Here is a 49,478-nt window from a genome sequence, read left to right as displayed (position 1 = left end):
GCAGTGCCGACCCGAACCTGCGGGAAGAACTGGCCGGGCTGAGCAATGCAGAACTTCTCCGTACCTGCGCACGGCTCGCCGAGAACAGCAAGAACGACGAGGACGGTGAGGAGGCGGTGCTGCAGGCCACCCGCATCACCCTGTGCCTGCCGGCCCAGCGAATCGGGCAGCTCACCGAGCAGATCCACGACCTGGAAGGCCGCCTGGCCCGGCTCGTGGAACGCCACGCGCCGCGGCTGCTCACCGTGGTGGGCATCGGTCCGGACACGGCCGTCACTTTGCTGATCACGATCGGGACAACCCGGAACGCCTGCGCGGTGAGGCGTCCTTCGCCGCGCTGTGCGGGGTCAGCCCCATCGAGCGTTCCTCGGGCAGCCGGCAGTACCGTCGCCTCAACCGTGACGGCGACCGGCAGGCCAACGCCGCCCTGCACCGCATCGTGTTCACCCGGCTGCGCTGCGACCCGCGCACCCAGGACTACTACGAACGCCGCAGCAAGGAGGGCAAGACCCGACGCGACATCGTCCGATGCCTCAAACGCTACGCTGCCCGGGAGGCCTTCCACCTGGTCAGGCCCACACAGCCATAACCCCCGTCAGAGGGGCAGTCGTGATACATGAGAGGGTCGGACGGGTGAGCGAGACACCAACGAACACCCTGCAATACCGCTTTGACGGGCCGGAAGAAGCCCCTGTCCTGATCCTGGCTCCCTCACTGGGTACGACCTGGCACATGTGGGACCGCCAGGTCCCCGAGCTGACGAAGCAGTGGCGTGTCTTCCGGTTCGACCTGCCCGGACACGGCGGCGCGCCCGCGCACCCCGCCGGTGCGGTCTCCGACCTGACCGACCGTCTGCTGGTCACCCTGGACGGACTCGGCGTGCAGCGCTTCGGCTACGCCGGCTGCGCACTCGGCGGCGCCATCGGCCTCGAACTGGCCCTGCGCAACCCCGAGCGCCTCGCCTCCCTCGCGCTGATCGCCGCCTCGCCCCGCTTCGGCACCTCCGACGAGTTCCGCCAGCGCGGGGTGGTCGTCCGTACCAACGGGCTCGACCCGATCGCCCGTACCTCCCCGGACCGCTGGTTCACCGGCGGTTACGCCGCCGCGCAGCCCGCGATCACCGAATGGGCCGTGCAGATGGTGCGCACCACCGACCCCGGCTGCTACATCGCCGCCTGCGAGGCCCTGGCCACCTTCGACGTCCGGTCCGAACTCGGCCGCGTCGGCGTGCCCACGCTGGTCCTGGTCGGCTCCGAGGACCAGGTCACCGGCCCCGCCGAGGCCCGCACCCTGGTCGCCGGCATCCGCGACGCCCGCCTGGCCGTCGTGCCCGGAGCCTCCCACCTGGTGCCGGTGGAGCAGCCCGCCGCCGTCACCGACCTGCTGGTCCGGCACTTCTCCACCGCCTGGCAGCTGCCCTTCGAGTCGACCACCGGCCGGCTGGCGGTCGTCCCGCCCCCGGCCAGGCCGGTCCTGGCCGCGCCCCCGCAGGCCGCGCCCATCGCCGAGATCGCCCCGGCGGCCGTACCGGACCGGCCCGCGGGCCGCCCGGACCCGTACGACATCGGTCTGAAGATCCGCCGCGAGGTGCTCGGCGACGCGCACGTCGACGGCGCGCTCGCCGAGGCCGACGACTTCTCCGGCGACTTCCAGGAGTTCCTGACCCGGTACGCCTGGGGCGAGATCTGGGACCGGCCCGGCCTGGACCGGCGCACCCGCAGCTGTGTCACCCTCACCGCCCTGGTCGCGGGCGGCCACCTGCAGCACCTCGCCGCCCACACCCGGGCCGCCCTGCGGGGCGGCCTCACCCCGGACGAGATCAAGGAGGTGCTGCTGCAGACGGCCGTCTACTGCGGAATCCCCGCGGCGGGCAACGCCTTCCGGATCGCCCAGCAGGTCATCCGCGAGGAGACGACCCCCGCCGAGTGACCGCCCGGCCGGGCATCGGGGCCACCACGCCGGACAGGGACAGCCCGCGTGCCCGGCGCGCGGCAGGGCGGGGCGCGTCAGGACGGGGCGTGGCAGGGTGGGGCGCGTCAGGACGGGGCGCGTCAGGACGGGACCTATCAGGATGGGACACATGAAGCTCACGAAGAAGTCGCACGCCTGCATCCGCCTGGAGAAGGACGGGCGGACGCTCGTCGTCGACCCCGGCGGGTTCAGCGAGGAGGACGCCGCGGTCGGCGCGGAGGCGATCCTGGTCACCCACGAGCACCCCGACCACTTCGACGAGGGACGCCTGCGCGCCGCCCTGGAGGCCGACCCGGACACCGAGATCTGGACGCTGCGGTCGGTCGCGGAGCAGATCGCCGCCGCCTTCCCGGGCCGTGTCCACACCGTCGGCCACGGCGACACCTTCACCGCCGCCGGGTTCGACGTCCAGGTCCACGGCGAGCTGCACGCGGTGATCCACCCGGACATCCCGCGCGTCACCAACGTCGGCTACCTCATCGACGGCGGCCGCGTCTTCCACCCCGGCGACGCGCTCACCGTGCCCGACCGCCCGGTGGAGACGCTGATGCTCCCGGTGATGGCGCCCTGGAACAAGATCTCCGAGGTGATCGACTACGTCCGCGAGGTCGGGCCGCAGCGCGCCTACGACATCCACGACGCGCTCCTCACCGACCTGGCCCGCCCGATCTACGACCGCCAGATCGGCGCCCTGGGCGGCACGGAACACCTGCGGCTGACACCGGGTGCGTCGGCGGAGGTCTGACCTTGACGTCGGACGTCGAGCCGAGCCCCCGCGGGCACGGGCCCCGGGCGGAAGACGTTGCCGCGGGCGGCGTTGTCAGTGACGCCGGGTAGGTTGTGAGGCATGCGCATCGCGACCTGGAACGTGAACTCGATCACTGCCCGCCTGCCGAGGCTGCTGGCCTGGCTGGAGAGCAGCGGCACGGACGTGCTGTGCCTGCAGGAGGCCAAGGTCGCCGAGGACAAGTTCCCGTTCGACCAGCTGCGCGACGCGGGCTACGAGGCGGCGGTCCACGCCACCGGGCGGTGGAACGGCGTGGCGGTGCTCTCCCGCGTGGGCATCGAGGACGTGGTCAAGGGCCTGCCCGGCGACCCCGGCTTCGAGGGCGTCGAGGAGCCCCGCGCCATCTCCGCGACCTGCGGCCCGGTCCGCGTCTGGTCGGTGTACGTACCCAACGGCCGCGAGGTGGACCACCCCCACTACGCCTACAAGCTCCAGTGGTTCGAGGCGCTCAAGGAGGCCGTCGCGGGCGACGCGGGCGGCAGCCGTCCCTTCGCCGTCCTCGGCGACTACAACGTGGCACCGACCGACGACGACGTCTACGACCGGGCGGCCTTCGAGGGCTCCACCCACGTCACCCCGGCCGAGCGGGCCGCCCTGACCGCCCTGCGCGAGGCCGGCCTCGCGGACGTGGTCCCGCGGCCCCTGAAGTACGACCACCCCTTCACCTACTGGGACTACCGCCAGCTCTGCTTCCCGAAGAACCGCGGTATGCGCATCGACCTGGTGTACGCCAACGAGCCGTTCGCGAAGGCGGTCACCGACGCCTACGTCGACCGCGAGGAGCGCAAGGGCAAGGGCGCCTCCGACCACGCGCCCGTGGTGGTCGACCTGGACGTGTAGGCGTGACACCCGCGTCCGCCCTGTGGCGCGCGCGGCGGTGCGGGTGCCACGCTGAAGCCATGAGCTTCTGGTCTGTGGGCAACTGGCGCAGGAAGAGCGCACCGGCCGTCGGCGTCGCGGTGGTCTCCGTGGACGGTACACCGGACCCCGGGGACCTCGCCGACCTGCTCTCCACCTGTGAGCTGCTGCGTGCGCAGGCGTCCGAGGCCGGCGTCCGGCTCGACGAGTCCGCGGCCTCGCTGGAGGCGCTCGACCAGATGCTGCCGCGCTGGCGCGACGACTCCGAGGAGATGTCGTGGCTGGGGAACGACGCGGGACTGTATCTGGGCACGGTCGTCGTGCGTACCGTTCCCGGTGCGGTCTGGGAGATCCGGTCCAGCGGGCAGCCCGTCGTACGGCTTGCGTCCGGGCGGGAGGTCGACGTCGTCGAGGCCGGCCACGCCTGGGCCGAAAGCGGCGTTCCCGGGCTCTCCCCGCTGTACGCGGAGGTCGCGGAGCGGTGAGCCCGGCGACTACGATGTGCCGCTCGCCCCTGTGGTGACGGCCATCCGGCCCACCGCCACCGGGACGGGGACGCTGTTGCCGGGTGGGGGCACCCCCCACGGCCCTTCGACCGCAGGGGGGCAGCAGTTCACGGGGCCATACCCGGCCGGCGGCAGCCGGAGATCACTGTTCGCGCAGCGGGACGGACACATGGGACGGATCGTCCGCCGGTGAGGAGAAGGTCAGCTGCGCGCCGGACGGGTTGTGCTCGATGTAGAGCGGGTCGACCGTGTCGACGACGAGGGCGAGCCGGTGCCCGGCCGGCACGTCGTAGGCGGTGGCGTACAGCGGCAGGTCCACGGTGAACGGCACGCCGGGGGTGCGGCCGTGCCAGGTGTACGGCGCATGGGTGACCAGCTTGCCGACACCGAGCGGGCCGACGTCGTAGATGTGGGCGACGAAGGTGCCGCTCTCCTTGGTCGGGGTGAGCGTCGTGTGCAACGTCGCGGTGCCGCGCACCTGCTGGGCGGTCGTGTGCCTGCCCGACTGCCACACCGCGGCCCAGCGCCGGGGGAGCAGCGGAACGTACGCCATCGGGGGGATCCGGGCCACCTGGTCGAGGACGCCGGTCAGGAAGAGGACCCCGCCGTTCGCGCCGGAGTCGACATTGGCGCGGATCGTGGCCGAGCCCGCGAGTTCGAACTTCCGCTGGTCCGCACCCACCGACTTCCAGTCCGGATAGCCCTCGTAGCCGCCCTTGGAGCGGGACCTGAGCTGGACCGGCTGCTCGCGGTCGATGCCGTTGTCCCGGCCCTGGAGGTAGCGGTCGAACCAGCGCCGGGTGTTGGTCCACACATCGTTGGGCAGCCCGAACAGGCCGGTCAGTTCCGGGGTGACGTGTTCCCCGGGGCGGAACTCCAGTCTCTTCGGGCCCGTCAGCCTCTCGTAGAAGTCGGCGCTCTGGTTGGGCGAGAAGATGGTGTCGCCCCAGCCGCCCGCGAGGAACACCGCCGTGCCGTTCCTGTTGAGTTCGTCGACGTAGGTCGTGGGTGAACGTTTCTTTCCCCAGTCGAGCAGCTCCTGCTCCCTGGCGAGGCGGGAGGCGAAGAAGTCGTCGAACACCTGCCGGGTCTCGGGACTCTCGCGTCCGGTGAGGGTCGCGGCGCCGTGGAGCAGGGCCCCCGCCTGGAGGTGCTGGGTGCGGCCGGAGTAGATCGAGCCGGTCAGGTCTCCCCAGCCGCTGAGCGCGGCCACCGCCTTGATCCGCTTGTCGTGCTCGGCGGCCAACAGGCTGATGCCCGCGCCGTAGGAGACGCCCGCCATGCCGATGCGGTCGGGGTCGGCCGGGGTGTGGGCGAGGGCCCAGTCGATCACCTTGGAGGCGTCCGCCCGGTCCCGCGGGCCGGCGACCTCTATCTGCCCGCCCGACTGCCAGAATCCCCGCACGTTGTAGCTGACCACCACATAGCCGGAGTCGGCGAGCGCGCGGGCCGGGACGAGGTACTCGATCTGGGGGAAGCCCCAGCTGGTGGGGAGCACGATGAGCGGATGGCTGCGCGAGCCGTCGGCGTTCGCCGGGGTGACGACGTTGGCCTTCAGGACGGTGCCGCCGTCGCCGGTGATGTCGACGAAGCGGACGACGTCAGGGGCCGCCTGCGCGGTGGGGGCGAGGCCGAGGGCGCTGCCGGCGATCACAGTGGCCGACACGGCACCCACGGCGGTCGTACGCAGGGCCTTGCGGTTGGGTCCCACAGGGTCTCCTCACGCATGTCAGTGAAAGTGACCCGACGGTAACCGCTGCCGCCCACCTGAAGTAACCCGTCGGTAAGTTACGTGCCAGTAAAGCTTGTTGAAGTGTTGATCTCGGACTCCGGCAGGGGCGCCTGGGCCGCGCGGGTCACGTCCGCGACGAGTTCGACCACATCCGGGCCGTACGCCTGGGAGTTGACCACCTTCAGCAGCAGGACGAAGGAACCGCCCCCGTACTTGCGGGCCAGCCGCTCGTGGTTGCGGGCGAGGTAGCGGGTCGCGGCCTGGTTGTCGATGGCGCGCTGCCCGCAGAACAGGAACACCGGCCGAGCCCTGGAGCGGCGCTCTCCGGCGGTGAGCCGGGCGAGCAGGACGTACTCGCTGCGGCCCGCCTCGAGCCGGTAGTGCTCGCCGCCGATCCGGAACGCCCCCCGGTCCGGGCCGGGTTCGGCGTCGATGTTCACCCGCACCCCGGGCAGCAGGGACGAAAGGTGCGCTGCCATACGTCGGTTGGAGGCCGGCCCGCCGACGCAGAACTCGGTGCGCTCGCCGAACCCCTGCTGGGCCGCGTCGTGCGCGACGACCTGGACGGCCGCGTTGCAGTCCTTGATGAGCGCGGACAGCTCCAGCAGGGCGAAGACGTCGTGGCGCGTCACCGTGAGGTCCGGGCCGCCCGCGTCACGGTTGACCACCAGCAGCGACTCGGAGTTGTCGGGCAGCCCGAAGAAGGCCTGCTTGCGGCGCAGCCTGCGCCGCCACAGATAGGTGCGGGCCAGCCACCCGAGCGCGGCGCTGACGGCCGCCGCCACCACTCCCAGGACGATGTTGCGCACGTCGTCGTTCATGGCCGGGCATGCTAGCGCCTTTGAACGCACCGGTGTTCGACACCCGATTGGCCCTGTCGTTCTGACGGGATCATGGCAACGACATTAAGCTGCGCGAACGGTCAGGCAGTCCGGGCACGACCAGCGTGGAGGTGCGGATGCGTCGCCCTGTCGCACGGAAACTGGCGGTCCTGGCGGTCTCGGCCGCCGTGGTGGTGGTGGGCGCGGCCGCCCCGCCCGCCGCACCGCCCCACGCCAAGCCGGGACCGGACCGGAAGACCCCCGTCGCCGTCGGCTACGGCGGCGCCGTGGCCAGCGTCGACGCGGACGCCACCGCCGCCGGCATCGAGGTGCTGAGGAACGGCGGCAACGCCGTCGACGCGGCCGTCGCCACCGCCGCCGCCCTCGGCGTCACCGAGCCCTACTCCGCCGGCATCGGCGGAGGCGGCTACTTCGTCCACTACGACGCCCGCACCCGCACCGTGCACACCATCGACGGCCGCGAGACCGCCCCGCTGACCGCCGACTCCGCACTCTTCCTGGAGAACGGCAAGCCGCTCCCCTTCGACGCCGCCGTCAGCAGCGGCCTGGGCGTCGGCACCCCCGGCACGCCCGCCACCTGGCAGACGGCCCTGGACCGGTGGGGCACCAGACGCCTCGCCACGGTCCTGGAGCCGGCCGAGCGCCTCGCCCGCGACGGCTTCACCGTCGACGACACCTTCCGCTCGCAGACCGCCGCCAACGAGACCCGCTTCCGCTCCTTCCCCGCCACCGCCGAGCTCTTCCTGCCGAACGGGCAACTCCCCGTCGTCGGCTCGACGTTCAAGAACCCCGACCTCGCCCGCACCTACCAGGAGCTGGCCCGCGAGGGCGTCGGCGCGCTCTACCACGGCGACCTCGGCAAGGACATCGTCAGGACGGTCAACCACCCGCCCGTCGACCCGGCTTCGGGCTGGAACGCCCGTCCGGGCAAGCTGTCCGCCAAGGACCTCGCCGCCTACCGCGCCAAACTCCAGGCGCCCACCAGGACCTCCTACCGCGGCCTGAATGTGTACTCCATCGCGCCCTCCTCCTCCGGTGGCACGACCGTCGGCGAAGCGCTCAACATCCTTGAGCGGACGGACCTTTCGAAGGCGAGCGAGGCGCAGTACCTGCACCACTTCATCGAGGCGAGCCGCATCGCCTTCGCCGACCGCGGGCGCTGGGTCGGCGACCCCGCCTTCGAGGACGTACCCACCAAGGAACTGCTGTCGCAGAAGTACGCCGACTCCCGGGCCTGCCTGATCAAGGACAACGCGGTCCTCACCAGCCCGCTCGCCCCCGGCGACCCCCGCCACCCCGCCGCCTGCGCCCGTGGCGGAACGGCGGCGCCGACGACGTACGAGGGCGAGAGCACCACACACCTGACGGTCGCCGACCGGTGGGGCAACGTCGTCGCCCACACCCTCACCATCGAGCAGACCGGCGGCAGCGGCATCACCGTCCCCGGCCGCGGCTTCCTGCTCAACAACGAGCTCACCGACTTCTCCTTCGCCCCGGCCGACCCGGCCGTGCACGACCCGAACCTGCCCGGCCCGGGCAAGCGGCCGCGCTCGTCGATCGCGCCGACGATCGTGCTCGACCGGCACAACCGGCCGGTGGTGGCGCTCGGTACGCCCGGTGGCGCGACCATCATCACCACCGTGCTGCAGACCCTGACCGGAGTCCTGGACCGGCACCTGCCGCTCGTCGACGCGATCGCCGCGCCCCGCGCCAGCCAGCGCGACACCGCCCGGACCGAACTCGAACCCGGCCTCTACGACAGCCAGGTGAGGAAGCGGCTGGAGGCGATCGGCCACTCCTTCAGGCTCAACCCCGAGATCGGCGCCGCCACCGCCGTGCAGCGCCTGCCGGACGGCAGGTGGCGGGCCGCCGCGGAGAAGGTCCGCCGGGGCGGGGGCTCGGCGATGGTGGTGCGCCCGGCGCCGTAGGACCGTAGGACCGTGGGACCGCAGGACCGCAGGACCGGGCAGACAGTGACACGGCCGGGCGGCCGGTGACACGGCGGGGCCCGTCTCCCGTCAGATGGAGGCGGGCCCCTGCTCCCTTCACTCGGTGGGCGCCGGCGAGGGTTCCCGGTTCTCGGTGCCGAACGTGAGCCGGCCGTCCGCCACCCCCACCGTGACCCGGCCGCCCTCGCGGACCCGGCCGTCCAGCAGCAGCCGGGACAGCTGGTTGTCGACCTCCCGCTGGATGATGCGGCGCAGCGGGCGGGCGCCGTACTCCGGCTGGTAGCCGCGCTGGGCGAGCCAGTCGACGGCCGCGCCGGTGAACTCGACGGCGACGCCCTGCGCGTGCAGCAGCCGGCGGGTCTTCTCCAGCAGCAGGTCGGTGATCTGCCGCAGCTGCTCGCCGGTGAGCTGGCGGAAGACGACGATCTCGTCGATCCGGTTGAGGAACTCCGGCCGGAAGTGCTCCCGCAGCGGACGCAGGATCTGCTCGCGCCGCGCCTCCTCGTCCGCCTCCGCGCCACCCGCGCCGAACCCGATCCCGGCACCGCGCCGGGTGATCGCCTCCGAACCGAGGTTGCTGGTCATCACGATGACCGTGTGGGTGAAGTCCACCGTGCGGCCCTGGGAGTCGGTGAGCCGCCCGTCGTCGAGCACCTGCAGCAGGATGTTGAAGACGTCCGGGTGCGCCTTCTCCACCTCGTCCAGCAGGAGCAGCGAGTACGGGTGCCGGCGCACCACCTCGGTGAGCTGCCCGGCCTCCTCGTGGCCGACGTACCCGGGCGGGGCGCCCACCAGCCGGCTGACGGTGTGCCGCTCCTGGTACTCGCTCATGTCCAGGCGGACCATCCGGTCCTCGCCGCCGAACAGGGCCTCGGCCAGCGCCCGGGCCAGCTCGGTCTTGCCGACGCCGGTCGGGCCGAGGAACAGGAAGCTGCCGATCGGCCGGTCCGGGCTCGCCAGCCCCGCGCGGGAGCGCAGCACCGCCTCGGAGACCACGCTCACGGCCTCGTCCTGGCCGATCACCCGCTGGTGCAGATGCTCCTCCAGGCCGAGCAGGCGCTCCTTCTCCTCCTGGGTGAGGCTGCTGACCGGGATGCCGGTCAGCCGGGACACCACCTCGGCGATGGCCTCCGCGGTGACCTTCAGGTGCTGCCCCTCGTCGGCCTCCTCGTCCCCGGTGGCCTGCGTGATCTTCTGCTTCAGCTCGGTGATCCGGTCGCGCAACCGGGTGGCCTGCTCGTACTGCTCGTCCGCGACCGCCTGGTCCTTGTCCAGGGTGAGCCGTTCGACCTCGCGCTCCATGGCCCGTACGTCGGTGCCCTTGGTCCGTGCCCGCAGCCGCACCCGGGCGCCGGCCTGGTCGATCAGGTCGATCGCCTTGTCCGGCAGCCGCCGGTCGGGCAGATACCGGTCGGACATCTCCACGGCGGCCACCAGCGCCTCGTCGGTGTAGCGGACCTGGTGGTGGGCCTCGTAGCGGTCGCGCAGCCCGCGCAGGATCTCCAGGGTGTCCGGGACGGACGGCTCGGGCACCAGGATCGGCTGGAACCGGCGGGCCAGCGCCGCGTCCTTCTCGATCCGCCGGTACTCCTCCAGCGTGGTCGCGCCGACGATGTGCAGCTCGCCGCGGGAGAGGGCGGGCTTGAGGATGTTGCCCGCGTCCATCGCGCCGCCCTCGCCGCCCGCTCCGGCGCCGACGACGGTGTGCAGCTCGTCGATGAAGACGATCAGCTGGTCGGAGTGGGTGCGGATCTCGGTGACGATGTTGTTCAGGCGCTCCTCGAAGTCGCCCCGGTAGCGGGTGCCCGCCACCACGCCCGTCAGGTCCAGGGCCACCACCCGGCGGCCGATCAGGATGTCGGGCACGTCCCCGTCGGCGATCCGCTGTGCGAGCCCTTCGACGACGGCCGTCTTGCCGACGCCCGCGTCGCCGATGAGCACCGGGTTGTTCTTGCCGCGCCGGGACAGCACCTCGACGGTCTGCTCGATCTCCTGCTCCCGCCCGATCACCGGGTCGATACGGCCCTGCCGGGCCAGGTCGGTCAGATCGCGCCCGTACTTGTCCAGGGTCGGCGTCCCGGTGGCCCGCTGCCGCTCCGCCCCCGGCGGCGCGGTGGCGTCCGGCGCCTCGGGCGGCAGACCGCGCGCCGCGTACCGGGCCGCGTTCAGGATGTGCCCGGCCGCGGAGTCGGGGTTCGCGGCGAGCGCGCTGAGCACGTGCTCCGGGCCGATGTACCCGGCGCCGCTGGCCCGCGCCATGTCGTGCGCGTCCAGCAGGGCGCGCTTGACGGCGGGGGTGAGCGACAGGGCGGTGGGGGGCGGCGTCTCCTCCGACGGGTGCTGCACGGGCCCGGACCGCTCGTCGATCTGCGACGCGATCGAGTCGGGGTCCGCGCCGGCCCGGCTGAGCAGACTGCGGGTGGGCTCGGCGGCGAGCGCGGCCCGCAGCAGGTGTTCGGTGTCCAGGTCCCGGCTGCCGTGCTCGGCGGCGTACTGCGCCGCACCCTTGACGAGCTCCCGGGCGGGCTGGCTCAGCAGCCGGCCGATGTCGATCTGACGGGGACCGGGGCGCGGTCCGCCGAAGAAGCGGGCGAAGAACTCACTGAAGGGGTCGCCTTCCGGGCCGAGGTAGCCGCTGGTCATCGTTTTCCGTTTCCGTTCCTCCGCTGACGAGTGGCTCCCGCCGGGTATCCGGTTGAGCTGCGCTCATTCAACGATGACACGTGCGGTTTGTTCGGGCATGTCGGGCGCCTGCGAGCTCGGGGTGTGATCTTGTTGCGCGGGTGCGGCGCCGTTGTGGTTGTTCGCGCCCACACGGCGGAGCCGCATATCGATGCAGCCCCGCGCCCCTGGGTTGGTTGTCCTGCCGTTGCGTGAGAATCCTCGGGCCTGATTCCGTGATCGCCACCGTGTGCTCCACGTGGGCCGCCCGGGAGCCGTCGTTGGTGCGGAGGGTCCAGCCGTCCGGGGCCGCGTGGTAGCCGTCCGTGCCGCCGGCGATCGGCATGGGCTCGATGGCGAGGACCATGCCGGGGCGCAGCGGAAGGTCACGGCCGGGGCGGCGCTCGTCCAGTGGGGTGTGAAACGTGATCGACTTCGCGGGTTGGCGGCGATGGTCTTGGCAAGGTGGTCCGAAAGGCTTACGTTCGTCCCTCTAGGCCTGTTCTACGGGCGTAGAGAATCTGCCTCTGACGTACACGTCGAAGGAGCAGCTCGTGGCCAACGTCGTCCGTGCGGCTCTGGTCCAGGCCACCTGGACCGGCGACACCGCGTCCATGATCGCCAAACATGAGGAACACGCCCGCGAGGCGGCCCGTCAGGGTGCCCGGGTCATCGGGTTCCAGGAAGTCTTCAACGCGCCGTACTTCTGCCAGGTGCAGGACGCGGAGCACTACCGCTGGGCCGAGCCCGTGCCGGACGGGCCCACGGTGCGCCGTATGCGGGAACTCGCCCGCGAGACCGGCATGGTGATCGTCGTCCCCGTCTTCGAGGTCGAGCAGTCGGGCTTCTACTACAACACCGCCGCCGTGATCGACGCCGACGGCACCTATCTCGGCAAGTACCGCAAACACCACATCCCGCAGGTCAAGGGCTTCTGGGAGAAGTTCTACTTCAAGCCCGGCAACCTCGGCTGGCCCGTCTTCGACACCGCCGTAGGCAAGGTCGGCGTCTACATCTGCTACGACCGCCACTTCCCGGAGGGCTGGCGCCAGCTCGGCCTGAACGGCGCCCAGATCGTCTACAACCCCTCCGCCACCCACCGCGGCCTGTCCGCCTACCTGTGGCAACTGGAACAGCCGGCCGCCGCCGTCGCCAACGAGTACTTCATCGCCGCGATCAACCGCGTCGGCCAGGAGGAGTACGGCGACAACGACTTCTACGGGACGAGCTACTTCGTCGACCCGCGCGGACAGTTCGTCGGGGACGTCGCCAGTGACTCCAAGGAGGAACTCCTCGTCCGCGACCTCGACTTCGACCTCATCGAAGAGGTGCGGCAGCAGTGGGCCTTCTACCGCGACCGCCGCCCCGACGCCTACGAAGGGCTGGTGCAGCCGTGAGCGACCTGTACGCCCGCCACCGGGCCGTCACCCCCGACTGGCTCGCGCTCTACTACGAGGACCCGATCGAGATCACCCACGGCGAGGGCCGCCACGTCTGGGACGCGAGCGGCAGGCGCTACCTCGACTTCTTCGGCGGGATCCTCACCACCATGACCGCCCACGCCCTGCCCGAGGTCACCAAGGCGGTGAGCGAGCAGGCCGGGCGGATCATCCACTCCTCCACGCTCTACCTCAATCGGCCGATGGTCGAACTCGCCGAGCGCATCGCCCAGTTGAGCGGCATCCCGAACGCCCGCGTCTTCTTCACCACCTCCGGCACCGAGGCCAACGACACCGCGCTGCTGCTCGCCACGGCCTACCGGCGCAGCAACACGATCCTGGCCATGCGCAACAGCTACCACGGCCGCTCCTTCAGCGCGGTCGGCATCACCGGCAACCGCGGCTGGTCCCCGACCTCCCTGTCCCCGCTGCAGACGCTCTACGTCCACGGCGGCGTACGCACCCGCGGCCCGTTCGCCCACCTGAGCGACGCGGAGTTCATCGCGGCCTGCGTGGAGGACCTGAAGGACCTCCTCGGGCACACCCGCCCGCCCGCCGCCCTGATCGCCGAACCCATCCAGGGCGTCGGCGGGTTCACCTCCCCGCCCGACGGCCTGTACGCCGCCTTCCGGGACGTACTGAGGGAACACGGCATCCTGTGGATCGCCGACGAGGTGCAGACCGGCTGGGGCCGCACCGGCGACCACTTCTGGGGCTGGCAGGCGCACGGGCGCAGCGGGCCGCCGGACATCGTCACCTTCGCCAAGGGCATCGGCAACGGCATGTCCGTCGGCGGGGTCGTCGCCCGCGCCGAGATCATGAACTGCCTGGACTCCAACAGCATCTCCACCTTCGGCGGCACCCAGGTCACCATGGCCGCCGGCCTCGCCAACCTCACCTACCTCCTCGAACACGACCTCCAGGGCAACGCCCGGCGCGTCGGCGGGCTGCTCATCGAGCGGCTGCGAGCCGTCACCGCCCAGCTGCCCGGCGTACGGGAGGTACGCGGACGGGGACTGATGATCGGCGTCGAACTGGCCAAACCCGGTACCGACGAGGCCGACCCGCGGGCAGCCGCCGCCGTCCTCGAGGCGGCCCGCGAGGGCGGCCTGCTCGTCGGCAAGGGCGGCGGCCACAACACCAGCGCCCTGCGCATCGCCCCACCGCTGTCCCTGACCGTCGCGGAGGCCGAGGAGGGCGCCGCGATCCTGGAGCACGCCCTGCACAACGCCTGCTGAGGAGCACCGCACCGGAACCCGAGCCGAGCAAGGGACCACGGCCATGACCATCGCCTCGGACAGCTCCCCGACCCTCTGGAATCCGCAGGAACCCGCCCTGTCGGTCCGCCAGGTCCTCACCCTGGAGCGGGTGCTCGCCGGGGAGCCCGAGGTGGTGGCCGGTGCCGGTCACCTCGACCGGCCCGTGCGCTGGGTGCATGTCGCCGAGGCCGCCGACGTCGGCGTGATGCTCAGCGGCGGCGAGATGGTCCTCACCACCGGCGTGCTGCTCGCCGACGACGAGGCGAAACAGGCCGAGTACATCCGCTCCCTGCACCGCGCGGAGGCCGCGGCCGTCGTCCTGGGCCTGGGCCGGGCGTTCCCGGTCCCACCGGACGTGATGCGCCGCGCCGCCGAGCGGTGCGGGCTGCCCCTGGTCGTCCTGCACCGCCCCTTCCCGTTCGCCGAGCTGACCGAGGAGGTCCAGTCCCGACTGGTGCGGCGTAAGTTCGCGTCCGTCAGCCTGTCGGAGGCCGTACGGACCGCGCTCACCGCGCTGATCACCGCGGGTGCCCCGCTGCAGGCGCTGCTCGACGAGATCGCCCAGCACAGCGCGTGCCCCGTCGTCGTCGCCAACCTCGCCCACCGCGTCCTGGCCACGGCGGGGGAGCGGCCCGCGGTGGACGACGTACTGCGCGACTGGGAGCGCATCGCCAGGCAGGCCGGCGCCGGCCGGAGCGACGGCTGGATCTGCGCCGAACTGGGCGGGCGCGGCGAGAGCTGGGGCCGGATCGTGCTGTGCGGCTACCGCGGCGACGCCGTCATCGGACGGCTGCTGGCCGACCGCGCCGCCGAAGCCCTCGTGCTGCACCGTATGCTCGGCGGCAACGCGGCACGCTCATGGGAGGAGCAGTCCGCGCAGAGCCTGCTGACCGACCTTGTCAGCGGCGTCGTACCGGCCCGGCAGCTGCTGCCCCGAGCGCGGGCCGCCGGACTCCCGGTCAACCGGCGCACCTTCGTACCGCTGGCCGTACCCGGCGCCCGGCCCTCCGAACTCGACCGGCTGCTCCGTCTGCTGGGCCTTCCCGGGCTCGTGGCCGAGCTCGCGGAGGGCGCCACCGCCGTCCTGCTCAGCCTCGCCCGCGACCAGGACGCCGACGCCCTCACCACACACTTCGCGGCCCGGCTGCGCGACGGGCCGGGCGCCGACCGCACGGTCGTCGCCGCCGCGGACGCCCGCCCCGTGTGGGACGAGGTGCCCGCCGGGCTGCGCGAGGCCCGGCACGTCGCCGACGCCGTGGCCGATTCCGCCGCCGCCCTCGACCTCCCGGCCGTCGTACGCCTGAAGGACGTGCACCTGCGCGGCCTGATCCGGCTGTTGCGCGACGACCCGCACGTGCAGTCCTTCGCCGAGCGGGAGCTGGACGGCCTGCTGTGCCGGTCCGGCGACGACCTGCTGTCCGTGCTGCGCACCTACCTCGCCACCGGCCGTAACAAGTCCCGCACGGCCCAGCTGCACCATGTCTCCCGGCCCGCGCTCTACCGCCGCCTGGAGGCCATACAGGCGCGCCTCGGGGTGGACCTCGACGACTTCGAACAGGCCGCCTCGGTGCACATCGCGCTCCTCGCGCACGACGCGCAACAGGAGTGACACACGGCAACGGTGGCAACGGCGGCAACAGCCGGAAAAGCGGTGGTGGACCATGGGGCAGAGCCGGGGTGACACGGTGGCACGCCGCACCCCCGCAGACGTGACACGGTGCACCTCGAAGCGGGCCCGCCGGCTTCCTACGCTCGCCGCACATCCAGCGAGTGGAGGTCCCGATGAGCAAGGTGATCCGTGCCGCCCTCTTCCAGACCGCGTGGACCGGCGACAAGGAATCCATGATCCAGGTCCACGAGCGGGCGGCCCGCGACGCGGCCGCGCAAGGCGCCCGGGTGCTCTGCTTCCAGGAGCTGTTCTACGGCCCGTACTTCTGCCAGGTGCAGGACCCCGCGTTCTACGAGTACGCCGAGCAGATCCCCGAGGGCCCGATCGTCCGGCGCTTCCAGGGGCTCGCCAAGGAACTGGGCATCGTCCTCGTGCTGCCGATGTACGAGGAGGAACAGCCCGGCGTCCTCTACAACACCGCCGCCGTGATCGACGCCGACGGCACCTACCTCGGCAAGTACCGCAAGACCCACATCCCGCAGGTCAAGGGCTTCTGGGAGAAGTTCTACTTCCGGCCCGGCAACAGCGGCTGGCCCGTCTTCGACACCAAGGCGGGGAAGATCGGCGTCTACATCTGCTACGACCGGCACTTCCCGGAGGGCTGGCGGGCCCTCGGACTCGCGGGCGCCGAGATCGTCTTCAACCCGTCGGCCACCTCGCGCGGCCTGTCCGGCTACCTGTGGCAGCTGGAGCAGCCGGCGGCGGCCGTCGCCAACGAGTACTTCGTCGGCGCGATCAACCGGGTGGGCGTCGAGGAACTGGGCGACAACGACTTCTACGGCACCTCCTACTTCGTGGACCCCGAGGGACAGTTCGCCGGCGAACCGGCGAGCGACAAGGAGACCGAACTCGTCGTGCGCGACCTGGACCTGGCCAAGCTGCGCGAGGTCCGCGACCGCTGGCAGTTCTACCGCGACCGCGCGCCGGGCACGTACACGCCGCTGACCGCGCCCTGACGAGGAGCCTGCCGACCGCCCCGACCCGCGATCCGCGCCCCACCGTGCACGCCCGACCGGAAGGAGAGGGAGCATGAGCCGCACCGTCATCCGCGGCGGCCTCGTCATCACCGCCGCCGACGAGATCCACGCCGACGTTCTGATCGAGGACGGCCGCATCGCCGCCCTCGCCGCCTCCGGCACCCCGGCCGCCGAGGCGTTCACCGCCGAGCGAAGCGAGCTGGGGGCAACCCCGCCCGGAGGGTGGGGGAGGACCATCGACGCCACCGGCAAGTACGTGATCCCAGGCGGGGTCGACGGCCACACGCACATGGAGATGCCCTTCGGCGGCACCTACGCCTCGGACACCTTCGAGACCGGCACCCGGGCCGCCGCCTGGGGCGGCACGACCACCATCGTGGACTTCGCCGTCCAGAGCGTCGGCTCCGCCCTGCGCGAGGGCCTGGACGCCTGGCACGCCAAGGCCGAGGGCAACTGCGCGATCGACTACGCCTTCCACATGATCGTCTCCGACGTGAACCAGGAGACGCTGAAGGAGATGGACCTGCTGGTGGAGGAGGGCGTGACCTCCTTCAAGCAGTTCATGGCGTATCCGGGAGTGTTCTACTCCGACGACGGGCAGATCCTGCGCGCCATGCAGCGCGCCGCCGAGAACGGCGGGCTGATCATGATGCACGCCGAGAACGGCATCGCGATCGACGTCCTGGTCGAGCAGGCGCTGGCCCGCGGCGAGACCGACCCGAGGTACCACGGCGAGGTCCGCAAGGCCCTGCTGGAGGCCGAGGCCACCCACCGCGCCATCCGGCTCGCCCAGGTCGCGGGCGCGCCCCTGTACGTCGTGCACGTCTCGGCCCGGGAGGCGGTCGCCGAACTGGCCCGGGCCCGCGACGAGGGACTGCCCGTCTTCGGCGAGACCTGCCCGCAGTACCTGTTCCTGTCCACCGACAACCTCGCCGAGCCCGGCTTCGAGGGCGCGAAGTACGTCTGCTCGACGCCCCTTCGCCCCAAGGAGCACCAGGCGGCCCTGTGGAAGGGGCTCAGGACGAACGACCTCCAGGTGGTCTCCACCGACCACTGCCCCTTCTGCTTCACCGGCCAGAAGGAGCTCGGCCGCGGCGACTTCTCCAAGATCCCGAACGGAATGCCGGGCGTGGAGAACCGTATGGACCTCCTCCATCAGGCGGTCGTCGACGGGCACATCTCGCGCCGCCGCTGGATCGAGATCGCCTGTGCCACCCCGGCCCGGATGTTCGGCCTGTACCCGAAGAAGGGCACCATCGCGCCGGGCGCCGACGCCGACGTCGTCATCTACGACCCGCACGCCGAACAGGTCATCTCCGCCGAGACCCACCACATGAACGTCGACTACTCGGCGTACGAGGGCAAGCGCGTCACCGGCCGCGTGGAGACCGTCCTCTCGCGCGGCGAACCCGTCATCACCGAGTGGGAGTACACCGGACGCTCCGGGCACGGCGTCTACACCCCGCGCTCCACCTGCCAGTACCTCGACTAGGAGTGCCGCCCATGGACTTCGGACTCGTCCTGCAGACCGATCCGCCGGCCTCGCGCGTCGTCAGCCTGATGAAGCGGGCCGAGCGCAACGGCTTCCGGTACGGCTGGACCTTCGACTCCGCCGTGCTCTGGCAGGAGCCGTTCGTGATCTACAGTCAGATCCTGTCGAACACAAGGAAGTTGACTGTCGGCACGATGGTCACCAACCCGGGCACCCGCACCTGGGAGGTCACCGCCTCCACCTTCGCCACCCTCAACGACATGTTCGGCAACCGCACCATCTGCGGCATCGGCCGCGGCGACTCCGCGATGCGCGTCGCCGGCCGCAAACCGAACACCCTCGCCCGGATCAGCGAGGCCATGAAGGTCATCCGTGCGCTGGGCAGGGGAGAGGAGGCAGACCTCGGCGGCGGTACGGTGGTGAGGTTCCCCTGGATCAAACCGGGCGCCCGACTCCCCGTCTGGATGGCCGCGTACGGCCCCAGGGCGCTGAGGATGACCGGCGAGGAGGCCGACGGTTTCATCCTCCAGCTCGCCGACCTCTACCTGACCGAGTACATGGTCAGGGCCGTCAAGGACGCGGCGGCGGCGGCCGGGCGCGACCCGTCCGAGGTGACGGTCTGCGTCGCCGCGCCCGCATACGTCACCGAGGACGACTCGCCCGAGGCGCTGGCCCACGCCCGCGAGCAGTGCCGGTGGTTCGGCGGCATGGTCGGCAACCACGTCGCCGACCTGGTCGCCCGCTACGGCGAGCACTCCGCCGCCGTCCCCGACGAACTCACCGACTACATCAAGGCCCGCCAGGGCTACGACTACTCCCACCACGGGCGCAGCGGCAACCCGGACACCCGGTTCGTGCCGGACGAGATCGTCGACCGGTTCTGCGTCGTCGGCCCGGTCGAGAAGCACATCGAGAAGCTGAACGCGCTGCGCGAGCTGGGCGTCGACCAGTTCGCCGTCTACGACATGCACGACGCGCAGGAAGCCGTGATCGACGCGTACGGGCAGAAGGTCATCCCGGCCGTCAACTCCTGATCCACCGAGCGCTGTTCTTCCCACCGATTGGGCCGCCCATGACCGACACCGCTCCTCCGGCCATACCACCGTCCGCACAGGTCACCCTCCCCGACGGGCGCGTGGAGATCGCCCCCGGCACCCCGCCGCCCACCGGCCGCTACGCCAACGCCGACCTGCTGCCCGTCCCGGTCGCCCGGCGCACCTGGACCACGTACAACTTCTCCGCGCTGTGGATCGGCATGGCCCACAACACGGCCTCCTGGACCCTGGCCTCCGGTCTGATCGCCGTCGGCATGGACTGGAAACAGGCGGTGTTCACCATCGCCCTGGCCAACGTGATCGTGCTCGCCCCGATGCTGCTCACCGGCCACGCGGGGCCCAAGTACGGCATTCCCTTCCCGGTCTTCGCCCGCGCCTCCTTCGGGCTGCGCGGCGCCAACCTGCCTGCTCTCGTACGGGCGTTGGTGGCGTGCGGCTGGTTCGGCATCCAGACCTGGATCGGCGGCGAGGCGATCTATTTCCTCGCCGGGAAGCTGATCGGGAGCGGCTGGACGGACACCGCCGAGGTGGGCGGCCACGCCTGGACGATGTGGCTGTCGTTCGCGATCTTCTGGGCGATCCAGGTCGCGATCATCTACCGGGGAATGGAGACCATCCGCCGCTTCGAGAACTGGGCGGCGCCGTTCGTGCTCGTCGGCGCCTTCGTGATGCTGTGGTGGATGAGCGGCAAGGCCGGCGGCCTCGGCCCGCTCTTCGACCAGCCGTCGAAACTGGGCTGGGGAGCGGACTTCTGGAAGCTGTTCGCGCCTGCCCTGATGGGCATGATCGGCTTCTGGTCGACCCTGTCCCTGAACATCCCGGACTTCACCCGCTACGGCAGGAGCCAGAAGGCGCAGACCCGGGGCCAGGCGCTCGGCCTGCCCACGACCATGACCCTGTTCGCGTTCCTGTCGGTGCTGGTCACCTCCGGCTCGCAGGCCGTGTACGGCGAACCGGTTTGGGACCCGGTGCAGTTGGCGGCGAAAACGGACAACGTGGTGGGCCTGCTGTTCGCGCTGGTGACCGTGCTGGTGGCGACCCTGTCGGTCAACATCGCGGCCAACATGGTCTCCCCGGCCTTCGACTTCTCCAACGTCGCGCCGCGCAAGGTCAGTTTCCGCACCGGCGCCCTCATCACCGCGGTGCTCGCCGTGATGATGTTCCCGTGGAAGCTGTACGCCGACCCGCAGGGCTACATCTTCACCTGGCTCGGTCTGGTCGGCGGGCTGCTCGGGACGGTCGCCGGCATCCTCATCGCCGACTACTGGATCCTCAGGCGCTCCCGGCTGGACCTGGTCGATCTGTACCGCACGGGCGGACGCTACTGGTACGCGGGTGGCTGGAACTGGCGGGCGGTCGTGGCCTTCGTGGTGGGCGGCGTGCTGGCCATCGGCGGCGCGGACTTCCATCCGCTGATCGACGGTCGCCCCATCCCGTCCCTGAGGTCCCTCGCCGACTACGGCTGGGCGGTGGGCCTGGGCACGTCGATGGTGCTGTACCTGCTGCTGATGGCGGCGCACGCGCGCCGACGGTCCACCGCCTGACGCGCCGTACGTCCCGTCGCCGGGGGGACGGTCAGCTCTTCCGGCCGTCCTCCAGGGCTGCCGCCGCCTCCTTGGCGGCCTTGATGGCGCCCTTGTTGATCTCGTCCGTACTGGGCGCCTTCTTCGTCTCGAAGTCGCTGCCGTTGTACGTGACGGCCACGATCGCGTTGGCGGCGCGGGCGATCACGGCACCCTCGCGGGTCTCCTGCTTGTTGTCGGTGGTGAGGTTCACCACGGAGTAGGCCTCGTCGCCGAGGCCGGGCACCGCGCCGCCGCCGCTCTTGTCGGAGGTCCGCTGCTGGTACGACTTCTGCGCGGCGTCGTCCGAGGCCATGATCTCGAAGGACACGTCCAGCCAGCGGTAGTCGTAGCCCTTGAGCGCGTTCCAGGAGCAGGTGCGGCGCAGGGTGGCGTCCGTCGAGGGGATCTCCTTGCCCGCCGTCTTGGCGCCCGGCACCAGGGAGGTGATCGTCTTCGCGGAGATGCTGGTGCACGGCACCGGCGCGGACGCGTACGTCTTCGAGGCCGCGGTCGAGGAAGGGGCGGACGGCTCGGGGGACGACTGGCCGTCGGTGTCACGGGTCTGCTGCTGGGCGGTCTTTTCGCCGTCGGCCGACGAGGCGGCGAACGGCCCGGACGTCAACGCCCAGCCCGCACAGGCGAGCACGACGACCGGACTCAGACGCGCGGTGAGCGCGAGGGGCAGAGGAAGTTCACGCACGGCGCACTTCTCGTGTGGGGACGGACGCGGTGCGGAACGAGTCCACATCGCGGACGGGCCCCCAGTGTCACACGACTGCGGGTGGGGCGGAAGCGATACTTCGCTCCGTGCCCACCCGGTCACGGCAACCCGCTTCTGACATGCCATTTGCCGTTTATGTCCTGGCGGAGCTGGGCGCCGACGCGGCCTGTTCCTAGTCCTTGAGGAAGGTGACGAAGGCGGTCCACGCCAGGGCCGGAACGGTGAGGACCGGACCGTGGGGGACCTTGGAGTCGCGGACGGGAACGACGCCGGGGTGCGCGTCGCAGACCTCGACGCAGTCGCCGCCGTCCCCGTTGCTGTACGTGCTCTTGCGCCACGCGGTCACGTCGGGGAAGGCTTCGGCGACCTCCACGCAGTTGCCGCCGTCGCCGTTGCTGTAGCTGCTCTTGCGCCAGACAGCGTTGTTCAAGTCAATCGCGTAGTTTGCCATTTCGGTATTCCTCAGCCGCTTCCTCGATCAGGGCGAGGGACGCCTCCGGTGGCAGTGCGGCGGCCCTGAGCCGATCGTATGCCTTGCGGTACTGCTTCACGAGGGCCGGATCGTCGATGGTGTCTCCGCTGTACTGTGCCTCCGTGTAGACCAGGGGCGGGGCGTCGGGGAAGGTCATGACCATGGCCGTACCCAGCATCAGGGGTGCGGGCCACAGTTCCACGGAAGGATCTGGGGAACGATCCGGCGGCGGTGCGCCAGGGCCGCGATGTGTTCAAGCTGGTCGGCCATCTGTCCCGGGGGAAGGACCGGCTGTCGCAGCAGTGACTCGGGCAGGATGGCCCAGTACTCCGGGGTCTTGTGGTCGTCCTCGAAGAGGCGGGCCCGTGCCAGCCGGGCGGTGACCTTCTCCTCCACCTCGTCGTCCGGGGCCAGCGGATGCGCCGCCCGCACCACGGCTCGCGCGTAGGCATTCGTCTGGAGCAGGCCCGGGATCAGAGTCGGACACCACTCCTCGATGGTCTCCGCGTGCTTCTCGGCCTCCAGTACGCGCTCGAAGTAGCTTGCGCATCCCCGTCGTTTCGCCCTCCGTACGTCCTCGCAGCGGCGCTTGAAGAAGCCGTCCGTGCCCAGCATCTTGTCCACGTGCGCGGCCAGCTCCGCCGGCATGCGGCGCGTGCCGCGTTCGATCTCGCTGAGGTGACTCGGTCCGTAGAAGCTGCCCTCGACCAGCTGCTGGAGGGTGAGCCCGGCCTCCTCCCGTTTCCACCGCAACTCGCTGCCGTAGAAGGTCGGGACGCCCGTCGAGCCGTCGATGTCCTTGCGTTGCCCCATCGTTCACCGTCCTCGGTGCCGTTACCGCCCGCTGCCCGGCATTTCCCGCGTCCGTACCAACTGCGCGGCACATACGTGCAGTTCAGAGCCGGGGTTCTGAACCTCTTCCACGCTAGGCAGCTCCGCGTCATTGTGTGAGCGATTCGTCACACAGAGCACTGGAAGGTGTGAACTCGCCCATGTACGACCCCTCCGAAGCCGACGCCTGCGTCGAGGAGCTGCGGGCCGCGCTCGCCGCGCACGGCATCACGCTCCCGTCCCTCGGCGTCGACCTGCCGACCTTCGCCGCCCGCTGCCCGACCCGGCTGCTGATCGCGCTCGGCAACTGCAACATGCTCACCGCCCAGGCCCTGACCGCCGCCCTGCGCAAGGGAGCCGAGTGATGCGACCGCCCTTGACACTGGAGTTGCTCGCCACCCGGGCCGCCGTGTCCGGTGTGCGCCGCGCGCTCCGTGACTACATGGGCGCCCCGTGCGCAGACCTGCAGCTCTGCGCGAGCGAACTCGTCACCAACGTGGTCCGCCACCTCGGCGAGGGCGTTCCCCTCACCGTCCGCGTCGTGTGCGACGGGGCTCGTACGCGGCTGGAGGTCACCGACCCCGACCCGCGTGCCCTGCCCGTCCTGTGCGAGGCGGTCACCGCCGACGCCGAGTCGGGCCGGGGGCTCGCGCTGCTCGACGCGCTGACCCTGCGGTGGGGCGTGACCCAGGGGTCCGGCAGCAAGACCGTGTGGTGCGATCTGAAGGCTGTCGCCGCTCAGCACGGGCAGCAGGAGCAGCAGCCGGGTCCATCCGTGAACGCGTCGCTGTGACCCGGAGGGCTCGCCGGTTCTCCGGCGACGTGTACGACCTCGGACTCCACGGGGTGTGATGCCCGAAGTGCCGCCGTCCGGCTTGTGGCGGGGCCGGCCGACCGGGGCTGGGCCGGCTCGGAACGCGACCTGCTCACCGGCGGGCAGGGCCCCTTCCCGGTCGCGGTCCTGCTGAGCGGTGGCAACCGCAACGACGGCATCCAGTTGCTGCCCTGCTCGACGCGGTTCCGCCGGTCCGCGGCCGGGTCGGACGGCTCCGCCGCAAGCCGGATTCGCTGTTCACCGACCGTGGCTGCGACCGCGACGTCCACCGCGACCAGGTACGCGATCCGATCAGCCGGTCGGATGGTCGGGCGGTCGGGCGGTCAGGTGGTCAGTGCCGAGAGTTCCGCGTTGGCGCGCTCGGTGACCAGGGCGAGGACGCGACCGGCGGCGGCCAGGTCCTCGGCGGGTATCCCGCCCCAGATGCGGGCGGTGATGGGGGCGGTCTCCGCGCCGACGGCGGCGACCAGCTCGCGCCCTGCGTCCGTGGGACGAAGGTGCGCGCCGTCCGCGACGAGCAATTGCTTGGCCAGCAGCTCGTCGAGAGTGGCGCGGATGTCGGCCGGATCGGCCTTGAGGGAGCCCCGGACCTGGGTGACGAGATCGTCCGGCGTCTGCGGGGCGCCGGCGGTGACGGCGGCGCGCAGGGCGATCTGCTGCTGGAACGTGGTGCCGTGCCGGGCCAGGACGTGCTCCAGGACGCCGCGGGCAGCGTAGTGGGCCAGGCCGAGGGCGCGGGCGTCGGCGACGGGTGCGGTGGTGGTGGATGCAGTGGTGGTCAAGGTGTCGTCCCCTGGGTGCTCTCGTCGTTCAGTACGGATGGAGCGAGAGGTGTGTCGAGCAGGGTCGTCAGCTCGTCGGTGAACGCGCGCGTCCGCGGGGCATCGAGGCCGCCGAGTGGCTCCAGCAACTGCTGAAGCAGTTCCTGGACCACCGCGATGGCCTGCCGCGTGACGGTCTGGCCCTGCTCGGTGAGGGCGAGCTGTACGGCGCGCGGGTCGCGGGGATCGCGGGTGCGCTCGACCAGGCCGGCCGACTCCAGCGCGCGCGCCAGCTTCGAGACGTACAGCGCCTCCAGGCCGGTGTGGTCGGCGAGTCGGCGCTGGCTGGGCCGTTCACCGGCGCGCTGCATGCCGTGCAGCGACGCGACCAGTGAGTACTGCGCGTGGGTGAGGCCCAGCGGAGCCACCGCGCGATCGACCGCGACGCGCCACTTGTTGGCGAGCCGCCATACCAGGAAGCCGGGAGCGGGGCCCAGTGAACTCTCGCTCATGCCGAATAAGGTACATGGCTACCATGTCCATGGATACTGTTTTCCGGTGGATGTGACGGCGCACCCGTGGACCACGTCCGGCCTGGTCCGAGGTCGTCCTCGGAGGAGGGAACGCGCAGTCGGGACATCACTTCGGCGAAGGCGGGAGCATCCCGGCCTCCAGTGTTCATATGCCGCTCATCTGAGCGCGTGAGTGGCATTCACCTGCCGGGTGCTCACGCTTTCAGCAGGATGGGTGTCGTGAGTCTCCCCGGGAGATCGCGCCCCGTCGGGTGGTGCGGCTAGTCAAGCGCTTGGTGGGGGGCATCGGCCGGTAGGGCGCTGGGGTGAGAGCACATCAGATCGGTAGCCTGCTGCCTGATCCAGGTCGAGCGAAGTCAAGCTGAAACTCCCCGGATTCTCCCCAGCGCAGGTGGGGAGGATCGGCGAGGCCGTCGGCACGCGCACATACCGAGGTGAGAGATGCGGTTCACCACGCGACCCACCCTCCAGGGCACCTTCGGCATGGTGTCCTCCACCCACTGGCTGGCCTCGCAGTCCGCGATGGCGGTGCTGGAGGACGGCGGCAACGCCTACGACGCGGCCGTGGCCGGGGCCTTCGTGCTGCACGTCGTGGAGCCGCACCTGAACGGGCCCGCCGGGGAGGTGCCGATCCTGGTCGCTCCCGCGGGCGGCGAGGTGCGGGTGCTGTGCGGGCAGGGCGTCGCACCGGCCGGGGCGACGGTCGCGCACTACCGGGCGCTCGGGCTGGAGCTGGTGCCCGGCACCGGACCGCTGGCCGCCGCGGTGCCGGGCGCGTTCGACGCGTGGATGGTCCTGCTGCGCGACCACGGCACGAAGTCCCTCGCCGACGTCCTGAAGTACGCCATCGGGTACGCCGAGCACGGGCACGCGCCCGTGGAACGCGTCGGCGAGACCGTCGAGACCGTGCGGAGGCTGTTCGAGACCGAGTGGCCCTCGTCCGCCGAGGTCTACCTGCCCGGCGGACACTCGCCCCGCCCCGGCGCGCTGCTGCGCAACCCCGCGCTCGCCGCCACCTGGAAGCGGCTGCTCGCCGAGACCGCGGGTACGGGGGACCGGGAGGCGCGGATCGAGGCCGCGCGGGAGGTGTGGAGTACCGGTTTCATCGCCGAGGCGCTGGTCCGGCAGGCCGGGCGGCCCACGCTGGACACCAGCGGCGAACGGCACACCGGCACCCTCATCGCCGCCGACCTCGCCGCCTGGTCCGCGACCTACGAGACCCCGGTGACGTACGACTGGGAGGGCTGGACCGTGTGCAAGGCCGGCCCCTGGAGCCAGGGACCGGTGCTGCTGCAGCAGCTCGCCCTGCTCCCGCCCGAGCTGCCCCCGTACGGCTCCGCCGACTATGTCCACCTGCTGATCGAGGGCTGCAAGCTCGCCATGGCCGACCGGGAGGCCTGGTACGGGGACGCCGCCGAGGTGCCGCTGGCCGAGCTGCTGTCGGCCGAGTACAACGCCGGGCGGCGCAAGCTGGTCGGGGAGGAGGCCTCGTACGAGCTGCGGCCCGGCAGCCCCGGCGGGCGCGTCCCCCGGCTGAGCACGCACGCGCACGCGATGGCCACCGACGAGGGGGAGTACGGGCTGCCGGGCATCGGCGAACCGACGGTCGCCAAGAGTCCTGCGTCCCCGGTGCCGGGCGAACCCGAGGTGGCCGCCGACGGCGGCACGCGCGGGGACACCTGCCACATCGACGTCGTCGACCGCTGGGGCAACATGGTCGCCGCCACCCCCAGCGGCGGCTGGCTGCAGTCCAACCCGGTCGTGCCCGAACTGGGCTTCCCGCTCGGTACCCGGCTGCAGATGACCTGGCTGGAGGAGGGCCTGCCCAACTCACTCACACCGGGCCGCCGCCCGCGCACCACCCTCACCCCCTCGATCGCGCTGCGCGACGGGGTGCCCGTCATGGCGTTCGGCACGCCCGGAGGGGACCAGCAGGACCAGTGGCAGCTGCACTTCTTCCTCGCGGTCGCCCTGCGCGCCGGCGTCCGCGGCGGCCTGGACCTCCAGGGCGCCATCGACGCTCCCAGCTGGCACAACGACAGCTTCCCCGGCTCCTTCTACCCGCGCGGGATGCGCCCGGGGAGCGTCACCGTGGAGTCCCGCATGGACGCGGAGGTCGTCCAGGAGCTGCGGCGCCGCGGCCACGCCGTGACCGTCGGCCACCCGTGGTCCGAGGGCCGCCTCTGTGCGGTCGCCCGGGACCCGCGGACGGGCATCCTGTCGGCGGCCGCGAACCCGCGGGGGATGCAGGGGTACGCGGTCGGCCGGTGACGTGCTCTGTGCCTTCCGCGTCTTCTGTGCCCTCTACGTCTTCTGCGCCTTCTGCGCCTGAGGTCTGTTCACGCCGATTCCACCCGGAGTGCACCGGCCCGGAGTGGAATGTCAGTGCGGCATGTTCTCATGGAGGCATGATCGAAGAGATGGACACCTGGGAGTCCCCCCTGAGCGAAGCACTTGTCGGAGAGTTTGTCGCACGTCACTCGGCCGACGTGGAGGAGGCGGTCCGCAAGGCGGCCGCGGCCGAGATCATGCCTCGTTTCCGCAGACTGGCGGAGCACGAGGTGGACCGGAAGTCCGGACCGCACGACCTGGTGACGGACGCCGACCGGCTGGCCGAGCTGTACCTCACGGACGCCCTCGGCGCCCTGCTGCCCGGCTCCGTCGTGGTCGGCGAGGAGGCGGTGCACGACAATCCGGTGGTCTACGAGGCGCTACGGGGCGACGCCCCCGTCTGGATCGTCGACCCCGTGGACGGCACACGGCAGTTCGTGCACGGCGATCCCGGCTTCTGCACCCTGGTCGCGCTCGCCCACCGGGGAGTCGTACTGGCCTCCTGGACGTACGCACCGGCACGCGACCAACTCGCCACGGCGGTACGAGGTCAGGGCGCCTTCCTCGACGGTGCGTCCCTGCGCTCCGGCGCTCCCGAGCCGGGCCGGCCCCTCGAAGTCGCCACGTCCCACCCGGACTACACGACCGACGAGCAGAAGCACGCCCTGCTCGGCCTCTGGACGGACGGCGTCGCACCGCGCGCCTGCGGCTCGGCGGGCCTCGAGTATCTCGCCGTCGCCCGCGGCCGGCTGGACGCCACGGCCTTCTCCTGGGAAGCGGCCTGGGACCATGCGGCGGGCCTGCTGCTGGTCGAGGAGGCCGGCGGCGCCCACCTGACCCTGGCCGGCGGCCCGTTCCGCATCACGGGCAACAACCCCCTGCCGTTCACGACGGCACGGGACGCGGCGACGGCACGGCGGGTGACCGGACTGCTGTCCGGCCCGGAGGACCGCGCCTCCCACCCTGGAGCGTGACATCCGGCCCCGGCACCCTGAGCCGGCCTTCCCGGCGACGCCCTCCGCCCCTGGCTCCGCGCCCCCGCAGCCACGCGGCATCGGCCGCCTGGCCCCGGCGCCAGGGGGCCGGTGCCAGGACGCCGACGCCCAGGACGCTGATACCTCCGGCCTGGCTCCCGCCCGGCGCTTCCGGCCCGGTCTCCTTCGCGCAGAATGCCTGATTCCTGGGTCGGCGTCCGCCCCCCTGAACCCCCCTTGGGCACCGGCCCCGCCCTCGGCGCCAGGCCCGCGGTCGTCCTGAGCCCCCTGGGCGCCGGCCCCCGCCCCTCGGCGCCAGGACCCCGGTCGCCCGCCCCGGCCGCCCTGAGCCCCGCCGCCCGGCCCCCGGTGTGTCGGTCCCCGGCATATCCTGACCCTGAGTGGCCATCGGCTGACGAGGGGGTCCGAAGGTGCCGTCGATGCTCGATGCGGTTGTGGTGGGTGCGGGGCCGAACGGACTGACGGCTGCCGTGGAGCTCGCCCGCCGCGGCTTCTCCGTGGCCGTGTTCGAGGCGCGCGACACCATCGGCGGCGGCGCCCGCACCGAGGAGCTCACCCTGCCCGGCTTCCGGCACGACCCGTGCTCCGCCGCGCACCCCCTCGGCATCAACTCGCCCGCGTTCCGCGCCCTGCCCCTGGAGCGCTACGGCCTTCAGTGGCTGCACGCCGAGCTGCCCATGGCCCACCCCTTCCCGGACGGCACCGCGGCCGTGCTGTCCCGGTCGGTCGCCGAGACGGCCGCCTCCTTCGGACCGCGCGACGCGGGGGCGTACCGCAGGCTGGTCGAGCCGTTCCTGCCCAGGTGGGACACCCTGGTCCGCGACTTCATGTCGCTGCCCTCGACCGCGCTCCCGCGCGACTCGGTCACCCTCGCCCGCTTCGGCCTGGTCGGCCTGCCCCCGTCCACCTGGCTGATGCGCCGCTTCCGCGACGAGCGCGCCAGGACCCTCTTCGCCGGCCTCGTCGCCCACGTCATGTCCCCCCTCGGCGGCTTCGCCACCGGCGCGATCGGCCTGGTCTTCGCGCTGGCCGCGCACGCCCGCGGCTGGCCGGTCGCCCGCGGCGGCTCCCAGACGATCTCCGACGCCCTCGCCGCGTACCTGAAGGACCTCGGCGGCGCCCTGCACACCGACTACGAGGTCAAGCGCCTGGACGACCTGCCGCCCGCGCGGGCATACGTCTTCGACACCTCGCCCACCGCCCTGGCCCGCATCGCCGGCCTCGGCCGGTACTACAAGGGCTACCGGTACGGTCCCGGCGTCTTCAAGCTCGACTACGCGCTGGACGGCCCGGTCCCGTGGACCGCGAAGGAACCCCGCGTCGCCGGCACCGTGCAGATCGGCGCGGACAGCGCCGAGATCGGCACCGCGCTGCGCGCCGCCTCCCGCGAGGGCCGCGCACCCGACCGGCCCTTCCTCATCACGGTCCAGCCCGGCGTCGCCGACCCCACCCGCGCCCCGGCCGGCAAGCAGGTCTTCTGGGTGTACGGCCACGTCCCCAACGGCTGGACCGGGGACCTCACCGACGCCGTGGAACGCCAGCTGGAACGCTTCGCCCCGGGCTTCCGCGACCGCGTCCTCGCCCGCGCCACCGCCGGCCCGCCCGAGATCGCCGCCGACAACGCCAACTACGTCGGCGGCGACATCGCCTCCGGCGCGACCTCCGGACTCCAGCTCCTGCTGCGCCCCAAACCGTCCCTCTTCCCGTACACCACCCCGCACCCGGCCGTCTTCATCTGCTCCTCGGCCACCCCGCCGGGCCCCGGAGTGCACGGCATGTCGGGGCACAACGCGGCGAAGGCCGTCTGGAGGAGGCTGCGGCGGACATGACCACCCTCATCACCCTCGTCCAGGGCGACATCACCCGGCAGCGCGCCGACGCGATCGTCAACGCCGCCAACTCCTCCCTCCTCGGCGGCGGAGGCGTCGACGGCGCCATCCACCGCCGCGGCGGCCCCGTGATCCTCGCGGAGTGCCGCGCCCTGCGCGCCTCCCTCCCCCAAGCTCTCAACTCCGTTCGAGTAGGGGGGACCCCCATCAGCAGCGGTCTGCCCACCGGCCAGGCGGTCGCCACGGCGGCCGGCGAGCTGGACGCCCTCTGGGTGATTCACACCGTCGGCCCCGTCCACAGCCGCACCGAGGACCGCTCACACCTGCTCGCCTCCTGCTACCGCGAGTCCCTCCGCGTCGCCGACGGGCTCGGAGCACGGACGGTCGCCTTCCCGGCGATCTCCACCGGCGTCTACCGCTGGCCGGTGACCGACGCGGCCCGCATCGCGGTGGAGACCGTCGGACGGACCGGAACCGACGTCGAGGAGGTCAGGTTCGTCCTCTTCGACGACCGGGCCTACGAGGCGTTCGCCGCGCGGGTCGGCTGACCCTCGGTACCGAATGTTGAAAAGACGAACGACAATGGTGAAATTCCGCGATCCCACTGTCCGGACCGCCGGATCGCCGGATCGTCCGGGAGTCGACTCCTGACTCCGGCGGATTTCCGTCGATGCGGGAGTGTTTCCGGGAACGGGCCACCGTCGGGTGAGTAGATGTCGAGAATCCGCCGGAAATCGACTTGTCGGGTTTATTCCGCGGATCATCCGGGATAAGATATCCAACTATGGCGAATGCTAGCCGAGGTAAAGTCGTTCCTGCCGGTGCCGGTCGTCATCGGGCAGTGACGTCGCCATGATCTGGGAAATACTGGTCCTGGGTTTTGTACTCAGTCTGGACAATTTCCGGGTGTCGATCGCGCTCGGCACCGTCCCATTCGGACTGAAGCGCGCGATGCAGGTCGCGCTGACTTTTGGGCTGTGGGACGCGGTGATGCCCCTGGTCGGGCTGCTGATCGGTCGCCGGATCGGGGAGGCCGTCGGGGGTATCGCCGATCTGGTGGGCGCGGCCGCGCTCGGCGCATACGGTCTCTACCTCGTCATCTCGGCCCTTCGGAATCCCGAGCCGGACGAGTTGGACCACCCGTGGGCGCTGTTCGGCATCCCGTTGACGCTGAGCCTGGACAACCTGGTCGCCGGGGCGAGCCTGGGGATGCTCGGGCTCTCGCCCTGGTTCTCGGCCGCCCTCTTCGGCGCCATGACGGCGGTGATGTCGCTGGTCGGGCTGCGGCTCGGGCGGGCCGCGGCGAGCCTCGTCCGGATCCGCGCGGACCTGCTGAGCGGGGTCAGCCTGATCATCGCCGCCGTGGCGCTGCCGCTGGTGTTCGGCGGCTAGGGCAGGGCCCCGGCCCGCTCACTCGCCCCCGGGAACGGACCGGCCCGCTCCACCCGGTCGGCGAACCCGGTGCGGGCGAACCTGGTGCGGGCGGGGGATCAGCGGAGGACCGCCGGCCCGCGAGTCGACGTTGGCGGCCTCGACCGCCCGGGCGACCAGATCGTGGTCGGGCGAGAGGTGGCAGACCGGGTCGGTGCGGGCGGCGTCGCCCGTGAGCAGGAACGCCTGGCAGCGGCACCCGCCGAAGTCCACCTCCCGCCGGGGGCAGCTCCGGCAGGGCTCCGGCATCCAGTCGGTCCCCCGGAACGCGGTCATCACCGGGGACTCGGCCCAGATCCGCTCCAGGGAGTCCTCCCGCACGCTGGCCCGCGGCAACGGCAGGGACTGGGCGGCCGGGCAGGGCAGGACGTCACCGTTCGGCGTCACGGTCAGCTGCCGGGAGGCCCAGCCGCCCATGCAGGGCTTCGGGTAGCGGCTGTAGTAGTCGGGGATGATGTAGATGACGTCCATGCGGTCCCGCAACCGCTCGCGGGCGGCCCGTACGACGGCCTCGGCCGCCTCGAGCTGGGCCCGGCTCGGCAGCAGCGCGTCGCGGTTTCGCCAGGCCCAGCCGTAGTACTGGGTGTTGGCCAGCTCCAGCCGGTCGGCGCCCACCTCCTCGGCCAGAGCGAGTACCTCGGCGACGCGGTCGATGTTGTACCGGTGCAGCACCACGTTCACGGTGAGCGGCCAGCCCAGCTCCTTGACCACACCCATCGCCTCGATCTTGCGTTCGAAGGACGGGGTTCCGGCGATCCGGTCGGACACGGTCCGCTCATCGGCCTGGATGCTGATCTGCACGTGGTCCAGGCCGGCGGCCCGCAGCTGCTCGGCCCTCGGACGCGAGAGCCCGAGGGCGCTGGTGATGAGGTTGGTGTAGAGGCCCAGGCCGTGGGCGTCCGCCACGATCTCCATCAGGTCGCGCCGCAGCAGCGGTTCCCCGCCGGACAGGTGGCACTGCAGAATCCCCAGGTCGCCGGCCTCGGCCAGAACCCGCCGCCACTCGCCGGTGGACAGCTCGTCCTGGTAGCCGGCCATGTTCAGCGGGTTGGAGCAGTACGGGCAGGCCAGCGGGCAGCGGTAGGTGAGCTCGGCGAGCAGTCCGAACGGGCTATCCATCGTCGAACTCCACCCAGCGCCGGGCGACGAGCCGGGTCAGGAACTGCCGCACCTCTTCGTCGGGGACGGTCTGGTAGCGCGCGCCCAGCTCGGACACGATCTCGGCCACGGTGTGCCGCCCGTCGCACAGCTGGAGGATGTCCGCGCCGCTGCCGTTCAGCACCACCACCGTCTCGGGGAGCTGCAGGACCTGACGCTGCCTGGTCCGGCAGAAGGTCAGCCGGACATGGCGCGCCAGCCGGGGCCGGTCCGAGGAGGACACCCCGACGCCGGGTCGGGTCCTGTTTCCGGTCCGGGACATTGCGGTCCGGGGCGTTCCGGTGTGGGTCGGGTCCATGGTGGTCACTCCGGATAGGCCTGGTCGATGGCGTCCATCAGACTCCACAGGACGTCGCACTTGAACGACAGTGCGTCTACGGCGCGCGCCTGGGACTCGGCGGAGAGGCAGTGCGCGGTGACCACCTCGAGGGCGTGCTCGCAGTCGCGGGGGGCCTGCTCCAGGCGGGCGCGGAAGTAGGCGAGGCCCTTGGGGTCGATCCACGGGTACCACCGCTCGAACGCGGCCAGCCGCGCCGCCATCAGGTCGGGCGCGAACAGCTCGGTGAGCGAGGACGCCACCGCCTCCACCCACGGGCGGGTCCGGGCGAAGTTCACGTAGGCGTCGACGGCGAACCGCACCCCGGGTACCAGATGCCGGTGGTCCCGGACCTCCTCGCGGGTCAGCCCGGTGGCCTCGCCGAGGCGCAGCCACGCCTCGACGCCGCCCTCGCCGGCGGCGGTGCCGTCGTGGTCGACGATCCGCCGGATCCAGCGGCGGCGGACCTCCAGGTCGGGGCAGTTGGAAAGGATCGCGGCGTCCTTGCGGGGGATGTTCTCCTGGTAGTAGAAGCGGTTGGCCACCCAGCCCCGGAGCTGCCGGCGGCTCAGCCGGCCGGCGTTCATCCGGACGTGGAACGGGTGCTGGTCGTGGTACCGCCGCGAGTGGGCCCGCAGCGCCTCGACGAAGCCGTCGGCTCCGGTTCCCGTGGTTGTCGTCGTCGTTGTCGTCACGGCTCTACACCTGGACCTCGAGGCCGTCCATGGCCACTTCCATGCCGCTCTCCTCCACGGTACGCCGCTCGGGTGTGTCCTCCAGGAGGACCGGGTTGGTGTTGTTCATGTGCACGAAGACCGTCCGCCCCATGCCCAGCGACGGGAGCTGCGCCAGGCTGCCGTCCGGGCCGCCGATGGGCAGGTGGCCCATCTCCCGGGACGTCCTGCCGGCCAGGCCGAGCCGTACGAGTTCGTCGTCGCGCCAGCAGGTCCCGTCGATCAGCAGGCATGCGCAGCCCTTGATCTCCGCGCGCAGCTCCGGCGTCAGTGACTGCACCCCCGGCAGGTACACCAGCGTCCCCCCGCTGCGCTCGTCGGTCAGCCGGTAGCCCACGACACGGCCGTGGCCCACCCCGGCTCCGAACCGGTCGCGCTTGCTGGTGGGCACGTCGAACGCCCGGCAGGACAGCCCGTCCGCCAGGGCGAGGCCGGCGCCGGGGGTCACCGCCCGCCACTCGACCGGGCAGTAGCGCTCGAGCGTGCGCAGAATCCCCGAGCCGGTGCACAGGGTCTCGCGCACCGCCGGCGTGGCGTACAGCCGCAGGGCGCGGGCCTCGCGCAGCAGAAGCAGGCCCAGCGTGTGGTCCAGCTCGGCGTCGGTGAGCAGTACCGCCTCCAGCGGTGTCGCCCGGTCGTCGCGCGGGTGCAGACCGGGGAAGGCCTCGATCTGGGTGCGGACGTCGGGCGAGGCGTTGATGAGGAACCACCGGCGGCGGTCGGCGCTGACCGCGACCGACGACTGGGTGCGCGGGATGCCGGCCCGGGAGCGGACCGCGGCGCACACCGGGCAGCCGCAGTTCCACTGCGGGGAGCCGCCCCCCGCCGCCGAACCCAGCACGCGCAGCAACACGCCGGCACTCCGTTCGTCGAACCGTTCATCGAAGATCCGGGTCCGTCGCCGGCCCGGCAGCCCGTGGCCGTCTCGAGCCGTCGGAGGCGCCGGACCAGGTCCGGCGCCGTCCCACGTCCGCTGGTCCTCTACTCCTCCAGCCGAGCGACGTACATGGTCACCTCGGCCGCGACCGCGATCTCGTCGAACTCGGGCGTCTCCCACACAACGAGCTGGGACTCCATGGATTCACCTCCTCTCTGCCCGCCTGCCGGAACTGCGGCAGGCTCGGCTCCGGTCGGGTCGTCACGCGCTACGACGATTCCGGGAGGGCGAAGGTGAGCAGGGCGCTTCCGTGCCCCGCGCCGAGCATGCCGGGGAGGAACCCCTCGGCCCATCCGCCCCAGCCGACCGGCACGGCGATGTACTGCCTGCCGTCGACCATGTAGGTGGTCGGGCTGCTGTGGTGGCCGCTTCCGCACTGGAACTGCCACAGCGTCTCTCCGGTGCGGGCGTCGAGCGCCATGAACTCCCCGGAGGGTTTGCCGGCGAACACCAGGTCACCGCCGGTGGCCAGCACCGAGGCGCACATCGGGAGGTCGTTGCGGCAGCGCCACTTCTCCTCGCCGCTCGCGTCAAACGCGCTGATGGACCCCGCCATGTCCTCGATGTCCACCTGAACGCCCGCGCCCCAGTACGGAATGCTCTCCTTGAACTCCCGGCGCCGCCGGGTGGCCGTGGCGCCGGTGTCCTGGACCGGGACGTAGAAGAGCCCGGTCTTCGGGCTGTAGGCCGCGTGGGTCCATTCCTTGGCGCCGGCCGGACCCGGGTAGAAGTGGACCGGTTCCCCCTCCTTGTCCGGGTACACCTTGGCCGTCACCTGGCCGTCCCGCGTGATCGCTCCCCAGGTGATGCGGTCCACGAAGGGGGTGATCTGGACCCTCTCGCCGTTCGTGCGGTCAAGGACGAAGAAGTAGCCGTTCTTGTCGAAGTGTCCGAGTAGTTTGCGCCCGTCCTGCTCGAACAGGATGCACTCGGCGATGCTGTCGTAGTCCCACACGTCGTGCGGGGTGCACTGGTAGTGCCAGCGGATCTGACCGCTGTCCACGTCGACGGCGACGATGCTGTCGGTGAAGAGGTTGTCGCCCTGGCGGACCTCTCCGTCGAAGTCGGGCGCCGGGTTGCCGGTGCCGATGTACAGCAGGTTCGTCTCCGGGTCGAAGGTGCCGGTGATCCAGGGGTTCGCTCCTCCCCGTGCCCAGGCCTCGCCGTCGGCGGGCCAGGTCTCCGATCCGGGCTCCCCGGGCTTCGGCACCGTGTAGCAGCGCCACTGGTGCTCGCCGGTCTCGAGGTCGAACGCGTCGAGGTGACCGCGTACGCCGAACTCGCCGCCGGAACTCCCGACGATGACCATGTTCTTCACGACCAGCGGGGCGAGCGTGGCGCTCTCCCCGGCCCGGACGTCTCCGTAGGTCTTGTCCCAGACCCGCTTGCCGGTGGTGGCGTCGAGCGCGAGCACACGAGCATTCGCCGTGACGAAGAAGACCTTCCCCTGAGCCACGGCGACCCCACGGTTCACGTTTCCGCAGCACAGGGACACGTCGAAGGGGACCGCATGCTTGTACCGCCAGATCTCCACACCCGTCTTCGCGTTGAGGGCCCAGACCCAGCCGTCCCAGCCGGAGAGGAACATGACCCCGTCGACGACGATCGGGGCGGCCTCGAACGAGTAGGTCGACGCGCCCGCGATCAGGCCGGTCGTGCCGGCCTGGAAGACCCATGCGGGGACGAGGTGCTTGACGTTCTCCGTGTTGACCTGGTCCAGCGGGCTGTACCGCTGCCCGTTGTAGGCGCCGTAGTAGGTGAGCCAGTTCTGGGGCTCCTCGCGGGCATTGAGGATGCGCTCGTAGTTGACGCCGGCTACCACCGGCGGCGCGACATCTCCTCCAGGGGTCTTGTAGTTCAGGACTCCCTGGTCGACGGCCTCACCCGCGTCCACGTACTGAACGGTCATTGCCTCCTCCTTACCTACGGCCGCGGCTGTTCGGGACGGTCGAGGCGAGCCTCCGGCGGAACGTCCCCCATGACGACGATGGCCCCGGTCAGTCCTCGGCCCTCGTCATTGCCGGTGGGCGAGCTGAACCAGTAGTAGCCCGGCCCGTCGAGGTTGAGGTGCGCCCGTCCTCGCGAATGGTTCACCAGCCAGATGAACTTCCGGTCGCCATTGCTCGGCAGGAGCGCGCAGTGCGTGTTCTTGTCGTCATTGACGAGTTCGAGTTCGATATCGCCTCCATGGGGCATGACCAGAATAGAGGGATCCCAGGTCAGCTCATCCGGGTGGATACGGATGGTGGCCTGCATACGGCCTTCCGGTCCCTCGGTGGCCTGCCCAATGCTTCCGGTTCCCAGCACCTGACCCAGCGTTGCTTTGTTCTGTGCGGCCAACCCGATCTTGTTCAGCAGGTCGGTTCGCTCCTGCGCGGTCGTCATCGGGGCTTCACTCTCCTCAGCCCGAATCTCCATGTCCATTTCGCGTCGGCCGCGCTGACGGCAGCGCATCGCGGCCGGCTGCACACCTCCGCTCGGAAAATGTTCTCCGGAATCGGCCTCGAAATTTCCTTTTCGCGTCGCCTGATGCCCGGCTGGAATCGGTGTTCGAGGAGCACGCTATGCCGGATGAATCACGCCGAAAAAGGGATGAATTGGCAGCCAAGAAACACGCTACGCCGGACGGATCACACCGACAAGGGCGAGCGCCGGTTCGGGCCGGCTCATGCCGTTCATCCACGGCCGGCCACCGTTCACCCCCGATGTGCCACCGCTGGAAGGTCGTACCGGTCGAGGTTCATGACCTTGTCCCACGCGGCGACGAAGTCCCGCACGAACTTCTCCCGCGCGTCGTCGCTCGCGTAGACCTCCGCGACGGCACGCAGCTCGGAGTTCGAGCCGAAGACGAGGTCGACGCGGCTGCCGGTCCACCTGACCTCGCCGGTGGCGCGGTCGCGCCCCTCGAAGGTCTCCGCGGCCGCGGACGTCGGCCTCCACTCCGTGCCCATGTCGAGCAGGTTCACGAAGAAGTCGTTGGTCAGCGACCCCGGCGCCGAGGTGAAGACGCCCAGCGGCGACTGCCGGTGGTTGGCGCCCAGCACCCGCAGGCCACCCACGAGGACGGCCATCTCGGGCACGCTCAGGCTCAGCAGGTTCGCGCGGTCGACCAGCAGGTGCTCCGACGGCAGCCGGTTGCCCTTGCCGCGGTAGTTGCGGAATCCGTCCGCGGTCGGTTCGAGCGGGGCGAAGGACTCCACGTCGGTCCACTCCTGCGTGGCGTCCGTGCGTCCCGGAGCGAAGGGGACCCGGACGTCGTGGCCGGCGGCCCTGGCGGCCTGCTCGACGGCGGCGGCTCCGCCGAGCACGATGAGGTCGGCCAGCGAGACCTTCCTGCCCCCGGCCCCGGAGCTGTTGAAGGACTCCTGGATGCCTTCCAGGGTGCGCAGCACCTGTGCCAGCGTGCCGGGGTCGTTGACCTCCCAGCCCCGCTGCGGCTCGAGGCGGATGCGCGCGCCGTTCGCCCCGCCCCGCCTGTCGCTGACACGGAACGTCGAGGCCGACGCCCACGCGGTCGAGACGAGCTGGGAGACCGACAGCCCGGAGGCGAGGATCCGGCTCTTGAGCGCGGCGATGTCCGCCGCCCCGACGAGTTCGTGGTCCACGGCGGGGACCGGGTCCTGCCAGAGCAGCCTCTCCCGGGGGACCAGCGGTCCGAGGTAGCGCTGGATCGGACCCATGTCGAGGTGCGTCAGCTTGAACCACGCCCGGGCGAACGCGTCCGCGAGCCGGTCCGGGTTCTCCAGGAAGCGCCGCGCGATCGGCTCGTAGACCGGGTCCGACCGCAGCGCGAGGTCCGTCGTCAGAATCGTCGGGGCGTGTGTCGCCGACGGGTCGTGGGCGTCCGGTACGGTGCCGGCCCCGCCGCCGTCCCTCGGGATCCACTGCCACAGACCGGCGGGGCTCAGCTCCAGCTCCCACTCGTAGCCGAACAAGGTCTCGAAAAAGCTGTTGTCCCACCTGGTCGGGGTGGGTGTCCAGGTACCCTCGAGCCCGCTGGAGATGGCGTCCGCGCCCTTTCCGGTGCCGTAGCCGCTCTTCCAGCCCAGGCCCTGCTCCTCGAGGGGGGCGCCCTCGGGCTCGGGGCCGAGGTGGGCGTCCGGGTCGGCCGCGCCGTGGGTCTTGCCGAACGTGTGGCCGCCCGCGATCAGCGCGACGGTCTCCTCGTCGTTCATCCCCATGCGCCGGAACGTCGCGCGGATGTCCCGGGCCGCGGTGAGCGGGTCCGGGACGGTGTTCGGTCCCTCCGGGTTGACGTAGATGAGGCCCATCTGGTCGGCGGCCAGGGGTTTCTCCAGCTCCCGGACGCCGCCGTGGCGTTCGTCGCCGAGCCAGGCGCGCTCGGGGCCCCAGTAGACGTCCTCGTCGGACTCCCAGACGTCCGCCCGGCCGCCGGCGAAGCCGAAGGTCGTGAAGCCCATCGTCTCCAGGGCGCGGTTGCCCGCGAAGACCATCAGATCGGCCCAGGAGATCCTGCGGCCGTACTTCTTCTTCACCGGCCAGAGCAGCCGGCGCGCCTTGTCGAGGTTGCGGTTGTCCGGCCAGCTGTTCAGCGGCGCGAAACGCTGCATGCCGGCGGCCGCGCCACCGCGGCCGTCGTCGACGCGGTACGTCCCGGCGGAGTGCCACACCATCCGGATCACGAGCGGCCCGTAGTGGCCGAAGTCGGCCGGCCACCACTCCTGCGACGTCGTCAGCACCGCGTCGACGTCCCGCGCCAGGGCGTCGAGGTCGAGCGTCCGGAACTCCGCGGCGTAGTCGAAGTCCTCGCCCATGGGGTCGGCCACGGCGGGGTGTTTCCGGAGGATCGTCAGGTCGAGCCGGTTCGGCCACCAGTCGCGGTTGCCCGCGTCCCCCAGCGGGTGACCGCGGTGCCCGGCCGGGACGGAGAGGCCGAGGCCGCCCGCGCTCCCCTCGTTCATCTCGCCGACAACGGCGTCCGGACTGTCAGACACGGGGATTTCCTTCCGGAACAGAGGTTGTGCTGGGGACCTCAGATGTCCAGCGCGCGACGCACGGCCGGCGCGTTCCGCCGGGAAACCGGCACCATCTCGTTCGTCCGGCCGTCCATGACCAGGGACAGCTCGCCCTTGAGCCCGCGCTCGATCTCCCGGATGCGGCTGAGGTTGACCACATACCGGCGGTGCACCCGCAGGAAGCCGACGTCCGCCAGCTCACTGTCGAGCTTGTCCAGGCTCGGAGAGGCGGCCCGCAGTCGCCCCTGGTCGGTGGAGAGCCACACGCTGTTTCCCTGCGACTCGGCGAAGGAGACTTCCGGCATCCGCAGCAGCACCATCCGGTTGTCGCGCAGCGCGACCAGCCGGCGCGGCTGCGCCCGAGGGTGCGCGGACCCCCGAGGGTGCGCGCACCCCTCCGCCTGGGGCAACCACGCCCCGTCGGAGGTACCGAACGAGACCAGGTGCCCGATCAGGTGTCCGGACGAGAAGACGGGGCGGATGCTGATCGATGTCGGCTCGTCGGCGAGGTGGGCGAAGATCTGCGTCGAACCGACCCAGTCGGGATGGTGGGCCGCCTGCCCAGTGGCGTACCGGACGGCTGCGATCAGTTCCGGCAGCCCGGGGTTCCACCGCAGCGTGGGGTCGACCGCCGGGGTGGATGCCGGGACGCCCAGGAGCACGCTCGCCATGTCGTCGGCGATCACTACCTTGCCCGCGGTGTCCACCGCGGCGAGCGCCGCACCGGAGCGCGCCCTGGCCTGGGTGTGGGCCGCGACCAACTCGGCGCCGCTGTCCCGGGCGCGCCTCTTCAACGGGTACCGGGTCATGGTGACCGCGTTCGCCAGCCAGCTTCCCACGGACGCGGGAAGCCGGCTGCGCCAGCAGCAGATGCTCAGGACCGCGATCGGCTCCCTGGTCACCACGTCACGTACCGCGATGCCCGCGCAGACCCAGTTGTGGAACGCCTGGCACCAGTGCTCCGCGCCCCTGATCGGTACCGGGCCGTGCGCCTCGAGTGCCGTGCCCATGCCGTTCGTGCCGGCCGCGCACTCGGACCAGCAGAACCAGGGCGCCAGATGGGCGTCGCCGGCTTTGGCGAGCGTGGCCTGGTCACCCCACTCGGCCAGGATCCGGCCGGTGGCGTCGGTGACGGTGACGACGCCACCGAGGCTGCCCACTTCATGTGCCACGGAGGCGGCACGAAAACCCAGCTCGGCGAAGACGACATCGTGCTCGGGCGTATGGTCGGTCCTGGCGACGGCCACCGGCGCCTCCGTGAGGTGGGGATCGACCCGGTACTGCTCTCGGCAGCGGTGCCAGGAGATCGCCACCAGGGGCCGGACACCCGGGATGTGATCCTCGCCCTGCACGAACCGTTCCCACGCCGCGAGCACGGCGCCGCCGCCCAGGTTCGCCGAGACGGACTCGAGCCGATGTACATCCCTCATGGTTCAGAACCGCCCTTGGTCCATCCCCGACGCCCGACGGCGCGCACGGCCCACGCCGGTCGCCGCTCGTCGCGGCCGGCCTGCAGCGGACCGGGCACCGCCTCGCGCGTCTTCCTGCTTCGTCACTCGTTCCAGGCTGTGTCACAGACCTGCACTCCCACCCTAGGTACCGTTGCCGGGCCGCGCACGTCCCTCTCCTGGCCGCGTGTGCGAAAGGCGTCTCCGGACCGGCCCCGGACGGCGCATCCGCGGGGAGGACGCGCGGCTCACAGCAGTCGGTCCACAGTCGGCCCACCCGGCAGTACGGGGAAGCGGCCGTCCGAAGCGACTCGTACGCACCCTGGACACACAAGGCCGATGTCGGATTTCCGCCAGACCCGGCCCCGCCGGTGCCCGATGCTGGAGGCATGCAGAAGGGGATGCACACCCACCGCGAGCGCTGCGTGCGCGCCGTCCAGTCCAAGGACGCACGGTTCGACGGCTGGTTCTTCACCGCCGTCCTGACCACCCGCATCTACTGCCGGCCCAGCTGCCCGGTGGTGCCGCCCAAGCCCGAGAACATGACCTTCTACCCGAGCGCCGCCGCCTGCCAGCAGGCCGGATTCCGGGCCTGCAAGCGCTGCCGCCCTGACACCAGCCCCGGCTCACCGGAGTGGAACCAGCGCGCCGACGCCGTGGCCCGCGCCATGCGGCTGATCGCCGACGGCGTCGTGGACCGCGAGGGCGTGCCCGGCCTCGCCGCCCGCCTCGGCTACAGCACCCGCCAGATCGAACGCCAGCTCCTCGCCGAACTCGGCGCCGGCCCGCTCGCGCTCGCCCGGGCCCAGCGCGCCCAGACCGCCCGGCTGCTGATCGAGACCACCGCGCTGCCGATGGCGGAGATCGCCTTCGCCGCCGGCTTCTCCTCCATCCGCACCTTCAACGAGACCGTGCGGGAGGTCTTCGCCCTGTCGCCCAGCGGACTGCGCGCCCGCGTCCCGCGGCAGCCCACGGCGTCCGGCACGCCCCAGGGCACCCCCGGAGCCCTCTCCCTGCGCCTGCCGTTCCGCGCCCCGCTCAACCCCGACAACCTTTTCGGCCACCTCGCGGCCACCGCCGTACCCGGCGTGGAGGAGTGGCTCCCCCACTGCCTTGACGGCGTGGGCGGTACCTCCATCGGCGCCTACCGGCGCACCCTGCGCCTGCCCTACGGTCACGGCATCGCCGCGCTGACCCCGACACCGGACCACATCGCCTGCCGCCTCACCCTCAGCGACCTGCGCGACCTGCCCGTCGCCATCAGCCGCTGCCGGCGCATGCTCGACCTGGACGCCGACCCGGTCGCCATCGACGACCAACTGCGCACCGACCAAGTTCTCGCACCCCTGGTCGACAAGGCCCCCGGGCGGCGGGTGCCGCGCACCGTGGACGAGGCCGAGTTCGCCCTGCGGGCCGTACTCGGCCAGCAGGTCTCCACGGCCGCCGCCCGTACCCACGCCGGCCGCCTGGCCGCCGCGCACGGCGAGCCGGTCGACGACCCCGAGGGCGGCCTCACCCACCTCTTCCCCGCCCCGGAGTCACTGGCCGCCCTCGACCCCGAGACGCTGGCGATGCCCCGTACCCGCCGTACGACCCTGCTGACACTGGCCCGGCAACTCGCGGACGGAACCCTCCACCTGGGCGTGGAGAGCGACTGGGCGGAAACCCGCGCCCGCCTCCTGGCCCTCCCCGGCTTCGGCCCGTGGACGGCCGACGTCATCGGCATGCGCGCCCTCGGCGACCCCGACGCCTTCCTCCCCACCGACCTCGGCATCCGCCGCGCCGCCCAGGAACTCGGCCTGCCGTCCACCCCGGCCGCCCTCACCGCCCGAGCGGCGGTCTGGCGGCCCTGGCGGGCGTACGCCGTGCAGTACCTGTGGGCGACCGACAGCCACCCGATCAACTTCCTTCCCGTACAAGGACATCTAAGGACATCGCACCGATGAAGCAGCACACCGTGATCGACAGCCCCTACGGCACCCTCACCCTCGTCGCCGACGACGGCGTCCTGTGCGGTCTGTACATGACCGACCAGCGCCACCGCCCGCCCCAGGAGACCTTCGGAATGGGGGTCCCCCCGCGCGAGCGAAGCCGAGCGTGGGGGAGGGACGACCGCCCCTTCGGCGAGGCCATCGACCAGCTGAACGCCTACTTCGCGGGCGAGTTGAAGGACTTCACCCTCCCACTGCGCCTGCACGGCACCCCGTTCCAGCGCAACGTCTGGGAGCAGCTGCGCAAGATCCCCTACGGCGAGACCCGCTCCTACGGCCAACTCGCCACAGCCCTCGGCAGCCCGGGCGCCTCCCGCGCGGTCGGCCTCGCCAACGGCAGGAACCCCATCGGCATCATCGTCCCCTGCCACCGCGTCATCGGCGCGAGCGGCAGCCTCACCGGCTACGGCGGCGGCCTGCCCCGCAAGCAGCGCCTGCTGGAACTCGAACGGGGCACGGCCCTCTTCTAACCCCCCCGCCGTCCCGCAGACCGCGCAGCAGCGTGGGCAGCGCCGTGCCGACCGGCTCCCGTACGACCTCGTCGGCGGAGTTGTCGTACGGGGTCGGCTCGGCGTTGACGATGACCAGCCGTGCCCCGTGGTCGGCCACCGCTCCCGGGCGTGCCGGAGACGCGCTGCACACTGAGGCGGCTCGCGCCTCCGCGCTGCCGTGTTGGCAGTGCTTGAGGGCTGTGAAACGCTGGCTGTATGTCCGGTATCTGCGCATCGGTCTCGAATGGGTGAGGCCGGCTGCCTCTCGGGAGTCCCCCGTCCCGGCCTCCCGTTCGGGAGAAGGAACAGCCATGACGACGACCGACCACGCTCACGACAGCGGCGACCACAGTGACCCCACCTTGTACCGCACCCCGGCGGACGCCGTCGCCGCGCCCTCGGAGAAGCTCGCCTATGTCGTCGGTTTCGACCCGACCGCACAGCGCGCGGACGCGTTGCTCACCGTCGGCACCGACCCCGAATCCCCCGCATACGGCCGCGTGATCTCCCACGCCGAACTGCCCGACCTGGGCAACGAACTGCACCACTTCGGTTGGAACGCCTGCTCGAGCGCGCTGGCGCATGCCGGTCATCATCACGCCGCACGGCGCTACCTCATCGTCCCGGGACTGCGCTCCTCCCGGCTGCACGTCTTCGACACCAGCCCCGATCCCGCCCACCCGCGCCTGGTCAAGGTGGTCGAGCCCGAGGAGTTGGCCGCCAAGGCCGGATACTCGCGCCCGCACACACTCCACTGCGGTCCCGACGGAATGTTCCTGTCCTGCCTGGGCGGCGCGGACGGGGCGGACGGGCCCGGCGGCGTCGCGCTGCTGGACCACGAAAGCTTCGAAGTGCTGCGCGCCTGGGAGAGCGACCGCGGACCGCAGCGGCTCGCCTACGACCTCTGGTGGCACCTGCGCCAGAACATCGCTGTGACCAGCGAGTGGGGGACCCCCTCGATGATCGAGGACGGCCTCGTCCCCGATCTGCTGCTGGATCGCCGGTACGGCCACTCACTGCACTTCTGGGAGCTGGACTCCGGCCGGCACCTGCAGCGCGTCGATCTGGGGGACGAGAACCAGATGGTGCTGGAACTGCGCCCCGCGCACGACCCCGAGGCCACGTGGGGGTTCACGAACACCGTGGTCAACGTGGAGGACCTGTCGGCGTCGGTGTGGTTGTGGACCCGGGAGGGCGAGGACTTCGTCGTCCACAAGGTGATCACCGTGCCGGCCGAGCCCGCGCGAACGGAGGACCTGCCCCCGGCTCTGCAGCCGTTCGGCGCCGTGCCCCCGTTGATCACCGACATCGACCTGTCGGTGGACGACCAGTGGCTGTACGTATCCGCATGGGGAACCGGCGACCTGCTCCAGTACGACGTGAGCGACCCGTTCCGTCCCAGGCAGACCGCGTCCGTGCGTCTCGGCGGCATCGTCGGCCGACAGCCGCACCCCACCGAGCCGGAGACTCCGCTGACGGGCGGAGCACAGATGGTCGAGCTCAGCCGCGACGGGCGGCGCGTGTACCTGACGAATTCCTTGTACGCCGCCTGGGATGAGCAGTTCTATCCTGCGGGCATCGACCCATGGATGGTCAAACTCGACGCCGACACCTCGCACGGCGGCCTCTCCGTCGACAGCCACTTCTTCCCGCACGGCCCGGACTTCCTGGGCTTGCGCGTGCACCAGACACGCCTGCAGGGCGGCGACGCCTCCTCGGACTCGTACTGCTACCGCCGCTGACCTTACGCTCCGTGAGCGCCGACGCCGGGCCCGCGGCGGTTGCCGCCCCGGTTTCGAAGAGCGAGAACAAGTACCTGGCCGTCCGACGGCGGACCGCCGTGCACCCGGCAGGTGCAGCACATCGAACGAGACCACTCGAATGCGCGAAAGGCTGAGGTCAGAGGGTGCTCTCGGTGCTGATCCCGCGCAGCAGCTCGGGCAGGGCGGTGCCGATGGGTTCGCGTAGGACCTCGTCGGCGAGGTCGTCGTACGGCGTCGGTTCGGCGTTGACGATGATGAGTCGTGCGCCGTGGTCGGCGGCGACGCCGGCGAGTCCGGCGGCGGGCTGGACCTGGAGGCTGGTGCCGACGGCGATGAACACCTGGCACGCCTTGGTGATGGCGACCGCCTGGCCGAGCACCTGCGGGTCGAGGCGTTCGCCGAACATGACGGTGGCCGACTTCAGGATGCCGCCGCAGTTCCGGCAGGGCGGGTCGGCCTCGCCGGCCTCGACCCGGGTGAGGGCGTCCTCCATGGGCCCGCGCGCGTGACATTTCGTGCAGACCACGCTGTGTACGGTGCCGTGGAGTTCCAGGACCTTGCGGGCGGGCATTCCGGCGAGCTGGTGCAGGCCGTCCACGTTCTGCGTGATGACCCGCACCGGCACCCCGGCCTGCTCCAGGTCGGCCACGGCGCGGTGCGCGGCGTTCGGCTCGGCCTGCAGGGTGCGGTTCTTGCGGCGCATCTGCCAGGAGCGGCGGCGGATGTCCGGGTCGTTCATGTAGTAGCCGTACGTCACGAGCTTCTCGGCCTCGGGGTCCTTCCGCCACAGCCCGTTGGGCCCGCGGTAGTCCGGGATGCCGGAATCGGTGGAGATACCGGCGCCGCTGAGGATGGCGACGAGGGGCTTGGTCATGGGACCGAGGGTAGGACGGGGGGTGCGGGCGGGCGAACGGATATCCGTCCGCCCGCCCGGACCCCGCGGTGGTACCTTCCGCACATGGCCAAGGTCACCGTGGCGCTCGACGCCGAACTCGTCGTGGAAGTGATGGTTCTCGCCGGAGTGGGCAATCCGCAGGACGCCGTCGAGCTGGTCGTCCGCGACTACATCGAGCGCGGCCACCGTACGGAGGCCAGGGTCGCCGAGCGTGACGAGGCGCTGCGCGAGGTGGACGTCAAACCCCGGAACGTCCAAGGGTGAACCGCTCGGAGTGATCAGCCGGCGCGGTGGCCGTTCTCCAGTTCCACCGGGCCCGTGCCGTCGGCCAGGACGTCGAGGGAGGTCAGGACACGGCGGGCCGTGACGGCCGGCAGGTGGGCGGTGAGTTCATCACGGGGGACCAGGCGCCAGGACAGCAGCTCCTCCTCCTGCAGGCGGATCGCCTTGAGGTCGTCGTCGGTGAGGACTCCGCCGTCGTAGAGGTACGCCACCAGCGGCGGGCGTCCGGTGCCGGGCACCCAGTCGACCGCGAGCAGCGGGCCGAGCTCGCGGTCGAGGCCGATCTCCTCCAGCGTCTCGCGGCGCGCGCCCTGGCGCGGGGTCTCGCCGTCGTCGGACTCGACCGTGCCGCCCGGCAGCGCCCATCCCTCCCGGTAGTTCGGCTCGACGAGGAGCACCCGGCCCCGCTCGTCACGGAAGAGGGCGGCGGCAGCGGCGAGGACACGGGGGAGCCCGGCGATGTACGTGGCGTAGTCGGCAGTGGTCATCCAGGAAGGGTAACCAGGCGCAGCGTGCGGTCCGCCAGTTCGGTGATGCGTGCGCCGTCGAAGCCGAAGACCGCGCTGCGGACCGTGTCCTCCAGAGGGTCCTTCCACTGGGAGGGGATGGCGTCGGCGCCGGTCAGGACGCCGGCGACCGAGCCGGCCGTCGCGCCGTTGGAGTCGGTGTCCAAGCCGCCGCGGACGGTGAGCGCGATGGTGCGGGTGAAGTCGCCTTCGCCGTAGAGGAGACCGGCCGTGAGCACGGCGGCGTTCGGGACGGTGTGGATCCAGCCGAGGCCGGCGGTCTCGTCCGTGAGCGTGGTCAGGGTGTCCTCCCAGGACATGCACGCCTCGTACAGGGAGACCACCCGGCGTACCGTGCGGGCCAGGCGGCTGCTCGCCGGGATCACCGTGAGCGCGGTGTCGACGGCGGCGCGGGGGGTCGGGGCGGTGAAGGCCGCCGCGATCAGGGCCGCCGCCCACTGGGCACCGTAGACGCCGTTGCCGGTGTGGGACAGCACCGCGTCGCGGCGGGCGAGGGAGGCGGCGCGGCGTGGGACGCCGGGGCTGGTCCAGCCGTAGACGTCGGCGCGGATCAGGGCGCCGATCCACTCCTGGTACGGGTTGTCGTACGTGGCCGTCAGGGGCGGCTTGAGCCCGTTGGCCAGATTGCGGTACGCCGCTCGCTCCGCGGTGAACGTCTGCAGGTACGGCAGCCGCAGCAGCCACAGGTCGCCGACCTGCTCGGTGCTGAAGGCGAAGCCGTGCGTCTCCAGGAGGTGCAGGCCGAGGATCGCGTAGTCGATGTCGTCGTCGCGGCAGCTGCCGTGGATACGGCCGCGGACGCAGCTGCGCCACTCGGGGCGCAGGTCCGGGCCGTCCTCGTCGCCGGCCGGCGGTTCGGGCAGGTAGTCGGTGAGCGGCAGCGCGGCCGCCTTGCGCAGGTAGCGGTCGATGCGGTCACGCGTCCACACCTCGCCCTGCTCGACCGGCTTGCCGAGCATGTTGCCCGCGATACGGCCCAGCCAGCCGCCGAGGATGCGGTCGGCGAGTTCCGACTCGGTGCCCACAGAGGTCACCACAGAGGTCATGGGAAGGGTCTACCCGATTCCGGGGGGCGGTCGCGCGGGGCATGACGGTGGGGACCGCCGCCGGTTAGGGTCGCAGCGGCGCGACTGACCCTGACGTGCGGGCCCGGAGAGGGAGGGGATGGCAAGGTGGCGGACGCTGCAGTGCACGGCACCCGGAGGGTGCTGATTGCCGCGGACAAGTTCAAGGGGTCGCTGACGGCCGTGCAGGTGGCCGAGCGTGTGACGGCCGGACTGCGCCGGGTGGTGCCGGAGGTGGAGGTGGAGGCGCTTCCGGTGGCCGACGGCGGCGACGGGACCGTGGCCGCGGCGGTCGAGGCCGGGTTCGAGCGCCGGGAGGTACGGGTCGCGGGGCCCCTCGGGGACGAGGTGACGGCCGCGTTCGCGCTGCGCGGCGACACGGCGGTCGTGGAGATGGCCGAGGCCAGTGGGCTGCAGCGGCTGCCGGCGGGCGTGTTCGCGCCGCTCACGGCGTCCACGTACGGCTCCGGGCAGCTGCTGCGGGCCGCGCTGGACGCGGGCGCGCGGACGATCGTGTTCGGCGTCGGCGGGAGCGCGACGACGGACGGGGGCGCGGGGATGCTGTCCGCGCTCGGGGCGCGGTTCCTGGACGCGGACGGGGAGCCGGTCCGGCCCGGCGGCGGGGGACTGGCGGAGCTGGTCCGCGCGGACCTGTCCGGGCTGGATCCGCGGTTGGGCTCCGTCGAGCTCGTGCTCGCCAGCGACGTCGACAATCCGCTGACCGGGCCGAAGGGCGCGGCGGCGGTCTACGGGTCGCAGAAGGGCGCCTCGCCGCACGACGTGGAGACGCTGGACGCGGCGCTCGCGCACTTCGCGAAGGTGCTGGAGGGGGCGGTCGGGGCGCGGGCGGCGGAGTACGCGGTGTCGCCCGGCGCGGGCGCGGCGGGTGGTGTCGGGTACGGGGCGCTGCTCCTCGGGGCGCGCTTCCGGGCCGGTATCGAGGTCATGCTCGACGTGCTGGGCTTCGCCCCGGCTCTGCGGCGGGCCTCGCTGGTGATCACGGGTGAGGGTTCGCTGGACGAGCAGACCCTGCACGGCAAGGCTCCTGCGGGCGTCGCGGCGGCCGCGCGTGCCGCGGGCAAGGAGGTCGTCGCGGTCTGCGGCCGGCTGGCCCTCGCGCCGGAGGTCCTGGGTCACGCCGGCATCCGCCGGGCCTACGCCCTGACCCAGGTCGAGCCGGACGTCTCCCGGTGCATCGCGGACGCGGGTCCGATTCTGGAGCGGGTGGCGGAGCGGATCGCCCGCGACGTCCTGCTCTGACGGAAGCTTTGCCCGCCCACCCGTCTCGGTGGGTCGGAAGGTGACCGTCCCCGGGGCTCCGCCCCCCGGCCCCGGCGGGGACTCCCGCCCCCTGCACCCGGGGGCTCCCGCCCGTCCGCTCGTCTCGGTGGGTCG

The 49,478-nt window shown here is 71.6% G+C and carries 45 protein-coding genes and 4 pseudogenes; 26 read left to right on the top strand and 23 right to left on the bottom strand.

Annotation, left to right across the window (positions count from 1 at the left end; translation table 11 throughout):
* Positions 1-227: hypothetical protein (locus DEP02_RS34500; protein ID WP_232839028.1), on the bottom strand; the 227-nt coding region annotated here is incomplete at its 3' end.
* On the opposite strand from DEP02_RS34500, the gene DEP02_RS09080 reads away from it, so the two are divergent.
* The 5 genes from DEP02_RS09080 to DEP02_RS09060 all read left to right on the top strand — a co-directional run bounded on the left by DEP02_RS09080 (position 143) and on the right by DEP02_RS09060 (position 4,101).
* Positions 143-589 carry a transposase gene (locus DEP02_RS09080; protein ID WP_232839027.1) on the top strand — a complete coding sequence of 149 codons (447 nt, stop codon included), beginning with the start codon at positions 143-145 and terminating at the stop codon, positions 587-589. The genes DEP02_RS34500 and DEP02_RS09080 overlap by 85 nt on opposite strands.
* A 44-nt stretch (positions 590-633) precedes the next feature.
* The gene (gene pcaDC / locus DEP02_RS09075) at positions 634-1,929 is read left to right on the top strand and encodes a bifunctional 3-oxoadipate enol-lactonase/4-carboxymuconolactone decarboxylase PcaDC (protein WP_112466833.1); all 1,296 of its coding nucleotides are present in this window, start codon (positions 634-636) and stop codon (positions 1,927-1,929) included.
* Positions 1,930-2,080: 151 nt separating this feature from the next.
* A complete protein-coding gene (locus tag DEP02_RS09070; protein ID WP_112466832.1) occupies positions 2,081-2,716 on the top strand; it encodes an MBL fold metallo-hydrolase in 636 nt (211 codons plus the stop codon).
* A 102-nt stretch (positions 2,717-2,818) separates the two neighbouring features.
* A complete protein-coding gene (locus DEP02_RS09065) occupies positions 2,819-3,598 on the top strand; it encodes an exodeoxyribonuclease III (protein WP_112466831.1) in 780 nt (259 codons plus the stop codon).
* A gap of 59 nt (positions 3,599-3,657) precedes the next feature.
* Positions 3,658-4,101, top strand: a complete 444-nt coding sequence (locus tag DEP02_RS09060) for a DUF6278 family protein (protein WP_112466830.1) — start codon at positions 3,658-3,660, stop codon at positions 4,099-4,101.
* A gap of 163 nt (positions 4,102-4,264) precedes the next feature.
* Here the strand turns inward: DEP02_RS09060 and DEP02_RS09055 are convergent, their stop codons facing one another.
* Both DEP02_RS09055 and DEP02_RS09050 read right to left on the bottom strand, forming a co-directional pair.
* Positions 4,265-5,833 (bottom strand): CocE/NonD family hydrolase, encoded by a 1,569-nt coding sequence (locus tag DEP02_RS09055; protein ID WP_112466829.1) that lies wholly within the window; start codon positions 5,831-5,833, stop codon positions 4,265-4,267.
* 77 nt (positions 5,834-5,910) lie between these two features.
* Complete coding sequence (locus DEP02_RS09050) at positions 5,911-6,675, bottom strand: hypothetical protein (RefSeq protein WP_112466828.1); 765 nt, start codon at positions 6,673-6,675, stop codon at positions 5,911-5,913.
* Between the two features lie 137 nt (positions 6,676-6,812).
* Between DEP02_RS09050 and ggt the strand changes: the two genes are divergently transcribed.
* Positions 6,813-8,624, top strand: coding sequence for a gamma-glutamyltransferase (gene ggt / locus DEP02_RS09045; RefSeq protein WP_112466827.1), 1,812 nt, complete (start codon positions 6,813-6,815; stop codon positions 8,622-8,624).
* 117 nt (positions 8,625-8,741) lie between these two features.
* Here the strand turns inward: ggt and DEP02_RS09040 are convergent, their stop codons facing one another.
* Together DEP02_RS09040 and DEP02_RS34495 are read right to left on the bottom strand one after the other, a co-directional pair.
* Positions 8,742-11,288, bottom strand: a complete 2,547-nt coding sequence (locus tag DEP02_RS09040; protein ID WP_112466826.1) for an ATP-dependent Clp protease ATP-binding subunit — start codon at positions 11,286-11,288, stop codon at positions 8,742-8,744.
* A 223-nt stretch (positions 11,289-11,511) separates the two neighbouring features.
* Positions 11,512-11,715, bottom strand: a pseudogene (locus DEP02_RS34495) (M24 family metallopeptidase); the annotation flags it as partial.
* A gap of 145 nt (positions 11,716-11,860) precedes the next feature.
* On the opposite strand from DEP02_RS34495, the gene DEP02_RS09030 reads away from it, so the two are divergent.
* The 7 genes from DEP02_RS09030 to DEP02_RS09000 all read left to right on the top strand — a co-directional run bounded on the left by DEP02_RS09030 (position 11,861) and on the right by DEP02_RS09000 (position 20,741).
* Positions 11,861-12,703: a nitrilase-related carbon-nitrogen hydrolase gene (locus tag DEP02_RS09030; RefSeq protein WP_112466825.1), complete on the top strand. Its 843-nt coding sequence runs from the start codon at positions 11,861-11,863 to the stop codon at positions 12,701-12,703.
* Complete coding sequence (locus DEP02_RS09025; protein ID WP_112466824.1) at positions 12,700-13,983, top strand: aspartate aminotransferase family protein; 1,284 nt, start codon at positions 12,700-12,702, stop codon at positions 13,981-13,983. Before DEP02_RS09030 ends, DEP02_RS09025 begins: the two co-directional genes overlap by 4 nt.
* 43 nt (positions 13,984-14,026) lie before the next feature.
* On the top strand, positions 14,027-15,613 hold the full coding sequence (locus DEP02_RS09020; RefSeq protein WP_112466823.1) for a PucR family transcriptional regulator: 1,587 nt from the start codon (positions 14,027-14,029) through the stop codon (positions 15,611-15,613).
* A 173-nt stretch (positions 15,614-15,786) separates the two neighbouring features.
* The gene (locus tag DEP02_RS09015; RefSeq protein WP_112466822.1) at positions 15,787-16,629 is read left to right on the top strand and encodes a nitrilase-related carbon-nitrogen hydrolase; all 843 of its coding nucleotides are present in this window, start codon (positions 15,787-15,789) and stop codon (positions 16,627-16,629) included.
* A gap of 73 nt (positions 16,630-16,702) precedes the next feature.
* Entirely contained in the window at positions 16,703-18,142 is a 1,440-nt protein-coding gene (hydA, locus tag DEP02_RS09010) for a dihydropyrimidinase (protein WP_112466821.1), read from the top strand.
* Positions 18,143-18,153: 11 nt separating this feature from the next.
* Entirely contained in the window at positions 18,154-19,176 is a 1,023-nt protein-coding gene (locus tag DEP02_RS09005) for a TIGR03842 family LLM class F420-dependent oxidoreductase (RefSeq protein WP_112466820.1), read from the top strand.
* 38 nt (positions 19,177-19,214) lie between these two features.
* Positions 19,215-20,741: an NCS1 family nucleobase:cation symporter-1 gene (locus tag DEP02_RS09000; RefSeq protein WP_112466819.1), complete on the top strand. Its 1,527-nt coding sequence runs from the start codon at positions 19,215-19,217 to the stop codon at positions 20,739-20,741.
* Between the two features lie 31 nt (positions 20,742-20,772).
* Here the strand turns inward: DEP02_RS09000 and DEP02_RS08995 are convergent, their stop codons facing one another.
* The 3 genes and pseudogenes from DEP02_RS08995 to DEP02_RS08985 form a co-directional block, all read right to left on the bottom strand.
* The gene (locus DEP02_RS08995; RefSeq protein WP_112466818.1) at positions 20,773-21,462 is read right to left on the bottom strand and encodes a hypothetical protein; all 690 of its coding nucleotides are present in this window, start codon (positions 21,460-21,462) and stop codon (positions 20,773-20,775) included.
* 193 nt (positions 21,463-21,655) lie between these two features.
* Positions 21,656-21,934 (bottom strand): DUF397 domain-containing protein, encoded by a 279-nt coding sequence (locus tag DEP02_RS08990; RefSeq protein WP_112466817.1) that lies wholly within the window; start codon positions 21,932-21,934, stop codon positions 21,656-21,658.
* Positions 21,915-22,768: pseudogene (locus DEP02_RS08985) on the bottom strand (helix-turn-helix domain-containing protein). Before DEP02_RS08985 ends, DEP02_RS08990 begins: the two are co-directional and overlap by 20 nt.
* Before the next feature lie 179 nt (positions 22,769-22,947).
* Here DEP02_RS08985 and DEP02_RS08980 point away from each other — a divergent pair.
* The 3 genes and pseudogenes from DEP02_RS08980 to DEP02_RS34490 form a co-directional block, all read left to right on the top strand.
* Positions 22,948-23,151 carry a hypothetical protein gene (locus DEP02_RS08980; protein WP_112466816.1) on the top strand — a complete coding sequence of 68 codons (204 nt, stop codon included), beginning with the start codon at positions 22,948-22,950 and terminating at the stop codon, positions 23,149-23,151.
* A complete protein-coding gene (locus DEP02_RS08975) occupies positions 23,151-23,579 on the top strand; it encodes an ATP-binding protein (protein ID WP_112466815.1) in 429 nt (142 codons plus the stop codon). Before DEP02_RS08980 ends, DEP02_RS08975 begins: the two co-directional genes overlap by 1 nt.
* 93 nt (positions 23,580-23,672) lie before the next feature.
* Positions 23,673-23,950 (top strand): annotated as a pseudogene (locus DEP02_RS34490) (IS5/IS1182 family transposase); the annotation flags it as partial.
* On the opposite strand, the gene DEP02_RS08965 reads toward DEP02_RS34490, so the two are convergent.
* Positions 23,945-24,403, bottom strand: a complete 459-nt coding sequence (locus tag DEP02_RS08965) for a winged helix DNA-binding protein (protein WP_198668357.1) — start codon at positions 24,401-24,403, stop codon at positions 23,945-23,947. The pseudogene DEP02_RS34490 and the gene DEP02_RS08965 overlap by 6 nt on opposite strands.
* Complete coding sequence (locus DEP02_RS08960; protein WP_112466813.1) at positions 24,400-24,894, bottom strand: MarR family winged helix-turn-helix transcriptional regulator; 495 nt, start codon at positions 24,892-24,894, stop codon at positions 24,400-24,402. The genes DEP02_RS08965 and DEP02_RS08960 overlap by 4 nt, the downstream gene beginning before the upstream one ends.
* A gap of 462 nt (positions 24,895-25,356) precedes the next feature.
* On the opposite strand from DEP02_RS08960, the gene DEP02_RS08955 reads away from it, so the two are divergent.
* The 5 genes from DEP02_RS08955 (at position 25,357) to DEP02_RS08935 (ending at position 31,462) form a co-directional block, all read left to right on the top strand.
* Positions 25,357-27,186 (top strand): gamma-glutamyltransferase family protein, encoded by a 1,830-nt coding sequence (locus DEP02_RS08955; protein WP_112466812.1) that lies wholly within the window; start codon positions 25,357-25,359, stop codon positions 27,184-27,186.
* Positions 27,187-27,323: 137 nt separating this feature from the next.
* A complete protein-coding gene (locus tag DEP02_RS08950; protein WP_232839026.1) occupies positions 27,324-28,220 on the top strand; it encodes an inositol monophosphatase family protein in 897 nt (298 codons plus the stop codon).
* A gap of 440 nt (positions 28,221-28,660) precedes the next feature.
* The gene (locus DEP02_RS08945) at positions 28,661-30,070 is read left to right on the top strand and encodes a phytoene desaturase family protein (RefSeq protein WP_112466811.1); all 1,410 of its coding nucleotides are present in this window, start codon (positions 28,661-28,663) and stop codon (positions 30,068-30,070) included.
* The gene (locus DEP02_RS08940; RefSeq protein WP_112466810.1) at positions 30,067-30,618 is read left to right on the top strand and encodes an O-acetyl-ADP-ribose deacetylase; all 552 of its coding nucleotides are present in this window, start codon (positions 30,067-30,069) and stop codon (positions 30,616-30,618) included. Before DEP02_RS08945 ends, DEP02_RS08940 begins: the two co-directional genes overlap by 4 nt.
* Before the next feature lie 358 nt (positions 30,619-30,976).
* The gene (locus DEP02_RS08935) at positions 30,977-31,462 is read left to right on the top strand and encodes a manganese efflux pump MntP (protein ID WP_232839025.1); all 486 of its coding nucleotides are present in this window, start codon (positions 30,977-30,979) and stop codon (positions 31,460-31,462) included.
* Between the two features lie 18 nt (positions 31,463-31,480).
* On the opposite strand, the gene pqqE is transcribed toward DEP02_RS08935, so the two are convergent.
* The 9 genes from pqqE to DEP02_RS08890 form a co-directional block, all read right to left on the bottom strand.
* Positions 31,481-32,620 carry a pyrroloquinoline quinone biosynthesis protein PqqE gene (gene pqqE, locus DEP02_RS08930; RefSeq protein WP_112466808.1) on the bottom strand — a complete coding sequence of 380 codons (1,140 nt, stop codon included), beginning with the start codon at positions 32,618-32,620 and terminating at the stop codon, positions 31,481-31,483.
* Positions 32,613-32,882, bottom strand: coding sequence for a pyrroloquinoline quinone biosynthesis peptide chaperone PqqD (pqqD, locus tag DEP02_RS08925; RefSeq protein WP_232839024.1), 270 nt, complete (start codon positions 32,880-32,882; stop codon positions 32,613-32,615). Before pqqD ends, pqqE begins: the two co-directional genes overlap by 8 nt.
* An 80-nt stretch (positions 32,883-32,962) precedes the next feature.
* Positions 32,963-33,670, bottom strand: coding sequence for a pyrroloquinoline-quinone synthase PqqC (pqqC, locus tag DEP02_RS08920; protein WP_112466807.1), 708 nt, complete (start codon positions 33,668-33,670; stop codon positions 32,963-32,965).
* 4 nt (positions 33,671-33,674) lie between these two features.
* Entirely contained in the window at positions 33,675-34,562 is an 888-nt protein-coding gene (gene pqqB, locus DEP02_RS08915) for a pyrroloquinoline quinone biosynthesis protein PqqB (protein ID WP_112466806.1), read from the bottom strand.
* A 128-nt stretch (positions 34,563-34,690) separates the two neighbouring features.
* A complete protein-coding gene (pqqA, locus tag DEP02_RS08910) occupies positions 34,691-34,786 on the bottom strand; it encodes a pyrroloquinoline quinone precursor peptide PqqA (RefSeq protein ID WP_112466805.1) in 96 nt (31 codons plus the stop codon).
* 68 nt (positions 34,787-34,854) lie between these two features.
* The gene (locus tag DEP02_RS08905; protein WP_112466804.1) at positions 34,855-36,555 is read right to left on the bottom strand and encodes a PQQ-dependent dehydrogenase, methanol/ethanol family; all 1,701 of its coding nucleotides are present in this window, start codon (positions 36,553-36,555) and stop codon (positions 34,855-34,857) included.
* A gap of 14 nt (positions 36,556-36,569) precedes the next feature.
* Complete coding sequence (locus DEP02_RS08900) at positions 36,570-37,031, bottom strand: MSMEG_3727 family PQQ-associated protein (RefSeq protein ID WP_112466803.1); 462 nt, start codon at positions 37,029-37,031, stop codon at positions 36,570-36,572.
* Positions 37,032-37,342: 311 nt separating this feature from the next.
* Positions 37,343-39,601 (bottom strand): catalase/peroxidase HPI, encoded by a 2,259-nt coding sequence (gene katG, locus DEP02_RS08895; RefSeq protein WP_198668356.1) that lies wholly within the window; start codon positions 39,599-39,601, stop codon positions 37,343-37,345.
* Positions 39,602-39,639: 38 nt separating this feature from the next.
* On the bottom strand, positions 39,640-41,052 hold the full coding sequence (locus DEP02_RS08890) for a DNA-binding protein (protein WP_112466802.1): 1,413 nt from the start codon (positions 41,050-41,052) through the stop codon (positions 39,640-39,642).
* Between the two features lie 407 nt (positions 41,053-41,459).
* Here DEP02_RS08890 and DEP02_RS08885 point away from each other — a divergent pair, with 407 nt between their 5' ends.
* Together DEP02_RS08885 and DEP02_RS08880 are read left to right on the top strand one after the other, a co-directional pair.
* Entirely contained in the window at positions 41,460-43,016 is a 1,557-nt protein-coding gene (locus DEP02_RS08885; protein WP_112466801.1) for an AlkA N-terminal domain-containing protein, read from the top strand.
* On the top strand, positions 43,013-43,531 hold the full coding sequence (locus DEP02_RS08880) for a methylated-DNA--[protein]-cysteine S-methyltransferase (protein WP_112466800.1): 519 nt from the start codon (positions 43,013-43,015) through the stop codon (positions 43,529-43,531). Before DEP02_RS08885 ends, DEP02_RS08880 begins: the two co-directional genes overlap by 4 nt.
* Here DEP02_RS08880 and DEP02_RS34485 read toward each other — a convergent pair.
* A pseudogene (locus tag DEP02_RS34485) lies at positions 43,458-43,676 on the bottom strand (hypothetical protein); the annotation flags it as partial. The gene DEP02_RS08880 and the pseudogene DEP02_RS34485 sit on opposite strands and share 74 nt — an antisense overlap.
* Before the next feature lie 187 nt (positions 43,677-43,863).
* Between DEP02_RS34485 and DEP02_RS08870 the strand changes: the two are divergent.
* Positions 43,864-45,294: a selenium-binding protein SBP56-related protein gene (locus DEP02_RS08870; protein WP_112466799.1), complete on the top strand. Its 1,431-nt coding sequence runs from the start codon at positions 43,864-43,866 to the stop codon at positions 45,292-45,294.
* A gap of 157 nt (positions 45,295-45,451) precedes the next feature.
* Here the strand turns inward: DEP02_RS08870 and DEP02_RS08865 are convergent, their stop codons facing one another.
* Positions 45,452-46,189 (bottom strand): SIR2 family NAD-dependent protein deacylase, encoded by a 738-nt coding sequence (locus tag DEP02_RS08865; protein WP_112466798.1) that lies wholly within the window; start codon positions 46,187-46,189, stop codon positions 45,452-45,454.
* Positions 46,190-46,273: 84 nt separating this feature from the next.
* Between DEP02_RS08865 and DEP02_RS08860 the strand changes: the two genes are divergently transcribed.
* Positions 46,274-46,474, top strand: coding sequence for a type II toxin-antitoxin system VapB family antitoxin (locus DEP02_RS08860; RefSeq protein ID WP_112466797.1), 201 nt, complete (start codon positions 46,274-46,276; stop codon positions 46,472-46,474).
* A gap of 14 nt (positions 46,475-46,488) precedes the next feature.
* Here DEP02_RS08860 and DEP02_RS08855 read toward each other — a convergent pair whose 3' ends face one another.
* Together DEP02_RS08855 and DEP02_RS08850 are read right to left on the bottom strand one after the other, a co-directional pair.
* A complete protein-coding gene (locus DEP02_RS08855; RefSeq protein WP_112466796.1) occupies positions 46,489-46,980 on the bottom strand; it encodes an NUDIX domain-containing protein in 492 nt (163 codons plus the stop codon).
* Positions 46,977-48,053 (bottom strand): ADP-ribosylglycohydrolase family protein, encoded by a 1,077-nt coding sequence (locus DEP02_RS08850; protein ID WP_112466834.1) that lies wholly within the window; start codon positions 48,051-48,053, stop codon positions 46,977-46,979. The genes DEP02_RS08855 and DEP02_RS08850 overlap by 4 nt, the downstream gene beginning before the upstream one ends.
* A gap of 138 nt (positions 48,054-48,191) precedes the next feature.
* Here DEP02_RS08850 and DEP02_RS08845 point away from each other — a divergent pair, with 138 nt between their 5' ends.
* Positions 48,192-49,343, top strand: a complete 1,152-nt coding sequence (locus DEP02_RS08845) for a glycerate kinase (RefSeq protein ID WP_232839023.1) — start codon at positions 48,192-48,194, stop codon at positions 49,341-49,343.
* Positions 49,344-49,478: the final 135 nt, after the last annotated feature.

Source organism: Streptomyces triticisoli (assembly GCF_003270085.1).
In the GTDB taxonomy this organism is placed as follows: Bacteria; Actinomycetota; Actinomycetes; order Streptomycetales; family Streptomycetaceae; genus Streptomyces; species Streptomyces triticisoli.
The sequence above is the reverse complement of the archived record's forward strand: the minus strand, read 5'-3'. Positions and strand labels throughout refer to the sequence as shown.

Excerpts from the sequence above, each read along its gene's own strand:
- hydA (WP_112466821.1), top strand. The coding sequence starts at position 16,703 with ATGAGCCGCACCGTCATCCGCGGCGGCCTCGTCATCACCGCCGCCGAC.
- DEP02_RS08855 (WP_112466796.1), bottom strand. The coding sequence starts at position 46,980 with ATGACCACTGCCGACTACGCCACGTACATCGCCGGGCTCCCCCGTGTC.
- DEP02_RS09050 (WP_112466828.1), bottom strand. The coding sequence starts at position 6,675 with ATGAACGACGACGTGCGCAACATCGTCCTGGGAGTGGTGGCGGCGGCC.
- DEP02_RS08975 (WP_112466815.1), top strand. The coding sequence starts at position 23,151 with ATGCGACCGCCCTTGACACTGGAGTTGCTCGCCACCCGGGCCGCCGTG.
- DEP02_RS08870 (WP_112466799.1), top strand. The coding sequence starts at position 43,864 with ATGACGACGACCGACCACGCTCACGACAGCGGCGACCACAGTGACCCC.
- DEP02_RS08880 (WP_112466800.1), top strand. The coding sequence starts at position 43,013 with ATGAAGCAGCACACCGTGATCGACAGCCCCTACGGCACCCTCACCCTC.
- DEP02_RS08860 (WP_112466797.1), top strand. The coding sequence starts at position 46,274 with ATGGCCAAGGTCACCGTGGCGCTCGACGCCGAACTCGTCGTGGAAGTG.
- DEP02_RS09070 (WP_112466832.1), top strand. The coding sequence starts at position 2,081 with ATGAAGCTCACGAAGAAGTCGCACGCCTGCATCCGCCTGGAGAAGGAC.
- DEP02_RS08885 (WP_112466801.1), top strand. The coding sequence starts at position 41,460 with ATGCAGAAGGGGATGCACACCCACCGCGAGCGCTGCGTGCGCGCCGTC.
- DEP02_RS08865 (WP_112466798.1), bottom strand. The coding sequence starts at position 46,189 with ATGACCAAGCCCCTCGTCGCCATCCTCAGCGGCGCCGGTATCTCCACC.
- DEP02_RS09000 (WP_112466819.1), top strand. The coding sequence starts at position 19,215 with ATGACCGACACCGCTCCTCCGGCCATACCACCGTCCGCACAGGTCACC.
- DEP02_RS08955 (WP_112466812.1), top strand. The coding sequence starts at position 25,357 with ATGCGGTTCACCACGCGACCCACCCTCCAGGGCACCTTCGGCATGGTG.
- ggt (WP_112466827.1), top strand. The coding sequence starts at position 6,813 with ATGCGTCGCCCTGTCGCACGGAAACTGGCGGTCCTGGCGGTCTCGGCC.
- DEP02_RS09060 (WP_112466830.1), top strand. The coding sequence starts at position 3,658 with ATGAGCTTCTGGTCTGTGGGCAACTGGCGCAGGAAGAGCGCACCGGCC.
- DEP02_RS09040 (WP_112466826.1), bottom strand. The coding sequence starts at position 11,288 with ATGACCAGCGGCTACCTCGGCCCGGAAGGCGACCCCTTCAGTGAGTTC.
- DEP02_RS08890 (WP_112466802.1), bottom strand. The coding sequence starts at position 41,052 with ATGAGGGATGTACATCGGCTCGAGTCCGTCTCGGCGAACCTGGGCGGC.
- pqqE (WP_112466808.1), bottom strand. The coding sequence starts at position 32,620 with ATGGATAGCCCGTTCGGACTGCTCGCCGAGCTCACCTACCGCTGCCCG.
- DEP02_RS08900 (WP_112466803.1), bottom strand. The coding sequence starts at position 37,031 with ATGACGACCGCGCAGGAGCGAACCGACCTGCTGAACAAGATCGGGTTG.
- DEP02_RS09065 (WP_112466831.1), top strand. The coding sequence starts at position 2,819 with ATGCGCATCGCGACCTGGAACGTGAACTCGATCACTGCCCGCCTGCCG.
- DEP02_RS08905 (WP_112466804.1), bottom strand. The coding sequence starts at position 36,555 with ATGACCGTTCAGTACGTGGACGCGGGTGAGGCCGTCGACCAGGGAGTC.
- DEP02_RS09020 (WP_112466823.1), top strand. The coding sequence starts at position 14,027 with ATGACCATCGCCTCGGACAGCTCCCCGACCCTCTGGAATCCGCAGGAA.
- pqqA (WP_112466805.1), bottom strand. The coding sequence starts at position 34,786 with ATGGAGTCCCAGCTCGTTGTGTGGGAGACGCCCGAGTTCGACGAGATC.
- DEP02_RS09005 (WP_112466820.1), top strand. The coding sequence starts at position 18,154 with ATGGACTTCGGACTCGTCCTGCAGACCGATCCGCCGGCCTCGCGCGTC.
- DEP02_RS08945 (WP_112466811.1), top strand. The coding sequence starts at position 28,661 with ATGCTCGATGCGGTTGTGGTGGGTGCGGGGCCGAACGGACTGACGGCT.
- DEP02_RS08950 (WP_232839026.1), top strand. The coding sequence starts at position 27,324 with ATGATCGAAGAGATGGACACCTGGGAGTCCCCCCTGAGCGAAGCACTT.
- DEP02_RS08980 (WP_112466816.1), top strand. The coding sequence starts at position 22,948 with ATGTACGACCCCTCCGAAGCCGACGCCTGCGTCGAGGAGCTGCGGGCC.
- DEP02_RS08940 (WP_112466810.1), top strand. The coding sequence starts at position 30,067 with ATGACCACCCTCATCACCCTCGTCCAGGGCGACATCACCCGGCAGCGC.
- DEP02_RS09015 (WP_112466822.1), top strand. The coding sequence starts at position 15,787 with ATGAGCAAGGTGATCCGTGCCGCCCTCTTCCAGACCGCGTGGACCGGC.
- DEP02_RS08960 (WP_112466813.1), bottom strand. The coding sequence starts at position 24,894 with ATGAGCGAGAGTTCACTGGGCCCCGCTCCCGGCTTCCTGGTATGGCGG.
- DEP02_RS08990 (WP_112466817.1), bottom strand. The coding sequence starts at position 21,934 with ATGGCAAACTACGCGATTGACTTGAACAACGCTGTCTGGCGCAAGAGC.